Origin of the sequence: Streptococcus sp. 4886 (assembly GCF_013276485.1) — a bacterium.
GTDB lineage: Bacteria > Bacillota > Bacilli > Lactobacillales > Streptococcaceae > Streptococcus.
Genome location: NZ_VMLD01000004.1, coordinates 1 through 57,671 on the forward strand (window position 1 = coordinate 1; position 57,671 = coordinate 57,671).

Consider the following 57,671-nt stretch of genomic DNA (forward strand, 5'->3'; position numbering starts at 1 on the left):
CTTGAGAAATGTTGATAAGAATGGTAGCCAAACACCAGCTTCTCCTTCGGATACAGCTCAGTCTGGGACAAGTCCTGTGACTCCGCCATCTGCTACAAGAAATCGCAGAACTCCTCCGCGCCGTGCTCGTAGAAGTGTAGGATTTGTAGGGAATTCCCAAACAGGTACAAACCCAACGACTGTGGACAAGTCAGAACTTCGTACTCTGGTAGAGGATCTGGAACGTCGCTTGCAAGACTTAGCAGGTCTATCTCCTGAAGTACTTGAAGAAGCACAGCGTATTTTGGGAGAGGCGCAAGCAGCTCTTGATAATGAAAACTTAACAGCTCAAGAATTGGCAGACCTCCTTGCTAAAGTTAGACAGGTTCTCAATTCTCTACAAACTGGCACATCAGCTGATAAGAGTCAGTCTGCGTCAAACTTAAATAAAGAAGCAGAAAGTACCAAGGGAGCTAAAAATGAGACAGAAGTCCCTCTATATGGTGTCTTAGGAGCTGCAGTTCTTTCTCTTCTAGGAGCTCTCCTCTTTGCAGTAGCTCGTAAAAAATCCTCTCAACTAGATAAGCTTTCAAGAGAATTGCACCAGCTTGTAGTTGAGCTAGAGGCTAGCGACAAGGATAAAAAAGTTCTAAACAAGGCTAAGAAATTAGCTGATGAAGCACGACTCTTTGTAGATAGCCATCAAAAAGATTCTCAAAAAGAAGCAGAACTAATTTCTGAAATCAAGACTGTTCTCAGTCAACTCAAAGAAGAAGTCTAGTTTTGAAGAAAACACTACTTTCAGGAACTGAGTGAGTAGCTTTGTAGCTATGATGAGGAAATAATAAAATCTCCAGATTAGGAACTATCAGTGAGTTCACTAGTCTGGAGATTTTTCAATATACTTCATTATTGGGGGATTACAAATAGTCAGATGTTTTTTTATTTTTTACAAATTTTTTACGAATAAATAGATGAGTAGAAAAAGAAATGGAGCTATTTATGAAAATCACAAACTATGAAATCTATAAGTTAAAAAAATCAGGTTTGAGCAATCAACAGATTTTGAAAGTGCTAGAATACGGTGAAAGTGTTGATCAAGAACTTTTGTTGGGTGACATTGCAGATATATCAGGTTGCCGAAATCCAGCCGTTTTTATGGAACGTTATTTTCAGATAGATGATTCGCATTTGGAGAAAGAATTTCAAAAATTTCCATCTTTCTCTATTTTAGACGACTGTTATCCTTGGGATTTGAGTGAAATATACGACGCGCCTGTGCTTTTATTTTACAAGGGAAATCTGGACCTCTTGAAATTCCCGAAGGTAGCAGTCGTAGGAAGTCGTGCTTGTAGCAAACAGGGCGCTAAGTCAGTTGAAAAAGTCATTCAGGGCTTGGAAAATGAACTGGTTATCGTCAGTGGATTAGCCAAGGGCATTGACACAGCAGCTCATATGGCAGCTCTCCAGAATGGCGGAAAAACCATTGCAGTGATTGGAACAGGACTGGATGTGTTTTATCCTAAAGCCAATAAACGCTTGCAAGACCACATCGGCAATGATCATCTGATTCTCAGTGAGTATGGACCTGGTGAACAACCTCTGAAATTTCATTTTCCTGCCCGTAATCGCATTATTGCTGGACTTTGCCGTGGTGTGATTGTAGCAGAGGCCAAGATGCGCTCAGGTAGTCTCATTACCTGTGAGAGAGCAATGGAGGAAGGGCGCGATGTCTTTGCTATACCTGGTAGCATTTTAGATGGACTATCAGACGGTTGCCATCATTTGATTCAAGAAGGGGCAAAATTGGTCACCAGTGGGCAAGATGTTCTTGCGGAATTTGAATTTTAAAAATGACCTAAGCTAGAATTCTGAGAAAAAATTAATTTCAAGATAAAATGAAGTAAATATCCCCACAATAAAACGCATCCTATCAGGTTTTCATCACTTGATATTATGCATTTTTTCTAAGTGAATCAGTAGAGTGGGGGACTTTTCTCATAGGAAGGAAAGCAATTTAGTGTAATTGAGAAAGGAGAGTTGCTTGTGACTAATCTTGGTCAGCTTATTATCAGGGAGCAGTATCGTCTCAAGTATTGCCAGTAAGGAAAAATAAATTCTTCAAAAGTAGAGATTACAAGGCTTGTTTAAGAAAGAATTTAAAGACCTTGACAGATAAAAATAAAATGGTTATTATAAAAAATGGTCTGAAATTGATGATGATACTCTTCGAAAATCTTTTTACGTCAGCTCAGCTTTGTCTTGTTGTGTTTTGAGCAAGCTACGGTTAGTTTCCGAGTTTGATTTTCATTTACTAGAAATGAAGCTGATGAGAGATAGCAGTAGACATTTGCGTCAGGATATGATGGAAAATGATAAAAAGACCTCATGAGATTGGCATATCAGACTACTAAAGCATTGAGTTTGTTAGGATTTTATACTCAATGAAAATCAAAGAGCAAACTAGGAAGCTAGCCGCAGGTTGCTTAAAGCACTGCTTTGAGGTTGTAGATAAGACTGACGAAGTCAGCTCAAAACACTGTTTTGAGGTTGCAGATAGAACTGACGAAGTCAGTAACATCTATACGGCAAGGTGAAGCTGACGTGGTTTGAAGAGATTTTCGAAGAGTATTAGCGACTAGTTAGCTAGGAAAGGAAGATATTTGTGACAAATAATAAACTGTATTCGTTGGTAGAATTTAGAAATAAAATATATGAAGAATTAGAACTCTCCAGAAGTGATTTAGCGATTTTACTATGTGCCATGCTTATCGCCTCTATCGGATTAAATATGGATTCGACTCCCGTGATTATTGGAGCCATGTTAATCTCTCCTTTGATGACACCTATTCTGGGAGTGGGACTCTCTCTAGCTATATTTGATTTTAAATTGTTAAGAAAATCTTTTAAAATATTAGCTATTCAAATTCTTGCCAGTTTAATAGCTTCAACACTTTATTTTTATCTTTCTCCCATTTCGTATGCTAGTTCGGAGATTGTTGCTAGAACCTCTCCGACTATTTGGGATGTTCTCATTGCTTTTGTAGGAGGGATAGCTGGTATTATTGGTGCTAGGAAAAAAGAGACCAATAATATTGTCCCTGGTGTCGCGATTGCAACTGCCTTGATGCCTCCTCTTTGTACGGTAGGTTACGCTATTGCTTCTGCTAATCTAAAATTTATCATAGGCTCCTCTTACCTATTCCTCATCAATTGTAGCTTTATTGTCATTGCGACTTATATAGGTGTCAGGTTGATGATGGTTAAGAAGCACTATTTTAGAGATAATGAAGAAGACTCTAAAATGCGCAGGATTTTGCTTTTAGTTGCTGTTTTGCTGATGATTCCGAGTTTCATCTCTGCAACGACTTTAGTGAAAGAAACATTGAAAAAAGAGTCCCTTAATAAATTTATATCAGAGCAGTTTCAGGGGCATAATATTTTGAAAAAAACCTATTCTAAAAAGAATCATACCCTAAAGCTAACCATTTCAGGAAATTATTTGACAGAAGAAGAACTCGATATGATTTCCAGTAAGAGGGGGGACTATGGTTTAAGTGATGTTTCTGTTCAAGTTTCACAATTGTCTGATTCAGAACAACTTAGCAAGGAAGAACTGGTAGAGTATTTCTTCCAGTATATCAAGGATAAGGAAGCAAAAGAAAAGGAAAAAGCCAATAAATTTGATACAGAGTCTGAGGAGCAATAATTTCTTGAGAATAGCTGGTTTCTCTCGTGAGTCTTCTATGTATATCAAAGGAAGACTGAGGTCTTAAGCATAAAACTTTTCTTCTATTATAGTAGCTAAGTCTTGACAGGGTTCAAAAAATGGTTTACACTTTATAAAGTTTATTACTTTGAAAAGGTGTGATACTGTGGCTACGGCAACAAAAAAGAAAAAATCAACAGTTAAAAAAAATCTAGTCATCGTGGAGTCGCCTGCTAAGGCGAAAACGATTGAAAAATATCTAGGCAGAAACTACAAGGTTCTAGCCAGTGTCGGGCATATCCGTGATTTGAAGAAATCCAGTATGTCCGTTGATATTGAAAATAATTATGAACCGCAATATATCAATATCCGAGGAAAAGGTCCTCTTATCAATGACTTGAAAAAAGAAGCTAAAAAAGCTAATAAAGTTTTTCTGGCGAGTGACCCGGACCGTGAAGGAGAAGCGATTTCTTGGCATTTGGCCCATATTCTCAACTTGGATGAAAATGATGCCAACCGTGTGGTCTTCAATGAAATCACCAAGGATGCAGTCAAAAATGCTTTTAAAGAACCGCGCAAGATTGATATGGACTTGGTAGATGCCCAACAGGCTCGTCGTGTCTTGGACCGCTTGGTAGGCTATTCGATTTCGCCTATTTTATGGAAAAAGGTCAAGAAAGGCTTGTCAGCTGGTCGTGTTCAATCTATTGCTCTTAAGTTAATCATTGACCGTGAGAATGAAATCAATGCCTTCCAGCCAGAGGAATACTGGACAATTGATGCTGTCTTTAAAAAGGGAACCAAGCAATTTCAGGCTTCCTTCTATGGAGTAGATGGCAAAAAGCTGAAACTGACTAGTAATGACGAGGTCAAGGAAGTTATGTCTCGTCTGACTAGTAAAGACTTTTCAGTGGATCAGGTAGATAAGAAAGAGCGCAAGCGCAATGCTCCATTACCCTATACTACTTCATCTATGCAGATGGATGCTGCCAATAAAATTAACTTCCGTACTCGAAAGACCATGATGGTTGCCCAACAGCTCTATGAAGGGATCAATATCGGTTCTGGTGTGCAAGGTTTGATTACCTATATGCGTACCGATTCGACTCGTATCAGTCCAGTAGCGCAGAACGAAGCAGCAAGTTTCATTACGGACCGTTTTGGTAGCAAGTATTCTAAGCATGGTAGCAAGGTCAAAAATGCTTCTGGAGCTCAGGATGCCCACGAGGCGATTCGTCCGTCTAGTGTCTTTAATACACCTGAAAGCATCGCTAAGTATCTGGACAAGGATCAGCTCAAGCTTTATACCCTTATCTGGAATCGTTTTGTGGCTAGCCAGATGACAGCTGCTGTCTTTGATACCATGGCTGTTAAATTATCTCAAAATGGGGTCCAATTTGCTGCTAATGGTAGTCAGGTTAAGTTTGATGGTTATCTTGCCATTTATAATGATTCTGACAAGAATAAGATGTTACCGGACATGGTTGTTGGAGATGTGGTCAAGCAGGTTAATAGCAAACCAGAGCAACATTTCACTCAACCGCCTGCTCGCTATTCTGAAGCGACACTGATTAAGACTTTGGAGGAAAATGGAGTTGGACGTCCGTCAACCTACGCACCGACCATTGAAACTATTCAGAAACGTTATTATGTTCGCCTTGTAGCCAAACGTTTTGAACCAACAGAGTTGGGAGAAATTGTTAATAAGCTCATCGTTGAATATTTCCCAGATATCGTAAACGTAACCTTCACAGCTGAAATGGAAGGCAAACTAGATGATGTCGAAGTCGGAAAAGAGCAGTGGCAACGTGTTATAGACGCCTTTTACAAACCATTCTCTAAAGAAGTCGCCAAGGCTGAAGAAGAAATGGAAAAAATCCAGATCAAGGATGAACCAGCTGGATTTGACTGTGAAGTGTGTGGCAGTCCAATGGTCATTAAACTTGGTCGTTTTGGTAAGTTCTACGCTTGTAGCAATTTCCCAGATTGCCGTCATACCCAAGCAATCGTGAAAGAAATCGGTGTTGAGTGTCCAAGTTGTCATCAGGGACAAATTATTGAGCGTAAAACCAAGCGTAACCGCCTCTTCTATGGTTGCAATCGCTATCCAGACTGTGAATTTACTTCTTGGGACAAGCCTGTTGGTCGTGACTGTCCAAAATGTGGCAATTTCCTCATGGAGAAAAAAGTCCGTGGTGGCGGCAAGCAGATTGTTTGTAGCAAGGGTGACTACGAAGAAGAAAAGATTAAATAAGAAGAGAGTCCTGAAAGTGAATTTCAGGCTCTTTTGGTTGGAACTTGACAAAATTCATCATTTTATGCGAAACTAGAAGAAGATTATTTTATACTCAATGAAAATCAAAGAGCAAACTAGGAAACTAGCCGCAGGTTGCTCAAAGTACTGCTTTGAGGTTGCAGATAAGACTGACGAAGTCAGGAACCATACCTACGGTAAGGCGACGTTGACGTTTTTCGAAGAGATTTTCGAAGAGTATTAATTAGGAGTAGTTATGCGTCTTATCTATCTGATAATTGGTTTTTTATCACTGGCTTTGGCTATTATTGGGGTTGTCTTGCCCTTGTTGCCGACAACGCCTTTCCTTTTGTTGTCTATTGCTTGTTTCTCCAGAAGTTCCAAACGTTTCGAAGACTGGCTTTATCATACCAAGCTCTATCAAACATATGTAGCTGATTTTCGGGAAACCAAGTCAATTGCGCGTGAACGTAAGAAAAAAATCATCGTATCCATCTACATCTTGATGGGAATTTCCATTTATTTTGCCCCTCTCTTACCAGTCAAAATCAGTCTGGGTGCTTTGACCATCTTTATCACCTATTATCTCTTTAAGGTTATTCCAGACAAAGAATAAGTAAAATTTGTAACTATTTCCCTTGATAAAATTGAAAGCATATTCACAATAATATGATATAATAAATTTAAAGTAATCTTCAAGGAGAATCAAATGGTTTACGAATTTTGTGCTGAAAATGTGACCTTGCTTGAAAAAGCTATGGAGGCTGGAGCTCGTCGAATCGAACTCTGTGATAATCTAGCAGTTGGTGGGACAACACCAAGCTATGGAGTAACTAAGGCAGCAGTTGAACTGGCAGCTAACTATGATACGACCATCATGACCATGATTCGCCCACGTGGTGGCGACTTTGTCTATAATGATATGGAAATTGCTATTATGCTAGAAGACATTCGCTTGACTGCTCAGGCTGGAAGTCAAGGGGTTGTATTTGGTACCTTAACTGCTGATAAGAAGTTGGATAAGCCTAATCTTGAAAAGTTAATTGCTGCATCAAAAGGAATGGAAATTGTCTTCCACATGGCCTTTGATGAATTGAGTGATGAAGAGCAGTTGGAGGCTATTGACTGGCTCAGCCAAGCCGGTGTCACTCGTATCCTAACTCGTGCTGGTGTGTCTGGTGACTCCTTAGAAAAACGCTTTGCTCACTATCACAGAATTTTAGAGCACGCTAAAGGTAAAATTGAAATTCTACCTGGTGGAGGGATTGACCTTGACAACCGTCAAACCTTTATCGATCAGCTAGGCGTGACTCAATTGCATGGAACTAAGGTTGTCTTTTAAAAAATAGAAAGGAACTGCTAGCTTTGGGTAGCAGTTTTCACTTATGTTTGAAATTTTTAAATCCTATCAGTTTAATAAAGAAAAAGCTCATGCCTATGGTTTTGTAGAAAATGGGGAAGTCTGGAATTATAGCTCCAAGATTTTGCAGGGTGACTTTGTCATGACAGTCTCCATCACTACTGATAATGTGAGTTTTCAGGTCTTTGATCAGGAAACGGGCGACCTCTATCCTCAAGTTCATATGGAAAGTATGACAGGAAGTTTTGTTGCAAGTGTCCGTGAGGCTTGTCTGGAGATTCTCTACCAGATTCGGAAGGTTTGTTTTGATGTGCAAGATTTTATCTGTCCTCAGACTAAGCGTATCATGGCTCAGATTCAGGAAAAATATGGTAATCAGTTGGAATATCTGTGGGAGAAATCACCTGATACGGCAGTCTTAAGACATGAAGGCAATAAAAAGTGGTATGCTGTTTTGATGAAAATCTCTTGGGATAAGCTGGAAAAGGGTAGAGAAGGTTTAGTCGAAGCAGTCAACCTCAAACATGATCAAGTAGTGGACCTGCTTTCACAAAAGGGTATTTATCCAGCTTTTCATATGAACAAACGCTACTGGATTAGTGTGGCTTTTGATGATACGTTGTCAGATGAAATGGTACTGGAATTGATAGAAAGAAGCTGGAATTTAACTTCTAAAAAATGAAATATTTCAAGGATTTTCAATAACTTTCAATTAGCTAAATATTCTCTACTGAAGAAATTTTCAGAAAATATTGGATTTTTTCTTGACAAGTGCTTTTGCCTATGCTAAAATACTAAACAAGATATCAAACGAAGGAGAAAGTCAAACATGAAAACAGCTAAGTTTAATCAATTTGCTTTGTTGTTGAGGTACTCGGGCTAGTGCAAAAAGCATTAGTCCTGTTTGGCTTACCAAGCGGGAGTAAATCAACATCTCGCTTGGGTTTCTGAGCGAGATGTTTTTTTAAAATCACATTTGGAAAAGGGGAAATCTTATGCGAACAGTTGAATTTCTAGATACCAGCCTTCGGGATGGAGAGCAGACACCCGGTGTTAACTTTTCAATCAAAGAAAAAATTGCCATAGCAAGGCAGCTGGAGAAATGGGGCATTTCAGCCATAGAAGCTGGTTTTCCGGCGGCGAGTCCTGATTCATTCACAGCAGTGCAGGAGATTGCTAAAGTCTTGAAGAAAACAGCGGTGACTGGATTAGCACGTTCGGTCAAGTCTGATATTGATGCTTGTTACGAAGCCCTCAAGGATGCCAAATATCCACAGGTTCACGTCTTTATCGCTACCAGTCCCATTCACCGCAAGTATAAGCTCAATAAGAGCAAGGAAGAGATTTTGGAAGCTATTAAGGAGCATGTTTCTTATGCCCGTTCTAAGTTTGAAGTGGTCGAATTCTCTCCAGAGGATGCGACCAGAACAGAGTTGGATTTCCTCTTGCAAGTTGTTCAAACAGCGGTCGATGCAGGTGCAACTTATATCAATATCCCTGACACGGTAGGATTCACCACACCAGAGGAATACGGAGCTATCTTCAAACACTTGATTGAGAATGTCAATACAGATCGTCAGATTATCTATTCACCACACTGTCATGATGACCTCGGAATGGCAGTAGCTAATAGCCTTGCTGCCGTCAAGAATGGGGCAGGACGTGTTGAAGGAACTATCAACGGTATTGGGGAGAGAGCTGGAAATGCTGCCTTGGAAGAAATTGCAGTAGCCCTCAATATTCGCCAAGATTACTACCAAGCAGAAACCAGTATTGTCCTAAATGAGACAATCAATACGTCAGAAATGGTTTCTCGCTTCTCAGGAATTCCAGTTCCTAAAAACAAGGCTGTGGTTGGTGGTAATGCCTTTTCTCATGAATCTGGTATTCACCAAGATGGAGTTCTTAAAAATCCTCTCACTTATGAAATCATCACTCCTGAATTGGTCGGTGTCAAGAGTAACAGTCTTCCGCTTGGAAAATTGTCAGGTCGCCATGCCTTTATTGAGAAACTAAGAGAATTGGCCCTAGATTTTACAGAAGAGGACATCAAACCACTCTTTGCTAAGTTCAAGGCACTGGCAGACAAGAAGCAAGAAATCACAGATGCAGATATTCGAGCGCTGGTCGCTGGAACTATGATTGAAAACCCAGAAGGCTTCCATTTTGATGATTTACAACTGCAAACCCATGCAGATAATGACATTGAAGCGCTTGTTAGCCTGGCTAATATGGATGGTGAGAAAGTCGAATTTAATGCGACAGGACAAGGTTCTGTTGAGGCTATCTTCAACGCTATTGACAAATTCTTCAATCAATCCGTTCGCTTGGTGTCCTACACTATCGATGCGGTGACGGATGGAATCGATGCTCAAGCTCGGGTCTTGGTCACTGTTGAAAACAGAGATACAGAAACCATCTTTAACGCAGCAGGTCTTGATTTCGATGTGTTGAAGGCTTCGGCTATTGCCTACATCAATGCCAATACCTTTGTTCAAAAAGAGAATGCTGGTGAGATGGGACGTAGCGTTTCCTATCGCGATATGCCTAGTGTGTAAAGGAGAATACTATGACAAAGAAAATAGTAGCTCTAGCAGGGGATGGAATTGGCCCAGAAATCATGGAGGCTGGTTTAGAGGTTCTGGAGGCTCTAGCTAAAAAAACAGGCTTTGTCTATGAAATAGACAGACGACCTTTTGGAGGTGCAGGTATTGATGCTGCAGGGCATCCCTTACCTGATGAAACCCTCAAGGCAAGTAGAGAAGCAGATGCCATTCTCCTAGCGGCTATCGGTAGTCCTCAGTATGATGGAGCAGCGGTTCGGCCTGAACAAGGCTTGCTGACTCTCCGTAAGGAACTCAATCTCTATGCTAATATTCGCCCTGTAAAAATCTTTGACAGTCTCAAGCATTTGTCACCTCTCAAACCGGAACGAATTGCTGGTGTGGACTTTATCGTGGTGCGTGAGTTGACAGGTGGAATCTATTTCGGAGATCATATTCTTGAAGAGCGAAAAGCGTGTGATATCAACGACTATAGCTATGAGGAAGTGGAGCGGATTATTCGCAAAGCCTTTGAAATTGCAAGAAATCGCAGAAAAATCGTTACTAGTATCGATAAGCAAAATGTTCTAGCGACCTCAAAACTCTGGCGGAAAGTAGCTGAGGAAGTCGCGCAGGATTTCCCAGATGTAACCTTGGAGCACCAGCTAGTCGACTCAGCTTCCATGCTTATGATTACCAATCCTGCCAAGTTTGATGTTATTGTAACGGAGAATCTTTTTGGAGATATTCTCTCTGATGAATCAAGTGTTCTATCTGGCACACTTGGGGTTATGCCATCAGCCAGTCATTCTGAAAATGGACCAAGTCTCTATGAGCCCATTCACGGTTCAGCTCCTGATATTGCAGGTAAAGGAATTGCAAATCCTATCTCCATGATTTTATCAGTTGCCATGATGTTGAGAGATAGTTTTGGACGTTATGAGGATGCAGAGCGTATCGAGCGTGCTGTTGAGGCAAGTTTGGCAGCTGGTGTTTTAACAAGAGATATAGGTGGACAAGCTTCGACTAAGGAAATGACGGAAGCTATTATTGCAAGGTTATGAAGTTAGACGAAAAAATTACTCTAGTTCTTTTGATTTGGAATGTCATCATTTTCGTGATTTATGGCATTGACAAATCCAAGGCAAGGAGAAGAGTTTGGCGCATCCCTGAGAAAATCTTACTTATTTTAGCCCTTTCTTGTGGTGGTTTTGGTGCTTGGTTAGCAGGAATCACTTTTCACCACAAGACTCGAAAATGGTACTTTAAAATAGTTTGGTTTCTTGGGATGGTGACCACACTAGTAGCCTTATATTTTATTTGGAGGTAATGGATGACAGGAAAATCGATTTTTGATAAATTATGGGATCGTCATGTTATCACAGGAGAAGAGGGGCAGCCCCAACTCATGTATGTGGACCAGCACTATATCCACGAAGTGACCAGTCCTCAGGCTTTTCAAGGATTACGAGACGCAGGACGCAGATTGAGACGGCCAGACTTGACATTTGGAACCTTTGACCACAATGTCCCGACGGTCAATATCTACGATATTCGAGATGTCATTTCCAAGGCTCAAATTGATAAGCTGGCTGAAAATGTTGAGGAGTTTGGGATTGAACATGCGGCCCATGGTTCTGAAAAGCAGGGAATCGTTCACATGGTTGGTCCAGAAACAGGACGAACCCAACCAGGAAAATTCATCGTCTGTGGAGACAGCCACACAGCAACTCACGGAGCTTTCGGAGCAATCGCTTTTGGAATTGGGACCAGTGAAGTCGAGCATGTCTTCGCTACCCAGACACTCTGGCAGGTCAAACCCAAGAAAATGCTGGTGGAATTTACAGGTGTTCCTCAAAAAGGAGTTTATTCCAAGGATTACATTTTAGCCTTGATTGCCAAGTACGGCGTTGCCTGTGGTGTTGGCTATGTGGTGGAATATCGGGGACAAGCGATTGATGCACTGAGCATGGAAGAGCGAATGACCATCTGCAATATGTCCATCGAGTTTGGATCTAAGATGGGAATCATGAATCCGGACCAAACCACCTATGATTATCTCAAGGGACGAGAATGTGTTCCAGAGGACTTTGAAGAGGCTGTGGCTGATTGGAAAACAATTGTCAGTGATGAGGATGCCGTTTATGATAAGGTTATCCAGATGGATGTCTCAGGATTGGCTCCCATGGTGACCTGGGGAACCAATCCTGCTATGGGCGTTGACTTTGACAGTAGCTTCCCAGAAATTAAGGATATGAATGATGAGCGAGCCTACAATTACATGGATTTGGCACCAGGTCAAAAGCCAGCTGATATTGAACTAGGCTATATCTTTATTGGTTCATGTACCAATGCTCGACTCAGCGACCTACAACTGGCTGCTCGATTTGTCAAAGGGAAGAAAATTGCTCCTAACTTAACGGCTATCGTAGTCCCAGGCTCTCGTCCTGTCAAACGAGCTGCGGAGAAATTAGGCTTGGATAAAGTTTTCTTAGATGCTGGTTTTGAGTGGAGAGACCCAGGTTGTTCTATGTGCCTAGGAATGAATCCGGACAAGGTTCCTGATGGTGTCCACTGCGCCTCAACAAGCAACCGCAACTTTGAAGATAGACAAGGCTTTGGTGCTAAGACCCACCTCTGCAGTCCAGCCATGGCAGCTGCGGCAGCTATTGCAGGGCGCTTCGTAGATGTTCGACAAATGCCAGAAGCCCAGTAAGGAGAGGATATGGAGAAATTTACAGTTTATACGGGAACGACCGTTCCTCTCATGAATGATAACATCGACACTGACCAAATCCTACCCAAGCAGTTTCTCAAGTTAATTGATAAAAAAGGCTTTGGTAAGTACCTTATGTATGCTTGGCGTTATCTGGACGATAAGTATACTGAGGATCCAGACTTTGTCTTTAACAGACCTGAATATCGTAAAGCAACTATCCTCATCTCAGGGGATAACTTTGGGGCAGGTTCTTCGAGGGAACATGCAGCTTGGGCCCTAGCAGATTATGGTTTTAAGGTCGTGATTGCAGGATCTTTCGGTGATATTCATTACAATAACGAACTCAATAATGGCATGTTGCCAATTGTTCAGCCCAGAGAGGTTCGAGAAAAACTAGCCCACTTGAAACCAAGCGATCAGGTAACTGTGGATTTGGAACAACAAAAAATCATATCACCAGTTGGAGAATTCACTTTCGAAATTGATAGCGAATGGAAACACAAACTCTTAAATGGTTTGGATGATATTGGTATTACCTTGCAGTATGAAGATTTGATTGCTGCATATGAAAAACAACGACCAGCCTACTGGCAGGACTAGAAGAAAAATAGAAAAGGAAATAGAACTATGACAAAACACATTCAATGGAAGGGAACACTTTCACAAGAGGGCTATGACATTTTAAAAGGTGAGGGCGGATGTATCGTTTGCCCTACAAAAGTTGGTTATATCATCATGACTAGCGATAAGGCAGGTCTTGAACGCAAGTTCGCAGCCAAAGAGCGTAACCGTAACAAACCAGGGGTTGTTCTCTGCGGTAGCATGGATGAGCTTCGCGCCTTAGCACAACTCAACCCAGAAATTGAAGCCTTCTACCAAAAACATTGGGATGAAGATATTCTTCTTGGTTGTATCCTTCCTTGGAAACCAGAAGCCTTTGAAAAACTCAAAGCATACGGTGATGGCCGTGAAGAGCTGATGACTGATGTGCGTGGTACTAGCTGTTTTGTTATCAAGTTTGGGAAAGCTGGTGAACAATTGGCTGCCAAACTTTGGGAAGAAGGCAAGATGGTTTATGCCTCATCAGCTAACCCATCTGGAAAAGGAAACCGTGGTAAGGTAGAAGGTATCGGAGAACGCATCGAAGGAGCTGTTGACCTTGTCATTGAGGCAGATGACTACGTTGCTTCTATCCAACCAGACAAAACGATTGAAACTCGCTACGAGCAAGGTGTGATGGTCTCTATGGTTGATAAGGACGGCAAACTCATCCCAGAACAAGGAGGAGCACGTTCAACTTCACCAGCTCCAGTTGTAATTCGTAAAGGGCTTGACATTGATAAGATTATGATGCACCTGTCAGACACCTTTAACTCATGGGACTATCGTCAGGGCGAGTATTATTAGTATAGAGAAGAAGTGGGGAGAAAATAATCTCTCCTCTTTCTTTTGTTTATTCATACAAGAAAATCCGAACAATAAATTTTGTTTTATAAAATTATTTGACAAAAACTGTACTTTGGTTTATAATAAATTAAGGAAACGTCGGAAAAGGCGTAGTGATGCGAGAGCATAGGTAGGTCATTACAAAAGAAACGAGACATCGATATGTTAAATGAATTTCCAATTTTTGATTACGAAGATATTCAATTGATTCCAAATAAATGTGTGATTAAAAGCCGTGCAGAAGCGGACACAAGTGTCACTCTAGGAAAGCACACCTTTAAACTACCTGTTGTGCCAGCGAATATGCAGACGATTTTGGATGAAAATGTAGCAGAGCAACTTGCAAAAGGTGGTTACTTCTACATTATGCATCGTTTTGATGAGGCAGGGCGCATTCCTTTTATTAAACGCATGCACGATCAAGGTCTCATTGCTTCTATCTCTGTCGGTGTTAAGGATTATGAGTATGATTTTGTCAGCCAGCTCAAGGCTGATGCTCCTGAGTATATCACGATTGATATTGCCCATGGTCATGCGGATAGCGTGATTTCTATGATTCAACACATCAAGAAAGAATTGCCAGATACTTTTGTTATTGCTGGAAATGTGGGAACACCAGAAGCCGTGCGTGAATTGGAAAATGCTGGTGCGGATGCTACTAAGGTCGGAATCGGTCCTGGTAAGGTTTGTATTACCAAGGTTAAGACTGGTTTTGGTACAGGTGGTTGGCAGTTGGCTGCTCTACGCTGGTGTGCTAAGGCTGCGCGTAAACCGATTATCGCTGATGGAGGGATTCGCACTCACGGTGATATTGCCAAGTCTATCCGTTTCGGTGCTAGCATGGTCATGATTGGTTCCCTCTTTGCAGGACACATCGAAAGTCCAGGGAAAACGATTGAAGTTGATGGTGAACAGTTCAAAGAATATTACGGTTCAGCTTCACAATATCAAAAAGGAGCCTACAAAAACGTGGAGGGCAAACGCATCTTGCTTCCTGCAAAAGGTCATTTACAAGATACTTTGACTGAGATGGAACAAGACCTTCAAAGTGCTATTTCTTATGCAGGTGGACGTCAGGTTGCTGACCTTAAACATGTTGATTATGTGATCGTGAAAAACTCTATTTGGAATGGGGATGCTTCCCACTAAGACGGCCTATCTCACTAGAAAAAAACTTGTTATTAGAGCAAATTTCTGTTATAATAAAACAAGTTTCCACCCTTAGTGTAATGGATATCACGTAAGATTCCGGTTCTTGAGATGGGGGTTCGATTCCCTCAGGGTGGATGTAAACATCCTAAAAAGCCTTTAATAGGGCTTTTTTCTTTACACAGCCCTAAATTGGTCCTTAAAACTGAAAATCTCTTTTTAAAGAATTCCCAAATGCTCTCCAGTCCCGTTTTAGAGTGACTCAGGGGGCTTTTTTTGATATAATAAAAAGGACTGTTATCAGTTAGAAAGAGGTTGGTATGAAAGAATTACAAACTGTACTTAAAAACCATTTTGCAATCGAATTTGCAGACAAAAAGTTACTGGAGACTGCCTTTACTCATACGAGTTATGCCAATGAGCACCGCCTCTTAAAAATTTCACACAATGAACGCTTGGAATTTTTAGGAGACGCTGTTCTACAGTTATTGATTTCAGAATATCTGTATAAAAAATATCCTAAAAAGCCTGAGGGTGACCTGTCTAAACTACGTGCCATGATTGTCCGCGAGGAGAGTTTGGCTGGTTTTGCGCGTGATTGCCAGTTTGACCAGTTTATCAAGCTGGGTAAAGGGGAAGAAAAATCTGGTGGTCGTAATCGTGACACCATTCTTGGTGATGCCTTTGAAGCCTTTCTTGGTGCTCTCCTTTTGGACAAGGATGTGGCCAAGGTCAAGGAATTTATCTATCAAGTCATGATTCCTAAGGTTGAAGCAGGAGAGTTTGAGATGATTACAGACTACAAAACCCATCTCCAAGAGTTACTTCAGGTCAATGGCGATGTGGCTATCCGTTATCAGGTGATTTCTGAAACAGGTCCTGCCCACGATAAGGTCTTTGATGTAGAAGTTCTTGTTGAAGGCAAGAGCATTGGTCAAGGTCAAGGTCGTTCGAAAAAATTAGCAGAGCAGGAAGCTGCCAAAAATGCCGTTGAGAAAGGGCTGGATTCATGTATTTAAAGGAAATCGAAATTCAGGGATTCAAGTCTTTTGCTGACAAGACCAAGGTCGTCTTTGACCAAGGTGTGACGGCAGTCGTTGGTCCCAATGGATCTGGAAAGTCTAATATTACAGAAAGTTTACGTTGGGCCCTGGGGGAGTCAAGTGTTAAGAGTCTCCGTGGGGGCAAGATGCCAGATGTCATCTTTGCTGGAACAGAAAGTCGCAAACCGCTCAATTATGCTTCTGTAGTTGTGACTCTGGATAATCATGACGGATTTATCAAGGATGCAGGTCAAGAAATCAGGGTGGAACGCCATATCTATCGTAGTGGAGATAGCGAATACAAGATTGACGGCAAGAAAGTCCGTCTGCGTGATATTCATGACCTCTTCTTGGATACTGGATTGGGACGAGATTCCTTCTCTATTATTTCCCAAGGGAAGGTTGAGGAGATTTTTAATTCCAAGCCTGAGGAACGACGAGCTATTTTTGAAGAAGCTGCTGGAGTTTTAAAATACAAGACTCGCAGAAAAGAAACCGAGAGTAAACTGCAGCAAACTCAGGATAATCTGGACCGCTTAGAGGACATTATCTACGAGTTGGATAATCAAATCAAGCCTCTTGAGAAGCAAGCTGAGAATGCCCGTAAGTTTTTAGACTTGGAAGGACAACGTAAGGCTATTTATTTAGACGTTCTGGTTGCTCAAATCAAGGAAAATAAGTCTGAACTAGAGTCGACAGAAGAAGAGTTGGCTCAGGTTCAGGAACTCTTGACTAGTTATTACCAAAAGCGTGAAAAATTAGAAGAAGAAAATCAATCTCTTAAAAAGCAACGCCAAGATTTACAGGCTGAAATGTCCAAAGATCAGGGCAGTTTGATGGATTTGACCAGTCTAATTAGTGACTTAGAGAGAAAATTAGCCCTATCGAAACTAGAATCTGAGCAAGTAGCCCTGAATCAACAGGAAGCGCAAGCTCGTTTGGCTGCTTTGGAGGATAAGAAAAAGGCTCTAAGTCAGGAAAAGGCTGAAAAAGAAGCGAACTTGGCACAATTAGAACACAATCTAATTCAAAATAATCAAAAACTCAATCGTTTAGAGGCTGAATTGCTAGCTTTTTCAGATGATCCTGATCAGATGATTGAACTTTTACGTGAACGCTTTGTGGCGCTTTTACAGGAAGAAGCAGATGTCTCAAACCAGTTGACCCGTATCGAAAACGAGTTGGAAAATAGTCGTCAGCTTTCTCAAAAACAAGCAGATCAACTAGAAAAGCTGAAAGAACAGTTGGCTACAGCTAAAGAGAAGTCTAGTCAGCAAAAAGACGAGCTTGAAACTGCCAAGGAGCAGGTTCAGAAATTATTGGCCGACTATCAAGCTATTGGCAAGGAGCAAGAGGAGCAGAAAGCTTCCTATCAAGCTCAACAAAGTCAACTCTTTGACCGTCTGGATAGTCTCAAAAACAAGCAGGCTAGAGCCCAAAGTTTGGAAAATATCCTTAGAAATCACAGTAACTTTTATGCAGGTGTTAAGACTGTTCTCCAAGAAAAAGCCCGCCTTGGTGGAATTATTGGTGCAGTCAGTGAGCACCTGACCTTTGATGTGCATTATCAAACTGCACTAGAGATTGCGCTTGGAGCCAGCAGTCAACATATCATCGTAGAGGATGAGAACGCGGCGACTAAGGCCATTGATTTCCTAAAGCGCAACAGAGCCGGTCGTGCAACCTTCCTTCCGTTGACAACGATCAAGGCGCGTACGATTTCTAGTCAGAATCAAGATGCTATCGCTGCAAGTCCAGGATTTCTGGGCATGGCAGATGAGCTGGTTACTTTCGATAATAGGTTGGAAGCTATTTTCAAGAATTTGCTAGCTACAACAGCTATTTTTGATACTGTAGAGCATGCGCGTGCAGCAGCTCGCCAGGTTCGTTATCAGGTTCGTATGGTGACACTGGATGGGACAGAGCTGCGCACAGGTGGTTCTTATGCAGGTGGAGCTGATCGCCAGAATAACAGCATTTTTATCAAGCCAGAACTGGAGCAATTACAAAAAGAAATTGCTGAAGAGGAAGCAAGTCTTCGTTCAGAAGAAGTGGCTTTGAAGACCTTACAAGATGAGATGGCTAGATTGACCGAATCATTAGAAACCATCAAATCTCAAGGAGAGCAGGCTCGTATTCAGGAGCAGGGCTTGTCCCTCGCTTATCAGCAGACCAGTCAGCAAGTTGAAGAGCTAGAAACTCTTTGGAAACTCCAAGAAGAGGAATTAGATCGTCTTTCTGAGGGAGATTGGCAAGCGGATAAGGAAAAATGTCAAGAGCGCCTTGCTACAATCGCCAATGACAAGCAAAATCTGGAAGCTGAGATTGAAGAGATCAAGTCCAACAAAAATGCCATTCAAGAACGCTATCAAAACTTGCAGGAAGAGCTAGCGCAGGCTCGCCTGCTTAAGACTGAACTGCAAGGACAAAAGCGTTATGAAGTAGCTGATATTGAGCGTTTAGGCAAGGAATTAGACAATTTAGATATCGAACAAGAAGAAATCCAGCGCCTTCTTCAAGAAAAGGTTGACAATCTTGAGAAAGTTGATATAGAATTGCTCAGTCAACAGGCGGAAGAAGCCAAAATGCAGAAAACAAACCTCCAACAAGGTTTGATTCGTAAGCAGTTTGAATTAGATGATATTGAAGGTCAACTGGATGATATTGCTAGTCATTTGGACCAGGCTCGCCAGCAGAATGAAGAGTGGATTCGCAAGCAAATACGTGCTGAAGCTAAGAAAGAAAAGGTCAGCGAGTATTTGCGCCATTTACAAAGCCAATTAACAGACCAGTACCAGATTAGCTATACTGAAGCACTAGAAAAGGCACATGAATTGGAAAATCTCAATCTGGCAGAGCAAGAGGTGCAGGATTTAGAGAAGGCTATTCGCTCACTGGGTCCTGTCAATTTGGAAGCTATTGACCAGTACGAAGAGGTTCACAGCCGCTTGGATTTCCTAAATATCCAGCGAGATGACATTTTGTCAGCGAAAAACCTGCTCCTTGAGACCATTACAGAGATGAATGACGAGGTCAAGGAACGCTTTAAATCAACCTTTGAAGCTATTCGTGAGTCCTTTAAAGTGACCTTCAAACAGATGTTTGGAGGAGGTCAGGCAGACTTAATCTTGACTGAGGGAGACTTGCTGACAGCTGGGGTTGAGATTTCTGTCCAACCACCAGGTAAGAAAATCCAGTCTCTCAACCTTATGAGTGGTGGGGAAAAAGCCCTGTCGGCTCTAGCTTTGCTTTTCTCTATCATTCGAGTTAAGACTATCCCATTTGTCATCTTGGATGAGGTGGAAGCCGCGCTGGATGAAGCCAATGTTAAACGTTTTGGGGATTACCTCAATCGATTTGACAAGGACAGCCAGTTTATCGTCGTAACCCACCGTAAGGGAACCATGGCAGCAGCTGATTCTATCTATGGAGTGACCATGCAAGAATCAGGTGTCTCAAAAATTGTTTCGGTTAAGTTAAAAGATTTAGAAAGTATTGAAGGATGACAATTAAACTAGTAGCAACAGATATGGACGGAACCTTCCTAGATGGGAATGGGCGCTTTGATATGGACCGCCTCAAGTCTCTTTTGGCTTCCTACAAGGAAAAAGGGATTTACTTTGCGGTGGCTTCAGGGCGCGGATTTCTATCCTTAGAAAAATTATTTGCTGATGTTCGTGATGACATTATTTTTATCGCGGAAAATGGTAGTTTGGTAGAATATCGAGGTCAGGACTTGTATGAAGCGACTATGTCTCGTGACTTTTATCTGGCAACTTTTGAAAAGCTGAAAACTTCACCTTATGTAGACATCAATAAACTGCTTTTAACAGGGAAAAAAGGCTCTTATGTTCTAGATACGGTTGATGAGACCTATTTGAAAGAGAGTCAGCACTATAATGAAAATATCCAAAAAGTAGCGAGTTTGGAAGATATCACAGATGACATTTTCAAATTTACAACCAACTTCACAGAAGAAACGCTAGAAGCTGGGGAAGCTTGGGTAAACGAAAATGTTCCTGGTGTTAAGGCCATGACAACTGGCTTTGAATCCATTGATATTGTTCTGGATTATGTCGATAAGGGTGTGGCTATTGTTGAATTAGCTAAAAAACTTGGTATCACAATGGATCAGGTTATGGCTTTTGGAGACAATCTAAATGATTTGCATATGATGCAGGTTGTGGGACATCCTGTGGCTCCTGAAAATGCACGACCAGAAATTTTAGAATTAGCAGAGACTGTGATTGGTCACCATAAAGACCAGTCGGTTATAGCTTATATGGAGGGCTTATAATGGTAGATATAAAATTGATTGCATTGGACTTGGACGGGACCTTGCTGACTACTGATAAAAGGTTGACGGATCGCACCAAGGCAACTTTGAAAGCTGCGCGTGATCGTGGTATCAAGGTCGTATTGACAACTGGTCGTCCCTTAAAAGCCATGGACTTCTTTCTCCATGAGTTAGGGACTGACGGTCAGGAAGATGAGTATACGATTACCTTTAATGGTGGTTTGGTTCAGAAAAATACAGGAGAAATCCTTGATAAAACAGTCTTTTCATATGATGATGTGGCACGCTTGTATGAAGAAACAGAGAAATTATCACTGCCTCTTGATGCCATCTCAGAAGGAACAGTTTATCAAATCCAATCGGACCAAGAAAGTCTTTATGCCAAATTTAATCCAGCTTTGACTTTTGTTCCAGTGGACTTTGAAGACCTATCTAGTCAAACGACTTACAATAAATGTGTGACTGCCTTTGCTCAAGAACCCTTGGATGCAGCTATTCAGAAGATTTCTCCAGAATTGTTTGACCAATATGAAATCTTTAAATCACGTGAAATGTTGCTAGAGTGGTCACCAAAGAATGTTCATAAAGCAACAGGTTTGGCAAAACTAATCAGCCATCTAGGAATCGACCAAAGCCAAGTCATGGCCTGTGGTGATGAAGCCAATGACCTTTCTATGATTGAATGGGCAGGACTCGGTGTTGCCATGCAAAACGCTGTTCCTGAAGTCAAGGCAGTCGCAAATGTAGTGACTCCAATGACCAATGATGAAGAAGCTGTTGCCTGGGCTATCGAAGAATATGTGCTAAAGGAGAACTAAGATATGGGATTATTTGACCGTCTATTCGGAAAAAAAGAAGAACCTAAAATCGAAGAAGTTGTAAAAGAAGCTCTGGAAAATCTTGATTTGTCTGAAGATGTTGAGCATGCCTTAACAGAAGCTGAGGAAGTTTCTCAAGAAGAAGCAGAGGTTGAAATTGTTGAACAAGCTGTGTTTGAAGAAGAGGAAATCCAAGACACAGTTGAAGAAAATTATAATTCAGAATCAGTTGTAGAAGTTCCTCAAGGAGAAGTAGAAGAATTACCAAACTCAGAAGAAATCAAAGAGGAAGAGAATCTTGAGTTCATAGAAGCTGTAGAAGAAAATAATTCTGAAGTGCTTGAACCAGAAAGGCCTCAGGTAGAAGAAACTGTTCAGGAAAAATATGACCGCAGTCTTAAGAAAACTCGTACAGGTTTTGGAGCTCGTTTGAATGCCTTCTTTGCCAATTTCCGCTCTGTCGATGAAGAATTCTTCGAGGAGCTGGAAGAACTTCTGATCATGAGTGATGTTGGTGTCCAAGTCGCTTCTAACTTAACCGAGGAGCTACGCTACGAAGTCAAGCTTGAAAATGCCAAGAAACCTGACGCACTACGCCGTGTCATTATTGAGAAATTGGTTGAGCTTTATGAAAAGGATGGCAACTACGATGAAAGTATCCACTTCCAAGATGGTTTGACAGTTATGCTATTTGTTGGGGTAAATGGTGTTGGGAAAACAACTTCTATCGGGAAACTAGCCCACCGCTACAAACAAGCTGGGAAGAAGATCATGCTGGTTGCGGCAGATACCTTCCGTGCAGGGGCGGTAGCCCAGCTAGCTGAATGGGGCCGTCGTGTAGATGTTCCAGTAGTGACTGGAGCTGATAAAGCTGACCCAGCCAGTGTGGTCTTTGATGGTATGGAACGTGCCGTAGCTGAAGGTATTGATATTCTCATGATTGATACCGCTGGTCGTCTGCAAAACAAGGACAACCTCATGGCCGAGCTAGAAAAGATTGGTCGTATTATCAAACGTGTTGTGCCCGAAGCTCCGCATGAAACCTTCTTGGCTCTGGATGCATCAACAGGTCAAAACGCTCTTGTACAGGCCAAAGAATTTTCAAAAATCACACCTTTAACTGGAATTGTTTTGACTAAGATTGATGGAACGGCTCGAGGTGGTGTTGTTCTAGCTATCCGAGAAGAACTCAATATTCCTGTAAAATTGATTGGTTTTGGTGAAAAAATTGATGATATTGGAGAATTTAACTCAGAAAACTTTATGAAGGGTCTCTTGGAAGGCTTAATCTAATCAGAAGCAAAAATCCTGCAAGGTATAAACTTGCAGGATTTTTTTTATTCTAAACGGCCATCTTGACGATAGGCGATATCTGGTTGCCAAGTCCATTTGGCACCAAATTTTTCAAGTAAGTCAAAGCTGGCTTGAGGTCCCATACTTCCAGCTTTATAGTCATGAAGTGGGGCACCATTTTCAGCCCAGAGCTCTTCGATACGGTCAATCAATTTCCATGACGCACCAACTTCATCCCAGTGGCTAAAGTTAGTTGAGTTGTTATTTAAGACATCATAAATCAATTTCTCGTATGGTTCTGGAGAAGCACCAGTTGCGGTCGCATCTGTACGGTAATCAAGTGAGTTAGGAGCCAAGTTAAATTCTTCTCCTACTTGTTTCCCATTTAGGCTAAGAGAGAAACCTTCTGTTGGTTGGATATAGATGGTCAAAATATTTGGAGCAAGTGGCTCACCAAAGATAGAGTCCATTTGTTTAAAGACGATGTTGACATGAGTTCCTTTTTCAGTCAGACGTTTACCAGTACGGAAGAAGAAAGGAACGCCACGGAAGCGATCGCTGTCCACAAAGAAGGCACCAGATGCAAAGGTTTCAGTTGTTGATTCTGGATTTACATTTGGCTCGCTACGGTAAGAGATGTATTTCATGCCATCAATCTTACCTGAACGGTATTGACCACGGATAAAGTGTTCTTTAAGCTCTTCATCAGTTGGATGATAGAGGTTTTTAAAGACCTTAATCTTCTCAGCACGAATCTCGTCCTTTGTGAAGTTTGCTGGCTTGTCCATGGCAAGGAGGGAAAGCAGTTGTAGAGTGTGGTTCTGTACCATGTCACGGAGGGCACCAGATTGGTCATAGTATCCCCCACGTTCTTCCACACCTAAGCGCTCAGCAAAGGTAATTTGAACATTGTCGATAAAGTCCTTATTCCAAACATTTTCAAAAATCAAGTTTGCAAAGCGAACTGCAAAGATGCTTTGAATCATTTCCTTACCAAGATAATGGTCGATACGGAAAATTTGCTCTTCGTCAAATGTTGCTAGGAGCTCGTCATTCAACTTGCTTGCAGTTGCGTAATCTGTACCAAATGGTTTCTCAACGATTAAGCGCTCAAAACCTTTACCATCCACAATGTTTTCAGACTTGAGATGTTTGGCAATGGTTCCAAAGAACTGAGGCGCCATCGACAAGAAGAATAGCTTGTTGTGTTCAGCTTGGTACTTGTCATTTAGTTCAGCCTGCAATTGACGCAAAGCAATGTAGTGTTCTGTATCGTTGACATCATGACTTTGATAGTAGAAGTGGCTAGCGAATTCTTGAGCCTGTTCGGTACTATCTGCCAAATCAAGGATCGATTCGACGACAACAGATTCAAAATATTCCTTGCTCCAAGGACGACGGGCAGTTCCAATGACGGCAAAATGTTTGGAAAGATTGCCGGATTTATATAGTCTAAATAGGGAAGGGTAGAGCTTGCGTTTAGCCAGGTCTCCACTCGCACCGAAAATTGTAACAATAACCTTAGATGACATCTAGCTACCTAATTTCTATTTTTATTCCTAGTTTTGCTAGGTATGAGGAAACCTCATTTCATAAACTTAATTCTAACATAATTTTCCGAAAAATCAAAAATTCCAATACGAGATAGAAAAAAACTGCAAGGAAATCCTTACAGTTTGAGTTTAGACGTTTAAGACCTTGTCCAAGAAATCTTTCAGACGAGGGTGCTGAGGGTTATCAAAGATTTGATCAGGTGTCCCATCTTCAAGGAATTCACCGTCCGCAGTAAAGATAACACGGTTGGCAACCTGACGGGCAAATCCCATCTCATGGGTTACGATAATCATGGTCATGCCTTGTTTAGCCAATTCCTTCATAACGTTTAGTACGTCTCCGACCATTTCAGGATCAAGGGCAGAAGTTGGTTCATCAAAGAGCATGATGTCTGGATTCATTGCTAGTCCACGAGCGATGGCCACACGTTGTTTTTGACCACCTGACAGGCTATCTGGACAGGCCTTAGCCTTATCTGCTAGTCCAACCTTTTCAAGCAACTCCATTCCCAATTTTTCAGCTTCTTCCTTAGTCATCAACTTGTGCTCAATAGGAGCAAAGGTGATGTTGTCCAATACAGACATGTGTGGGAAGAGATTGAAGTGTTGGAACACCATTCCGATATTTTCACGGACGTGGTCAACGTTGGTTGTTTTTTCAGTTAAGTCATAACCGTTCACAGTGATGTGACCGCTAGTAACTTCTTCCAAAAGATTTAGGCTACGAAGGAAAGTTGACTTACCAGAACCTGAAGGACCAATGATACAAACAACATCTCCTTCATAGAACTTGGTCGTAATTCCTTTTAAAACTTCATTTTTTCCGTAGCTTTTGTGTAAATCATTTACATCAATTTTTAATTTTGCCATTAACGAATCCTCTTTTCTAAGCGTTTCGCTAGTTTAGTCAAAAGTGTGATAATTACAAGATAGAAGATAGCAAGGATTGCATACATCTTGAAACTTTGGTAGTTACGGGCAATGATAATCTTACCAGTTTGGAAGAGTTCAACCAAACCGATAGCAGATACGATGGTTGTATCTTTAAGTGCGATAACGAATTGGTTAACAAAGTTTGGCAACATCAATTTAGTTGCTTGTGGCAAGATAATCTTACGCATAGTTTTTCCATAAGAGATACCCAAGCTTCGACTGGCTTCCATTTGGCCAACTGGAACGGCCTGAATACCACCACGAACGATTTCAGCGATATAAGCGGCTGCATTGAGTGAGAGGGCAATAGTACCAGCTACAAAGTCGTTAATTGGGCTTTGTTGGCCTGTGATGGACTCGATGAAGTTTGGAATACCCCAGAAGATGAAGGCTGCAAGAATCATCAATGGAATACCACGGATAACGTCAACGAAAATCTCAGAAATCACACGAAGAGATTTGTAGGGGCTAACGCTAAACATACCGAAGATAATCCCAATGACAATAGCAATAGCAAATGAGATAAGGGCTAGAGCAAGAGTGATACCAAGACCGCTAAGGAGTTGTTTGTAGTTGTTTTGAAGCAAGCCCCAGATAGTTGTTTCGTCAACAGTACTTGTTGAAGCAGTTGAAGACTCACTAGCTAGGTATTTGTCAAGAATCTTTTGGAATTCACCGTTTGCTTTAAGGTTAGCAAGTCCGTTATTGAACATTTCAATCAATTCTGGATTTGCTCCTTTTTTTACAGCAAAGGCTGTTTCACCGATTGGAGTTCCAGCGATTGGTGTTTTCAATTTTTGTCCTTGGCTGATAGAATATTTGAGAACAGGTTCATCATCCATAACGGCATCAATGGCACCAGTGTTTAAACTGTCATACATTGAAGAACCATCAGCGAAGGTTTTGATTTTGTAGCCGTATTTGCTTTGATTTTCAGTTAGGAAGGTTTGAGAAGCAGTTCCGTTTTTAACACCGACTGTCTTCCCTTTCAAATCTTCATAAGAAGCAATGGTACTTGATTCTTTGACACCAAGGATAGTATTGGCTGTGTAGTATGATTCTGAGAAGTCAAAAGTTGCCTTACGAGCATCTGTGACAGACATACCAGCAATGATACCATCTGCTTGACCAGCTTGGACAGCACTGATAGCAGCATCGAAACCAGGGTTGGTGATTTCAATTTCAAAACCTTGGTCTTTAGCGATTGCTTTGATCAATTCCATATCAATACCAGTGTACTGATTGCTTGAGTTTTGGAAAACAAAAGGTGCAAAAGAAGAATCGCTGGCAATGATGTATTTAGCTTTAACAGGAATAGCTTTTAAACCTGCAAGAGTAGTTGTAGTTGGTACTGCTGAAGATGATGACGCAGTCCATTTCTTGATGATTTTATCAAGACTACCATCTTGTTTCATTTTAGCCAAGGCTTGGTTAAATTCAGTAACTAGGTGCTCGTATTTGCTACCTTTTTTAACACCGAAAGCAAAGCTACCTACAGCTTCACCATCCATTTCAATATGGAGGTCTTGCCCTTGGTTAATGGCATACTCGATAACAGGTTTGTCATCCATCATGGCATCGATGGCACCAGCACTCAAGCTGTTGTTCATCAAATCACTAGTGTCAAATGTTTTAATAGTAAAACCGTATTTATCTTTGATTGTTTCAAGAAAACGTTGAGCAGCAGTTCCGTTTTTAACACCAACGGTTTTTCCAGTTAATTGGTCGTACTTGCTAATATTGTGTGCTTTTGTAGTTGCAATGACAACTTTTGTATCATAGTAAGTATCAGACATGGTGAAAACTTTTTCACGTTCTTTCGTCTTTGTCATCCCTGCCATGATAGCGTCAGCTTGACCAGCTTGAACCGCATTGACCGCTGCGTCAAATCCGGGATAAGACATCTGAATGTTCCACCCTTTAATCTCAGCGACTTTGTTGATAATGTCAACATCAATTCCTTTATAAGTTTGATCTGAATCTTTAAACTCAAAAGGTGCATAGGCGGTATCAGAAACAATCTTAATCGTTTCAGCTTTGGCAATACCTAATGAGAAAATTGGGAATAAAATTAGCAAAAATGCTAGAAATTTTTTCTTCATTTTTAGTCTCCTTTTCCGAATATTTTCCCATTATATCAGAAAAAGTAAAAAAAGGCAAATTTTTATATTTCTGTGTTAGAAAATATAACATCCATAATTCTTGTTTTGTCTTGAATCACACAATAGAAGTGCTATAATAAAGGTATATCATATAGTAAAAGAGGATAAAGTTATGAAAGACAAAAGAATCTTAAAAGACTTTGAAACTTCTAAAATGAGTTTAAACATTTACACAAGCCCCTTGTTAGCTCTATTTTTCGTCTATATATCTGAGTTCATATCTTCTCTATTTTTTGGCCTTAGTTTTTTAGCATTGATCGGGCTATTTAGCAATCTTGGTATGGGTGGTCAAAGAATTGCAGATTTCCTTCAAATGTTATTTCAGAATTTATCTGATAAAACAAGTGACATCCATTTAATATTTGAATTATTGTCCTTTGGTTTTATCATCTTAACTGTGTTTAGATGGACTAGAAAAGTAGAGAAAAGACCGATTCGAACCTTGGGATTCTATAAAGAAAATTTTTTAAGTGCCTTATTTAAAGGATACGGTCTTGGTCTATCCCTCTTTATACTTGCTTTGGCTGGACTAGTAGTGTTGGGGCAGTATCAATTTGACTCCATTCACTTGGATACTTATTCGCTAGCTTTTACTTTATTTACAATACCTTTTTGGATTTTACAAGGAACGGCAGAAGAATTGGTTACTCGTGCTTGGCTGATTCCACAATTGGCTAAGAGAACCAATCTTAAAGTCGCTATTATCATATCTAGTAGTCTCTTTACCTTACTTCATTTAGGAAATCCAGGCATAACTTTCTTATCTGCAATTGATCTCTTTTTATTTGGGGTTGCCATGTCCCTATATCTTCTTAAAACAGATACTATATGGGGTATAGGTGGTATTCATGGAGCTTGGAATTTCGCACAGGGAAACCTCTTTGGAGTATTAGTTAGTGGTCAGTCTTCAGGAACCTCAATCATGAAATTTACTCCACAAGGCAATCAAGACTGGCTATCTGGTGGGTCTTTTGGTATTGAGGGTTCCATCGTGTCCAGTATTATTTTGTTTCTGCTGATTCTTTATCTCGCTTATCAATTAAAGAAAGAAAATGAAAGGATGTGACTTGGGTCCGTCCTTTTCTTCGTGAAAATGCTACAAGTATGCTAAAATAGGAATAGCATATGGAGAGAGGATTCTTATGATTAACCGCATTACAGATAATCAATTTAAACTAGTATCAAAATATCAACCCTCAGGAGACCAACCCCAAGCTATCGAGCAGTTGGTTGATAATATCGAGGGTGGAGAAAAAGCTCAGATTCTGATGGGGGCGACCGGAACAGGGAAGACCTATACCATGAGTCAGGTTATTTCCAAAGTCAATAAACCAACTCTGGTCATCGCCCACAATAAAACTCTAGCAGGCCAGCTATATGGAGAGTTCAAGGAGTTTTTCCCTGAAAATGCAGTTGAGTACTTCGTATCCTACTATGATTATTACCAGCCAGAAGCCTATGTCCCTTCTAGCGATACCTATATTGAAAAGGACAGCTCTGTCAATGACGAGATTGACAAGCTCCGACACTCAGCTACCTCAGCTCTTCTGGAGCGTAATGATGTTATTGTAGTGGCCTCAGTCTCTTGTATCTATGGTTTGGGTTCGCCCAAGGAATACGCTGATAGTGTCGTTAGTCTCCGTCCAGGTCTTGAAATTTCTCGTGATAAACTCTTAAATGACTTGGTTGATATCCAGTTTGAACGCAATGATATTGATTTCCAACGGGGAAGATTTCGAGTTCGTGGGGATGTGGTAGAGATTTTCCCAGCTTCCCGTGATGAACACGCTTTTCGAGTAGAATTCTTTGGAGACGAAATTGACCGTATTCGTGAAGTTGAGGCCCTGACTGGTCAGGTCTTGGGAGAAGTGGATCATTTAGCGATTTTCCCTGCGACACACTTTGTGACCAATGACGACCACATGGAAGTTGCCATTGCCAAGATTCAAGCAGAATTAGAAGAGCAACTAGCTGTCTTTGAAAAGGAAGGCAAATTGCTTGAAGCCCAGCGCTTGAAACAACGGACAGAGTACGATATCGAAATGCTGCGTGAGATGGGCTACACCAACGGGGTTGAAAACTATTCACGCCACATGGATGGACGTAGTGAGGGTGAGCCTCCTTATACGCTCTTAGATTTCTTCCCAGATGATTTCTTAATCATGATTGATGAGAGCCACATGACCATGGGACAAATCAAAGGCATGTACAATGGAGACCGTTCTCGTAAGGAAATGCTGGTGAATTATGGTTTCCGCTTGCCGTCTGCTCTGGACAATCGTCCTCTCCGTCGGGAGGAGTTTGAGAGTCATGTCCATCAGATTGTTTACGTATCAGCGACACCTGGTGACTATGAAAATGAACAGACTGAGACAGTGATTGAGCAAATCATTCGTCCGACAGGGCTATTGGATCCTGAGGTGGAAGTACGTCCGACAATGGGACAGATTGATGACCTCTTAGGTGAAATCAATGCCCGTGTTGAAAAGAACGAACGTACCTTTATTACAACCTTGACCAAGAAAATGGCAGAAGATTTGACCGACTACTTTAAGGAAATGGGCATCAAGGTCAAGTACATGCACTCGGATATTAAGACCTTGGAACGGACGGAGATAATTCGTGACCTACGCTTGGGTGTCTTTGATGTCTTGGTCGGAATCAACCTGCTCCGTGAAGGAATTGACGTTCCTGAAGTGAGCCTCGTAGCGATTCTCGATGCTGACAAGGAAGGTTTCCTTCGTAATGAACGTGGCCTTATCCAGACCATTGGACGTGCTGCCCGTAACAGTGAAGGCCATGTCATCATGTATGCGGACACGATGACTCAGTCTATGCAACGTGCCATCGATGAAACGGCCCGCCGTCGCAAAATCCAGATGGCCTATAATGAAGAACATGGTATCGTGCCACAAACCATTAAGAAAGAAATTCGTGACTTGATTGCCGTGACTAAGGCAGTTGCCAAGGAAGAGGACAAGGAAGTCGACATCAACAGCCTCAACAAACAAGAGCGCAAAGAACTAGTTAAGAAACTCGAAAAACAAATGCAAGAAGCCGTCGAAGTGCTTGACTTTGAACTAGCAGCTCAGATTCGAGATATGATGCTGGAAGTCAAGGCGTTGGATTAAGGAAAAGAAAATAAATGACGATTATTATCAAATCAATGGAAACTCCTGAAGAGATAGAAGGTAAATCCTTTGTTCACTGGCAAACGTGGAGAGAGGCTTATGACGACCTTTTGCCTGCAGAATTTCAGGAGACGATAACATTAGAAAGGTGTCGCTTCTTTAGTCAAAAATATCCAGAAAATACATTGATTGCGATAGATGGCGTGAAGGTAGTTGGTTTTATCAGTTATGGCAACTTTCGTGATGAGACTATTCAAGCTGGTGAAATTATTGCTTTATATGTTTTAAAAGACTATTACGGAAAAGGAATCGCACAAAAGTTAGTGAGATCAGCTTTGACTGCTCTTGATCATTTTTCTGAAATTTTCTTATGGGTATTGAAAGATAATAAGCGCGCCATTGCTTTCTATCAAAAAATGGGTTTTACTTTTGATGGACAAGAAAAAATACTTGAACTTGGAAAGCCTATAAAGGAAAAACGGATGGTATTCTATTCTAAATAATTTTAAAAAGTAGAAGCTAATGGCACTGGTACCAAGTCTAAAAATTTAATAAATTAGAAAGCGAGTAAATTTATGTCCCGTTCCCAATTAACGATTTTAACAAATATTTGTCTGATTGAAGACCTCGAAACCCAGCGCGTGGTTATGCAATATCGCTCTCCTGAAACCAATCGCTGGTCAGGTTATGCCTTTCCAGGAGGTCATGTAGAAAACGGCGAGTCTTTCGCAGAGTCTGTCATTCGTGAAATATATGAAGAAACAGGGTTGACTATCCAAAACCCTCAACTGGTAGGCATTAAAAATTGGCCACTGGATGCAGGCGGGCGCTATATTGTTATTTGTTACAAGGCGACTGAGTTTACTGGTACCCTTCGCTCTTCAGAAGAGGGAGAAGTTTCTTGGGTGCAAAAAGACCAGATTCCAAACTTGGATCTGGCCTATGATATGCTACCTTTGATGGAGATGATGGAAGCTCCGGACAAATCTGAATTTTTCTACCCTCGCCGTACAGAAGACGATTGGGAAAAGAAAATTTTCTAGTCTTTTACTAAATAACTAAGTTGGTCCAAGACCTCCTCGATATAGTGGAGGTCTTGTTGTGTTTCTTGTGTAATAGTAATAATAGATTTGGAAAAATATATGTACTATGAAATAAATTTAAAATATTTTTAGAAAAGTATTGACAAATCAAAAGAAAACGTTTACTATAGAATAAGGGAACGGTTCCACAACGTAAGAAGGAGGAGTGATGACTACAATAAAACAGGTTGCTGAAGAAGCTGGAGTATCAAAATCAACGGTTTCAAGATATATATCAAAAAAAGGTTATGTTGGAGATGATGCGAGAGAGAAAATAAAAAATGCGATTAAAAAATTAAATTACACACCAAATGTATTAGCACAATCTTTGAAAACTAAAAAAAACCAAATGGTAGGACTCTTATTACCAGATATTTCTAATCCCTTTTTCCCAAGATTGGTTCGAGGAGCTGAATCATATTTGAAAGATAAAGGTTATAGAATTATGGTTGGTACGATTTCAGACCAAGAATCGTTGAGTGAATATGTTAACTTACTGTTGAAAACAAATGCTGCTGGCATTATTACTACACATGACTTCACAAAAGAATATCCAGATTTATCATTACCTGTTGTTGTAGTTGACCGAATTAGTAAAGATACAGGTTACGGTGTTTTTTCTGATAATCAGTCAGGTGGTCGTTTGGCTGCTGAAGCAATCTGTAATGCAGGTGCTAAACAAGTTCTGATTATTAAAGTTTTAGATGATAAAGCCGAGAATATCGCGGAACGGTTTGAAGCAAGTTTAAACTATTTGAGGAATAAATCTTTAGAAATTTGTATTGAAGAAAGTGAAACGTTTGACTTTGAAAAAATTCAAAAAGAAGCTAAAGAGAATCTAAAAAGAAATCCAAATATCGATAGTATTATAGCACCTTCTGATATTCATGCGATAGCTTATATTCATGAAATTTTAGCAATTGGTAAAAAAATTCCAGATGATATTCAAATCATTGGTTATGATGATATTGTACTTAGTCAATTTATTTATCCTTCTTTATCAACTATCCATCAATCATCATATAAAATGGGAGAACAGGCTGCAAAGCTAATCTATAATATGGCAAATAAGTTCTCTATAGATGAAGCTAAAATTAAACTACCTGTTAGATACGTAGAAAGAAATACATTAAGGAGAAAGTAATGAGTAAAATTGTTGTTGTTGGAAGTATTTCAATGGACTTAGTTATGAGAACAAAAAGGATTCCAGAAGGAGGTGAAACGATTTTTGGGGATTCGTTTAATATAGTTCCAGGTGGAAAAGGTGCAAATCAAGCTGTAGCTATTGGTAGATTATCCAGTGTAGAAGATAATATTTACATATTTGGAAACGTCGGAGAAGATATTTTTTCAGAAGATTTACTAAGTAATTTGCAAAATAATAATATTTCTACAGAACATGTGGGAACGGTACCACAATCTACAGGAGTTGCACAAATTACTTTATATGGAGGTGATAATAGGATTATTTATTATCCCGGAGCGAATAATTTAGTTAAAACAAATGATTGGAAAAATGAGTGGGAATTGATTAGTGATGCAAGTATTGTTGTATTACAGAATGAAATACCACATGAAGCCAATCTATCTATAGCTAAATTTTGCCAAGAAAATAAAGTTAAGGTGCTTTACAATCCTGCACCAGCTAGAGAAACAGATATAGAGATGATTCCTTTTTGTGATTTTATTACTCCTAATGAGCATGAATGTTCAGAGCTTTTTCCAGATAAGAAATTAGAAGAAATTATTAAAATTTATCCTAATAAAATGATTGTGACATTAGGAGTTGAAGGTTCTATTTATTATGATGGGACAGCAGTTCAGAAGATTCCTGCTATAAAAGCAGAAGTAGTTGATACTACAGGAGCAGGAGATACGTTTAATGGTGCTTTTGCTTATGCTGTCTCAAAAGGAAAAGAGATGAATGTTGCATTGTCCTTTGCAACGATTGCTTCACATCTTTCTGTTCAAAGATTTGGAGCGCAAGGTGGCATGCCGAGTTTGAAAGAAATAAAGGAGCATCCAGGATATGAAGAAATATGGGATTTTAAATAGTAATATAGCGAAACTAGCTGATGATTTAGGTCATATGGATTTGGTTTGTATCGGAGATTTAGGATTGCCAGTTCCAAAAGGTGTTGATAAAATTGATTTAGCATTAAGAAAAGGTAGTCCAAATTTTTTAGAAGTTTTAAAAGAATATTCAGATCATGTACTTATTGAAAAAATTTTCTTAGCAGAAGAAATTAAGGAAAAAAACAAAGAACAGTGGCAAGCAGTTCTAGATTTTTTAGGATCGAATATAATTATTGAATATATTAGTCATGAAGAATTGAAAGCTATGAATACTAAAGTTAAGGCAGTTATTCGCACTGGGGAAGATACACCATATTCGAATATAATCTTGCAATCAGGAGTTATTATTTAGAAGGGGGTTGCCTATGAAAATTGAAATGAAGAACATTTCAAAATCTTTTGGGAATAATCGTGTTTTAGAAAGTATTGATTTGGTTCTTAATTCAGGAGAAGTTCATGCTTTAATGGGAGAGAATGGTGCAGGCAAATCAACTTTAATGAATATTTTAACTGGACTTTTTCCAGCTACTTCAGGAACTATTTTTATTGATGGAAAAGAAAAAATATTTTCTAATCCTCAAGAGGCAGAACGGTTTGGACTGAGTTTTATTCATCAAGAAATGAATACTTGGCCTGATATGACTGTACTTGATAATCTTTTTTTAGGAAGAGAAATAAAAAATTCGATTGGTTTTTTAGATAAAGCTAGTATGGAAAGGAAAGCTAAAGAAGCATTTAAACGTCTTAATATCTCTATTCCTCTCGATGCAATCATTGGTCAATTATCAGTAGGACAACAACAAATGATAGAAATAGCAAAATGTTTATTATCAGAAGTTTCCTTGTTGATTATGGATGAACCCACAGCAGCTTTAACTGATCGTGAAACTGAAACACTTTTTAAAGTGATAGAAGGATTAAAATCTGACGGTGTAGGTATTGTGTATATTTCACATCGGATGGAAGAAATCTTTAAGATTACAGATCTTATAACTGTTATGAGGGATGGGTTTGTAATTGATACTAAGAAAACGAAGTTAACTAATGCGGATGAATTAGTTCAAAAGATGGTGGGGCGTGAATTAGAAGATTATTATCCAGAAAAAAAGGCTGAGATTGGGAATATTATTTTTCAAGCTAAGAATCTTTCTGGTGATGCTTTTACGGATATTTCTTTCTATGTACGTCAAGGGGAAATTCTTGGTTTTTCTGGTTTGATGGGTGCTGGTCGTACTGAAATAATGCGAGCAATTTTTGGAATTGATTCTTTAAAATCTGGTCAAATTATAATAAACGAAGAACAATTGATAATTAAAAATCCTTTTGAAGCAATTAAGCATGGAATTGGTTTCTTAACAGAAGATCGTAAAGATGAGGGATTGATTTTAGATTTTTCTATTAAAGATAATATGACTTTACCTAGTACTCGAGATTTTGTTAAAAATGGTATTTTTGATAATAAAACAAGTGATATATTTGTACAACGTTTAATTGATAGGCTACGAATTAAATCAGGTTATCCAGATAAGGAAGTTGGAACACTTTCTGGTGGTAATCAACAGAAAGTAGTTTTAGCAAAATGGATAGGTATTGCACCAAAAGTACTGATTTTAGATGAGCCAACTCGTGGGGTAGATGTTGGAGCTAAACGTGAAATTTACCAATTAATGAATGAATTGGCTGAACGAGGTGTACCGATTATTATGGTCTCTTCAGATTTACCAGAAGTGATTGGAGTCAGTGATCGCATTATGGTCATGCATGAAGGTAGAATTAGTGGGGAATTAACACGTCGAGAAGCTACACAAGAAAAAGTTATGCAACTAGCTACAGGAGGACAATAGTGTGAAAAATACTATGAAGTACATGTCAGAATTGACGACAGTAATAGCATTGATAATTTTAATGGCTGTTATCACTATTATCAATTCAAATTTTTTAACAGCAAATAATTTGTTAAATTTACTATTGCAAGTAACATCAAATGCACTGATTGCTTTTGGAATGACTTTTGTTATTCTAACAGGTGGAATTGATTTATCAGTAGGATCAATTTTAGCCTTATCCAGTGCGCTAACAGCTGGTTTATTAGGATCTGGAATGCCTGTTGCGTTAGCAATTCTCATCTCTTTAATTTTGGGTTGCATTCTGGGGATGATGAATGGTTTATTGATTTCCTACGGGAAATTAGCTCCATTTATCGTTACTTTAGCAACTATGACTATTTTTAGAGGCGCAACACTTGTTTATACAAATGGGAATCCTATTACAAAAGGATTAAGTGATACATTCTTATTTCAATTTTTGGGGCAAGGTTACATAGTCGGAATTCCATTTCCTGTAATTATTATGTTTATTGTATTTATTGTTTTATATGTTTTACTTCATAAAACAGCATTTGGTAAATCTGTATATGCTATAGGGGGGAATGAAAAAGCAGCATATATATCAGGTGTGAAATTAAATAAAGTGAAAATTATCATTTATTCAATATCAGGTATGATGGCTTCAATTTCTGGATTAATTATAACATCACGCTTAAGTTCTGCTCAACCAACAGCAGGTGCTAGTTATGAAATGGATGCTATTGCAGCTGTTGTTCTTGGGGGAACCTCATTATCAGGAGGTAAAGGTCGTATACTGGGGACTCTAATAGGTGCTTTAATTATTGGAGTTTTGAATAATGGACTTAATATTATTGGTGTTTCAGCATTTTGGCAGCAAGTAGTAAAAGGAGTTGTAATTTTAATTGCTGTTCTGATTGATCGTTTTAAAGTTGTAAAACAGTAGAATCATTTTCAATTTTTTTGGAAATAGTAACAATTTATTAGATGACGAACAATAGTCGGGATGGAAACTATCCCTATAGATATATATTACGAGGAGTAATAACATGAAAATTATTAAAAAAATTAGCATTTTTGCTTTGTTTGTAACATTTATTTTTGCTTTAGTAGCTTGTGGAAAAACTGGTTTAGGAAATTCATCAAATGATAATAAATCTACGATTCAAAAGTCGGCAAAAGAATTAAAATTAGGAGTTTCTATTTCGACTACTAACAATCCCTATTTTGTAGCTATGAAAGATGGTCTTGAAAAAGCCGCAAGAGAAAAAGAAGTAACTTTGAAGATAGCAGATGCACAAGATGATGCTGCTAGACAAGCAGATGATATTCAAAATTTTATTAGTCAAAATGTAGATGCTTTACTAATTAATCCAGTTGATTCTGATGCAATTGTAACATCTATTAAAGCTGCTAATAATGCAAATATTCCAGTAATCTTAATTGACCGCGGTAGTAATGGCGGTGAAGTCTTGACAACTGTTGCTTCTGATAACGTAGAAGCAGGTAAAATGGCTGCAGAATTTATTACCAAGCAATTGGGAGAAAAAGCAAAAACTTTTGAATTATCAGGAGTCCCTGGCGCTTCTGCAACTGTAGATAGAGGTAAAGGATTTGAACAAATTTCAAAGACAAATTTAGATGTTCTTTCTAGTCAATCCGCTAATTTTGATCGCGCAAAAGCTTTGAATACAGCGCAAAATATGATTCAAGGAAACAAAGAAGTACAAGCAATCTTTGCACAGAATGATGAGATGGCGTTAGGAGCTGCACAAGCAGTAAAAGCAGCTGGCCTTAGCAATGTATTAATTGTTGGTATTGATGGTCAACCAGATGCACATGACGCTATTTCAAAAGGTGATATTACTGCCACTATTGCTCAGCAACCAGCTAAGATGGGTGAAATTGCTATTCAATCAGCAATCGATCATTATCAAGGGAAAAAACTGGAAAAAGAAACAGTTTCTCCAATTTATCTTGTGACTAAGGATAATGTTGATCAACATAACTGGTGATATATTTTTAGTAAGTAGGTGGTTGTTAATTTTCATTCAATGTAGTTTTTAAATATCATTGTTACTAATTGAGTTATTGGGTGCAAAAAGACCAGATTCCAAACTTGGATCTGGCCTATGATATGCTACCTTTGATGGAGATGATGGAAGCTCCGGACAAATCTGAATTTTTCTACCCTCGCCGTACAGAAGATGATTGGGAGAAGAAAATCTTCTAGTCTTTTACTAAATAACCTAGCTGATCCAAGGCCTCCTCAATATAGTGGAGGTCTTGTTGTGTTTCGGCTTCAACTAGGTGGTAATGGATACCATCTGTTAATTCAGACAGAGGTCTAAAATCTGAATGCTCAACTTGTTCTAGAAAATGTTGCACATCTCTACGACAAGACAGTTTCAGCAAGGTTTCAATTTCTCCATAAACGGGATGGTCAATCAAGGTATTTTGAACACGCCCACCATTATCAACGATAGCAAGGAGTTCTTGACCGATTTCTTCAACTTCATGTTTCACTTTGAAAAGTTTGTGAACATAAGGATTGGTTTCAATTTGCTTATAGATGTAGCCACGATTGGTGGATAGGATAGGAGCGCCATCGGCTCTCAAAATTGCAATGTCCTGCACAATGACCTGACGTGTGACATGAAAATGTTCCGCCAAACTTTGGCCATTGAGGGCTTTAGGAGTTTCTTTCAAGAGTTGGAGCAGGGCTTGTTTACGATCTTTTGTCATAGCTTTTCCTTTTAACGGCGTTTTCGAAGCACTTTATAGACAGCTAGTGCTAATGTATAGTCTACCATACTATGGATAATTGTGCCAAATCCAACTAGCACAAATAGAACATAAAACATATTTTCTACATTGGTACCAGAAGTTGCATAAAAAACGACACAGGCCAATACTTCAGCAAGGGCATGGACAAGTGCTAACACAAAGTTGAAAATCCAGGAAGATTTTGGTTTATCAAGGGTTTCGGGGAATTTTTGTAGGTAAAGAGCTCCCAAAGTCCCAAAAAAGATATGGGAAAAAGCTCGAAAAACGATAACCATGGGATAGCCAGCCATCAAAAATCCAAAACTAGAGGCTAGGATGACAAAAACTGCCATCAAGGGCGACAAGAACATGGCAATAAAAATAGCGATATGGCTCCCTAGAGTGTAAGAAGCAGGTGGAATGACAATCTTAAAAGGCATAACAATTGGAATCAAAATCGCAATAGCCGTTAAAAGGGCAGTCATTGTCATAAATTGTGTCTTTTTCCGTGTATTCATAAGAATCTCCTTTTTATTGTATATACACTAGTATAGTACAATAAAATAGACAATAAAGCAAGGATTTACTCAGGTTTATAGGTCATTTTTAAATTAATACTCTTCGAAAACCTCTTCAAACCACGTCAGTTTCCATCTACAACCTCAAAACCGTGTTTTGAGCAACCTGCGACCAGCTTCCTAGTTTGCTTTTTGATTTTTATTGAGTATAAATATTGGTAAAGAGTTCACTAAAAAGAAACTACTTCAAACAAAATCTCCACCTTCAAGCATGAAAGCGGAGATTGTTTTTATTTCTTCAAAGTTTGTAATCTTGGAACAATGGCTAAGGTTAGAACTGCGGAAATAACTAATTCGGCAATCGAATTTGTTGAGATAACAGTTGCTAGGAGTTTTTGGATATTACCATCAAAAACATTTCCAAAAAGGTAGAAAATTCCACCAAGTACAAAGACTGTATTAGTAAGTGAACCAAGGGCACCAGCTAGAATCAGACCAGTTTTATTTTTCATCAGTTTATAGACTAGATAAGGAGTCAAACCAATCAAAATACGTGGGATGATGGCAATGATAGCTGAGTAGATGTTTCCGTTTGGTACAAATGGTGAGAAGAGGTAGCTTGTCGGCAGAATCGTAATTGTATTAACCGTCAAACTAAGTAGCCCCATCAAAAATCCAAGTGTAACCCCAACGCGTGGTCCGTAGATAATGCTGGCAATAATGACAGGAATATGAACGATGGTCGGTTTGATTGGAAATGGAAAAAGGTTAAAGATAAGTGAGCTCAGAAAGTGTATCACGAGCATGGTTGCAAAAAAGATAGCAATAGGTGCAATATTAGAGCGTTTTTTCATCGAGAGTTTCCTTTATTCTTTCTAAAATAATTGTGAGGTCAGCTAAAGCTCCTCGTCCGTGGTCTCCACAAGCTAGGAGGGATTCCTTAGGAGCGATCAGCTGATAGCCGTAGGTTTCTAATGTTTTCAGATTAGCCTGAGTTGCTGGATGGTCATACATCTTTGTATTCATAGCTGGTGCGATGAGTTTAGGAATATTTTTGGGCAAGGCTAGAGCTATGCTGGTTACCATGTTGTCAGCATAGCCGTGGGCTAGCTTTGCAATTGTGTTAGCTGTTGCAGGGACTACGATAAATAAATCTGCCTTTTTTCCAAGTTCGATATGATTAATCTGATTAGGATAGGGTTCCTTCATGACATCAAGGTGGACAGGATTCTGTGATAAGACCTGTAGTGTCAAAGGTTGGATAAACTCTGTAGCGGCCTGAGTCATTAAAACCGTGACTTGATGACCTTGTTTTTTTAGAGAACTGACTAAATCTGCCGACTTGTAAGAGGCGATAGACCCCGTTACAGCCAAGAGAATGTTTGCCATAGCTTTCCTTTCTAAGAATGGTAGGCTTGAATTTTTTCAAGGAGGAGTTTTGCAATTTCTTCTTTACTCTGGACTACTTGAAGCTGATTTTTCTCAACAAAGATTGCTCGATGCTTGTCTGTTGAAATTTGAGTCTGGTCATTTGCAATGATTAGGTCTGCTTGATTATTGATAAGACTGTTTCTAGCAGTGTCAATTAGATGATTTTCAGATACATCAACTAGTAGTTTAAAACCAATCAGATGAATAGCAGGATTCCATTCCTTGACTAGAGAGATGATTTTGGGTGTTTTTTTAAGGAACAAAACCTGAACCTCATCAGTTGAAGAAATCTTGGCCTGATGATTCTGCTTGCTTAAAAATTCTTCTAGATTGGAGCTAGCCTGAACTTCCTCAAGCCCTGTCATATAAACAGGAGTGTAGTCGGACACCGCCATTGAGTGAATCAAAACCTGATAATCTGCAACCCGTTCTTGCATCTCCAGTAGAAGGTCCTTGGTATTGTTAATTTCTAGAATGCTTAGATTAGGGTGAGCTTCTGGCTTCAGAGCTCGTTTTGTCGTAATTAAACAAACTTCATGCCCTGCAGCAAGCAAGGTTTCTGTGATGATTTTCCCCAAGCGACCTGTAGAATGGTTAGTGATAGAGCGGACGCTATCAATAGCTTCACTGGTACCGCCTGATGTAACTAAAATTTTCATAGCACTATTGTACCAAAAAAAAAATAATAAGCAAAAGAAAGCGCTTGAATATATATAGAAAATAAAAAGAATCTACTATAGTTTCAAACTATAAAGCCATATAAAATTTAAGAAAGGACTTTAAAAACCTTAAAAACAGGGATATTTACGAACGTTTAGAGAGTTTTGGGATGTTAAAAATCTTGTTTTGTGTTATAATGAATTATCATATAAGAGGTTAGAGGAGTTTTGAATGAAAACAGATATTGAAATCGCACAGAGTATTGAGTTGAAACCTATTGTTGATGTTGTAGAGAAGCTTGGAATTTCTTACGACGATTTGGAGTTGTATGGAAAGTACAAGGCTAAGCTCAGCTTTGATAAAATTCGTGCAGTTGAGAGCAATCCAGTTGGGAAATTGATTTTGGTTACTGCCATCAACCCAACACCTGCAGGTGAAGGAAAATCAACTATTACCATTGGTCTTGCGGATGCCTTGAATAAGATTGGCAAGAAAACGATGATTGCTATCCGCGAACCATCTCTTGGTCCAGTAATGGGGATTAAGGGTGGTGCTGCAGGAGGTGGTTACGCTCAAGTTTTACCAATGGAGGACATCAATCTCCACTTTACTGGGGATATGCATGCCATTACAACTGCCAACAACGCCCTTTCTGCCTTGATTGACAACCACTTGCACCAAGGCAATGAGTTGGGAATTGACCAACGTCGTATCCTCTGGAAACGTGTAGTGGACTTGAATGATCGCGCTCTTCGTCACGTGACGGTTGGACTTGGTGGTCCTCTAAACGGTATTCCTCGTGAGGATGGATTTGACATTACAGTTGCTTCTGAAATCATGGCTATTCTTTGCTTGGCGACTGATATTGAAGATTTGAAACGCCGTTTGGCTAATATCGTTATCGGTTATCGCTATGACCGTACGCCTGTTTCTGTAGGTGATTTGCAGGTTGAAGGTGCCTTGGCTTTGATTTTGAAGGATGCGATTAAGCCGAACCTGGTTCAAACAATTTACGGAACACCTGCCTTTGTACATGGTGGTCCATTTGCCAATATCGCTCATGGATGTAATTCAGTCTTGGCAACAAGTACAGCCCTTCACTTGGCTGATTACACAGTTACTGAAGCTGGTTTTGGTGCAGACCTTGGTGCCGAGAAATTCCTTGATATCAAGACACCAAACTTGCCAACTTCTCCAGATGCAGTAGTTATCGTCGCAACCCTCCGTGCTCTTAAGATGAATGGTGGTGTGGCTAAAGGTGCTCTGACAGAGGAAAATGTGGAGGCGGTTCGTGCAGGTTTTGCTAACTTGAAACGCCATGTAGAAAATATTCGTAAGTTCGGTATTCCAGCAGTTGTTGCGATTAACGAATTTGTATCTGATACAGAAGCTGAAATTGCAGCCTTGAAAGAACTTTGTGCCTCAATCGATGTACCAGTTGAATTGGCAAGTGTCTGGGCTGATGGTGCAGAAGGTGGAGTAGCGCTTGCCGAAACGGTTGTCAAGACTATCGCTGAAAATCCATCTAACTATAAACGTTTGTATGACAACGGCCTTTCTGTCCAAGAAAAGATTGAAAAGATTGTTACTGAGATCTACCGTGGTAGCAAAGTAAACTTTGAAAAGAAAGCTCAAACACAAATCGCTCAAATCGTTCAAAACGGTTGGGACAAATTGCCAATCTGTATGGCTAAGACCCAGTATAGCTTCTCAGACAATCCAAATGCACTTGGAGCACCTGAAAACTTTGAAATTACTATTCGTGAGTTGGTACCAAAATTAGGTGCAGGCTTTATCGTTGCTCTAACTGGCGATGTCATGACCATGCCAGGACTTCCAAAACGACCAGCAGCCCTCAACATGGATGTTGAAAGCGATGGAACAGTATTAGGCTTGTTCTAGTATATTGCAATTGACTTTAAATGAGTTTGGAAATAATATCTAAGCTCATTTTTTCTCAGACTGCAAGCAGTTCATCAATAAGATTTATACTCTTCGAAAATCTCTTCAACCTACGTCAGCGTCTCCTTGCCGTATAGATGTTACTGACTTCGTCAGTTCTATCTGCAACCTCAAAACGGTGTTTTGAGCTGACTTCGACAGTTCTATCCACAACCTCAAAACAGTGTTTTGAGCAACCTGCGGCTAGCTTCCTAGTTTGCTCTTTGATTTTCATTGAGTTTCCCTTGGGAAGAGGTTTTTTAATATTAGGAAAAGGACAGTTAGAGTCTTCTGTGTTATACTAGAGATATGTTAGATTTGAAAGAATACGGTATCGTTATGTGGTCAGAGGAGAAGATTATTTCTTTCCGTCAGAAACTTCTCGCTTGGTATGATGAAAATAAAAGAGATTTACCATGGCGTAGGAGTAAGAATCCTTATCATATCTGGGTCTCTGAAATTATGCTCCAGCAGACCAGGGTGGATACGGTTATCCCTTATTACGAACGATTCTTGGACTGGTTTCCAACAGTGGAAAGTTTGGCAGCTGCGCCTGAAGAGCGTTTGTTGAAGGCTTGGGAAGGTTTGGGTTATTATTCTAGAGTTCGTAATATGCAGGCTGCAGCCCAGCAGATTATGACTGATTTTGGTGGCCAATTTCCAAACACCTATGAAGGAATTTCCAGCTTGAAAGGGATTGGACCTTACACTGCAGGAGCCATTTCCAGTATTGCTTTTAACTTGCCTGAGCCAGCTGTAGATGGTAATGTCATGCGGGTTTTGGCGCGTCTGTTCGAAGTCAACCATGATATTGGGATTCCAAGTAATCGCAAAATTTTTCAGGCAATGATGGAAATCTTGATTGACCCAAAACGGCCAGGTGACTTTAATCAAGCTTTGATGGACTTGGGGTCTGATATTGAGGCGCCTGTAAATCCCAGACCAGAAGAAAGTCCGGTTAAGGACTTTAGTGCGGCATATCAGAATGGCACAATGGACCGTTATCCAATCAAGGCTCCCAAGAAAAAGCCAGTTCCTATTTATCTCAAAGCCTTGGTGGTAAAGAATAGTCAGGGACAATTTTTGCTTGAAAAAAATGAAAGCGAAAAGCTATTGGCAGGTTTTTGGCATTTCCCACTGGTAGAAGTTGATGATTTTTCGCAAGAAGAGCAGTTTGACCTCTTTCATCAGGTTGCGGAAGAAAGTGTAAACTTTGGCCCCAGTCCAGAGGAGAGTTTCCAGCAGGACTATGACCTAGATGTTGCTTGGTTTGATGTTTATTTTGAGACTGTCAAGCATGTCTTTAGTCATCGTAAATGGCATGTTCAAATTGTAACAGGTCAGGTGACTGACTACCATGACTTTTCCGATAGAGAAGTTCGCTGGCTTTCACCAGAAGAGTTCAAGAATTACCCACTTGCCAAACCCCAACAAAAAATCTGGCAGGCTTATGCAAAAGCCAATATAGACACTAACAAAGACTAGCTATTGTGTCTTCTTGTTATTTTTTTGGTATAATAGTAGAGAAAAAGGTGAACATATGAAAAAAATACTAATTGTAGATGATGAGAAACCAATCTCGGATATTATCAAGTTTAATATGACCAAGGAAGGTTACGAAGTTGTAACTGCTTTTAACGGTCGTGAAGCGCTAGAGCAATTTGAAGCAGAGCAGCCAGATATTATTATTCTGGATTTGATGCTTCCGGAAATTGATGGTTTAGAAGTTGCTAAGACCATTCGCAAGACAAGTAGTGTACCTATTATCATGCTGTCGGCTAAAGACAGCGAATTTGATAAGGTCATCGGTTTGGAGCTTGGGGCAGATGACTATGTGACAAAACCCTTCTCCAATCGTGAGTTACAGGCGCGTGTTAAAGCTTTGCTGCGTCGTTCTCAACCTATGCCAGTAGATGGGCAGGAAGCAGATAGCAAACCTCAGCCTATCCAAATTGGGGATTTAGAAATTGTTCCAGACGCCTACGTGGCTAAAAAATATGGCGAAGAACTAGACTTAACCCACCGTGAGTTTGAGCTTTTGTATCATTTAGCATCGCATACAGGTCAAGTCATTACGCGCGAACACTTGCTTGAGACTGTCTGGGGCTATGACTATTTTGGTGATGTCCGTACAGTTGATGTGACTGTCCGACGTCTGCGTGAGAAGATTGAAGATACGCCCAGCCGACCAGAGTATATCTTGACGCGCCGTGGTGTAGGGTATTACATGAGAAATAATGCTTGATTTACTGAAACAAACCATTTTTACCAGAGATTTTATCTTTATCCTGATTTTGTTAGGTTTCATCCTTGTTGTGACCCTCTTATTACTGGAAAATAGACGTGATAATATTCGATTGAAGCAAATCAATCAAAAGGTTAAAGATTTGATTGCAGGAGATTATTCCAAGGTTCTTGATATGCAAGGTGGGTCTGAAATCACCAATATTACCAATAATTTGAATGACTTGTCGGAGGTTATTCGTCTCACTCAGGAAAATCTAGAACAAGAGAGTAAGAGACTAAATAGTATCCTGTTTTATATGACGGATGGGGTTCTTGCGACCAATCGTCGGGGGCAGATTATCATGATTAACGATACAGCCAAGAAGCAACTGGGGCTGGTTAAAGAAGATGTTCTGAATAGAAGCATTTTGGAATTGCTCAAGATAGAAGAAGACTATGAATTGCGTGATTTGATTACCCAAAGTCCAGAATTGTTGCTAGATTCTCAAGACATCAATGGCGAATATCTGAGCCTTCGAGTTCGCTTTGCCTTGATTCGTCGAGAGTCTGGCTTTATTTCAGGTTTGGTGGCTGTTTTGCATGATACGACGGAGCAGGAGAAGGAAGAGCGCGAACGGAGACTCTTTGTTTCCAACGTTAGTCATGAGTTACGGACTCCTTTAACCAGCGTGAAATCCTATCTTGAAGCCTTGGATGAGGGAGCTTTGTGTGAAACTGTAGCACCAGACTTCATCAAGGTGTCTCTGGACGAAACCAACCGTATGATGCGCATGGTGACGGACCTCCTTCATCTTTCACGGATTGATAACGCCACTAGTCACTTGGATGTGGAACTGATTAACTTCACTGCCTTTATTACCTTTATCCTCAATCGTTTTGACAAGATGAAAGGACAGGAAAAGGAGAAAAAATATGAGTTGGTGAGAGATTACCCCATCAATTCTATCTGGATGGAAATTGATACAGATAAGATGACGCAGGTTATCGACAATATTTTAAATAATGCTATTAAGTATTCGCCAGATGGGGGTAAAATCACTGTCAGAATGAAGACAACTGAAGACCAGATGATTTTATCCATTTCTGACCACGGTTTGGGGATTCCTAAGCAGGATTTACCACGTATCTTTGACCGTTTCTATCGTGTGGATCGTGCTAGAAGTCGTGCCCAAGGTGGAACAGGTCTGGGACTGTCTATTGCCAAAGAAATTATCAAACAACATAATGGCTTTATTTGGGCCAAGAGTGAATACGGTAAGGGTTCAACCTTTACCATTGTGCTCCCTTATGATAAGGATGCAGTGAAAGAAGAAGTATGGGAGGACGAAGTAGAAGACTAGAATGAGTGAAATAGGCTTTAAATATAGTATTTTAGCGTCGGGTTCCAGTGGAAATTCCTTTTATCTGGAAACACCAAAAAAGAAGCTTTTAGTGGATGCTGGCTTGTCTGGTAAGAAAATTACTAGCCTACTTGCTGAAATTAACCGCAAACCAGAAGACCTGGATGCCATCTTGATTACCCATGAGCATTCAGATCATATCCATGGAGTGGGTGTGTTAGCTCGCAAGTATGGTATGGATTTGTATGCCAATGAAAAGACCTGGCAAGCTATGGAAAACAGCAAGTATCTTGGGAAAGTAGACTCGTCGCAAAAGCATATCTTTGAGATGGGAAAAACCAAAACCTTTGGAGATATTGACATCGAGAGTTTTGGTGTAAGCCATGATGCAGTCGCACCGCAGTTCTATCGCTTTATGAAAGATGATAAAAGTTTTGTCCTTTTGACAGATACAGGTTATGTCAGTGACCGCATGGCAGGGATTGTCGAAAATGCGGACGGCTATCTTATCGAGTCCAACCATGATGTAGAGATTTTGCGAGCAGGTTCTTACGCTTGGCGACTCAAACAACGAATCCTATCGGATCTGGGTCACCTTTCTAACGAAGATGGTGCTGAAGCCATGATTCGGACGCTAGGAAATCGCACTAAGAAAATCTACCTAGGACATTTGTCTAAGGAGAACAATATCAAGGAACTGGCTCATATGACCATGGTCAATCAGCTGGCTCAAGCTGATCTGGGAGTCGGAGTGGACTTTAAGGTTTATGATACCTCACCAGATACCGCAACACCCTTGACGGACATATAGAAAGAACGCTGAGAAGGTGTTCTTTTTATATTGACTGAACACCTAAAAAGTAATACAATGGTGTTACCATTAAAAAAGGGAGTGCAAAAGATGACTACTATTACATTAAAAGTTTCTGAAGCTGATAAAACATTTATGAAAGCAATGGCTAAGTTTGAAGGAGTTTCTCTGTCGGAACTTATCCGCACCAAAACTCTTGAAGCTCTAGAAGACGAATACGACGCTCGTGTGGCAGATTTAGCCTATCAAGAGTATTTAGACGACTTGGAAAAAGGAGTTGAGCCTATTACTTGGGAAGAAATGATGCATGATTTAGGCTTGGAGGATGAATAATTTGTATAAATTAGTTCCGACAAGACGATTCATCAAGCAATTGAAAAAATTGGATCGTTATACGCAGAAGCTAATTACAAACTATTTACAATCCAATGTTTTGGAAGACCCAAGACGACACGGAAAGGCTTTGGTTGGTAATCGTGTTGGTCAATGGCGCTATAGAATTGGTAATTATCGAGTTATCGTACAAATTGTAGATGATGAATTAGTCGTTGCTATTCTAGAAGTTGGTCATCGGAGAGATATTTATTGAATTACTTTTTTCAAGTAAATTTTCATTCTTTTAAATATGATATAATAGGGCTTACAATACAAGAGAGGTTGCTTTATGGCAATAGATATTAGTGAAGAGCAGTTGGCTAAGGAGTCTGCTGATTTATTAAAAATACTTTTAAAAGATAGAACAACAAAGAAAAATATAGTTTGGGCGACGCATTCTTATAACTTGTTAGGAAAAGGCTTTAGTCCTAGTGATAGTATTAGTCCAAGTAAGGTTACTGGAAACTATGCTAACTTGATTCAGCCCAGATCTGAAAAATCCAAGTATGAGCAAAAAGACCGAACCAAGATTAGAGCCGAAGTTTTTACGCCAACTTGGTTAGTTGAAAAGCAAAATGGCTACGTGGAAGCTGAACTTGAAGCTCTGGATCTTGAAGATTATATCCAAGTGCGCTGGCTAGAAATTACCTGTGGTGAAGCACCTTATATGGTAACGCGTTATGATACAGTAACTGGTGAGGAAATTCCATTATCTGAGCGTGTTGGTTTTGTAGATAGAAAACTACAACGGATTAGTCGTGAGGTTTCAGATGAAGTCGCCTTTTATGAACTTATAAAAGAAGCTTATCGTGCTTCGTATGGTTATGAGTACCAAGGGGACTCTCTACTTTTGGCGCGTGAAAATCTTTTGGCAACTTTTGAGGACTATTATCTTGCAAAGATTGGAAATCAACCAACATTAGAGCAAAAGAAAGAAATTGCGACTATTATCTCTTACAATGTCTTTCAGATGGATGGATTGAAAAAAAACAGTCCTTACTCAGCTAGACAAGAACAATCTCAACAGCTAAGCTTGTTTTCAGATGAGCTGGAAGTAGAACAAGCAGAAGAATCTAAAACCCAAATCAAAGACTGGAAAAAGAATAAAATGATAGGTTTTGAGCGCCTATCTAGCGAGGAAAGTGAAATGAAATTTGATGTCGTGATAGGAAATCCGCCGTATCAGGAGGAGGCACAGGGAACAAGTACAAGTGATGACCCAGTATATCATTTGTTTATTGATGAAGCGAGTAAAATTTCAGATAAATCAATCTTAATTACACCAGCAAGATTTTTATTCAATGCTGGTCAAACTCCTAAAAATTGGATGGAAAAGATGCTTGAAGATAAGCATTTAAAAGTTCAATTCTATGAACTTAAAAGCGGTAAAGTATTTACAGGAACAGATATTAAGGGTGGAGTAGCAATAACTTATCGTGATGCCGATAAAGATTTGGGACCAATCGGAGTATTTACTATTTTTGAATCTTTGAATAGTATTGTAAAAAAAATAGAAAAACATCCAGACTTTGAAACTTTTTCTGATTTAGTTTATCCTCAAGGTATTTATAGATTTTCAAATCAACTTTTTTCTGATTATCCAAATGCTGAAAAGCTGCAAGGAAAAGGGACAAAAAATAAAATTGTTTCGAAATCACTAACTCAGTTAGATTTTGTTTTCAAAAACAAAGAAGAAAAAGACCATGTTGCTCTACTTGGAAGAATTGGCTCCGAACGTGTTTATCGATATATCAATAAAAAATATTTAGATTTACCAGAAACATTCGAAAATTATAATGTTTTTGTACCAGAAGCTAATGGAAGTGGTGCCTTAGGTGAAGTCTTATCAACACCCCTAATCGGGGAACCCCTAATCGGGCATACAGATACTTTTTTATCTATTGGTAATTTTAAAACAAAATTTGAAGCCGATGCTTGTATTAAATTTATTAAAACTAAATTCGCTAGAGTATTATTAGGTGTTTTGAAAGTTACTCAGCATAATTCACGCAAAACTTGGTATTACGTCCCTCTCCAAGACTTTACGGTCAATTCGGACATTGATTGGACACAATCAGTGGCTGATATTGACCGTCAGCTCTATCAAAAATATGACCTTTCTCCTGAGGAAATTGCCTTTATTGAGACACATGTAAGGGAGATGGATTAGAGAAGTATTTTTATTTGACAAATAGCGCTCAGTGATCTATAATAGATATATAGGATTAGGTCAGGAAGCATACGATGCCCTGACCCTTTTTATTTTATAGGAGATAAGTTTGAAGGAACATAAAACATTTAATCAACAGTTAACAATCTTAAGAAATAGGGGTGTTGTAGTCCCAACGAATGGAAAGCCAAAGAGATTTTTAGAACAAGAAAACTATTACAATGTTATAAACGGTTATAAAGATTTATTTTTAGTAAAGGACAGCAATAATCGACCTGTTGAACCTGAAATTTATCAAAAAGGAACCCACTTTAACGAACTAAAGGCCTTGTTTTTATTTGATAGAGAGCTAAGGATATTATTATTGAAATATTTATTGATATTCGAAAATTCAATAAAGACCACAGTTGCATATGAATTCTCTAAAAAACACCCTCGTAAGAATGCTTATTTAGATATTGCAAATTTTGTAGACAATGATCCTAAAAAAGTTCTTCAACAAATCTCTATCTTAACCAAGACGATTCATGATAAGGTAGATAGAACTGGCGCTATTAAACATTACATTGAGGAACATGGGGAAGTACCACTTTGGGTTTTAGTTAATTTTCTTACAATGGGAAACATTGCTAATTTTTACAATATTTTAACGGATAGTACAAAGAATATCATTGCAAAATTTTATACAGATAAATATAGAATACAAAATAAAGACAATACATTTAGACTATCTAGTGCAGATTTAAGTGCATGTTTGAAAGTGGCTAACCTAGTTAGAAATATCTGTGCACATGATGAACGACTGTATAATGTTAATTTAAGAAATGTCAGAATATCTCAAATAGCAAATCATTTTGGGATAAGGAGATATGATAATAAACGTTTTATAGTGGTTATTCTATTTTTAAAAATTGTACTTGATAAGAAAGATTTTCAAAGATTATATAAAGCTTTAATGAATCTATTCAATCAGTATGCTGATGAATTTAAAACTGTAGTGTTTGATGACATTTTAAACACGATGGGAATCGATTTAACAGAGTTAGAAAAATTATCTTAGTTTTTTAAAAAAAGGAAAACTTATGCCAGTAGAAATTAAAACCACTAAAGAGATTCATCCTAAAATCTATGCCTACACAACTCCTACGGTAACCAGTAATGAAGGCTGGATTAAGATTGGTTATACAGAACGTGATGTCACACAACGTATCAAGGAGCAAACGCATACTGCTCATATTGATACAGATGTCTTATGGACTGGAGATGCGACCTATACAGAAGATCCTGATAAGGGTAAAACTTTCAAGGATCATGATTTCCACCATTTCCTTTCTTTTCATGATGTGGAGCGTCGTCCTAAGACGGAATGGTTCTATTTTAATGGAACTCCTGAAAAATCCAAAAATCTCTTCGATAAGTTTGTTAAGCATGATTTATCAGGTTATCAGCCTGGACAAGGACAGGACTATACCTTGCGACAAGAGCAGGAAGAAGCAGTTGCTAATACATTAGCTTATTTCCAAGAACATGCTGGAGGCAAATTTCTCTGGAATGCCAAGCCACGATTTGGTAAAACCTTATCTACCTATGACTTAGCTCGACGGATGGAGGCTGTCAATGTCTTAATTGTAACCAATAGACCGGCAATAGCTAACTCATGGTATGATGATTTCGAAACATTCATAGCAGGTCAAACGACTTATAAGTTTGTTTCTGAATCAGACAGCCTTAAGAGTCGTCCAACCTTGTCACGAAAAGAATTTGTTGGTATTTTAGATGACGATGTAAGACAACTTGCTTTTATCAGTCTTCAAGACTTGAAAGGCTCTGCTTATCTAGGTGGAGAGCATAACAAACTTAAATGGGTTACAGATCTCCACTGGGATTTATTGGTTATCGATGAGGCTCACGAAGGAGTTGATACCTTTAAGACAGACCAAGCTTTTAATAAGATTCGACGGAATTTCACTCTGCATTTGTCAGGTACACCATTTAAGGCATTGGCCAAAGGAGATTTTACAGAGGAGCAAATCTATAACTGGTCTTATGCTGATGAGCAGGCAGCCAAAACTACTTGGTCGCCTGAGCAAGATGAGGAAAATCCATATGAAAGCTTGCCTCAGTTAAATCTCTTTACCTATCAAATGTCTCAGATGATTGGTGAGGAGTTAGAAAAAGGTGCTCAACTAGATGGCGAAAATATCGACTATGCTTTTGACTTAAGTGAATTTTTCGCCACAGATGATAAAGGTAAATTTATCCATGAGCAAGATGTCAGAAATTGGTTAGATACTCTATCGAGCAATGAAAAATATCCATTTTCAACCAAAGAACTTCGGAACGAACTCAAGCATACTTTTTGGCTTTTAGAACGTGTAGCCTCAGCTAAAGCCTTAAAAGCACTACTAGAAGAACACCCCATCTATGAAAACTATGAGATTGTTTTAGCTGCTGGTGATGGACGCATGTCCGAAGAAGACGATAAAGTCAAACTCAAATCCTTAGACTTGGTTAGAAAAGCGATAGCAGAGAATGACAAAACTATTACCCTATCCGTCGGTCAGTTGACGACAGGCGTCACTATCCCTGAGTGGACAGGTGTATTGATGTTATCGAACTTGAAATCACCTGCACTTTATATGCAGGCCGCCTTCCGTGCTCAGAACCCATATTCATGGACCGATAGCAAAGGAAATCACTTCCGCAAAGAAAGAGCCTATGTATTTGACTTTGCACCGGAAAGAACCTTGATTCTCTTTGATGAGTTTGCCAACAATTTATCGCTTGCGACTGCAGGAGGCGGCGGGACTTCGACAACTCGTGAAGAAAACATCAGAGAATTACTAAATTTCTTCCCTGTCATAGCAGAAGACCGTGCAGGTAAGATGGTTGAAATTGATGCCAAGGCAGTTCTGACTATACCGCGTCAGATAAAAGCTAGGGAAGTCCTCAAACGTGGCTTCATGTCCAATCTCTTATTTGATAATATCAGCGGTATTTTCCAAGCTAGTCAAACAGTTCTAGACATTTTAAATGAACTCCCAGTTGAAAAGGAAGGGAAGTTACAAACATCTTCTGAACTATTGGACTTTTCAGATGTTACAGTAGATGATGAGGGCAATGCAGTAGTTGATCATGAAATTGTAGTTAATCAGCAAATGCGACTTTTTGGTGAAAAAGTCTATGGACTTAGTCAATCTGTGACAGATTTGTTCACTAAGGATGAGGACAGAACTCAAAAACAGCTGGTTAATGATTTGAGTAAGACAGTTTCTCCAGTGATTGTAGAAGAATTGGAAGCAGGCTATGACCTTAAAACGAGGGAAAAAGAACAAATCAAGAAAGAAATTTCCAAAACATTTGAGAATGAAATTCGAAAAAATGAGATAGAACGTAAAATTTCTGAGGCTCATATCAAGGAAGAGTTGAAAGAACAACTCAAGGAAGCAAATGATAAGGAGCAAAAAGATAAGATTCAAGAAGATTTGGATAAACGTTTAGAAGAAAATAATCTCATTCACAAAGAAAAACTAGAGCAAACACTCAAAAAAGAAGTGGAAAAAATGCCTGAGAAGTTTATCGAACAGGTTGAGATAAAACGGGTTGAACAGTTAAAACAATCAGCTCAAGATGAGATTCGTGACCATCTTCGTGGATTTGCAAGAACCATTCCAAGTTTTATTATGGCCTATGGTAATCAATCTCTAATACTTGATAATTTTGATACCTTTGTTCCTGAGCAAGTCTTCTTTGAGGTGACTGGTATTACGATTGACCAATTTCGTTATTTGAGAGATGGTGGACAAGATTTTGCAGGGCATCTCTTTGATAAAGCAACATTTGACGAAGCTATTCAAGAATTTCTCCGCAAGAAAAAGGAGTTGGCAGATTATTTTAAAGATCAAAAAGAAGATATTTTTGATTATATTCCACCGCAGAAGACCAACCAGATTTTCACGCCTAAACGTGTGGTAAAAAGGATGGTAGATGATTTAGAAAAGGAAAATCCAGGGATATTTGAAGATTCATCTAAAACTTTTATTGATTTATATATGAAGTCAGGTCTCTATATTGCAGAATTGGTTAAACGCCTCTATAATAGTGATGGTTTGAAACAATTATTTCCAGATTCTGAAAAACGTTTGAAGCATATTTTAGAGAATCAGGTTTATGGATTTGCTCCGTCTGAGATTATCTATAATATCTCGACTAATTTTATTTTTGGAAATCTTTCTAAAGATATTAGTAGGAAGAATTTTGTTTTAGAAGATACTATTCCAGCGGCTAAAGAAGGAAGAGTTCAGGAGTTGGTTGATTCCTATTTTGAAGATAATTAAAAAGAAGGCCGAGTCAAAATTCTTTGAAATCAGAAAAAACGCATAAGATAAGGTATTGACAATCCTTGGTATTATGCGTTTTATTGTGGGAAGATGTATAATGAATTGAAATAAGATATGAACAAATTGATTAGGGATTTAAAGCATTTTATAACAACGTTTTAGAGTAATGGGGTGCTATTTCAACTTCAACCTACTATAATACAGAAAAAAACAACTCCCTGATGATTCAAGGAGTTGTCTATAGTTAAATTAGTTTTTTGAAGCTGCTTGGAATTCTGGGTTTTTCCATGCTTCGTCAATGATAGCTTGCAATTCTTTAGCAGATGCTTGCATTTTTTGAGTTTCTGCGTCGTTCAATGGGATATTTACTGGACGAACGATACCATGTGCACCAACAACAGCTGGTTGACCGATAAAGACGTTCTCAACTCCGTATTGACCTTCTTGGAATACTGAAAGTGGAAGTACTGCATTTTCATCGTCAAGGATTGCTTTAGTGATACGAGCAAGGGCTACTGCGATACCGTAGTATGTTGCACCTTTTTTGTTGATGATTGTGTAGGCTGCATCACGAACACCTTCGAACAATTCAATCAATTCAGCTTCTTGAACATTTTGAGTGTCTTTAAGGAATTCTTCAAGGTTTACACCAGCGATGTTTGCGTGTGACCAAACAGCGAACTCAGAGTCACCGTGTTCACCCATGATGTAAGCGTGAACTGAACGAGCATCTACATCCAATTTTTCAGCAAGTGCTTGACGGAAACGAGCTGAGTCAAGTGAAGTACCTGAACCGATAACGCGTTCTTTAGGGAAACCAGAGAATTTCCAAGTTGAGTAAGTCAAAACGTCAACTGGGTTAGCAGCAACAAGGAAGATACCTTTGAAACCTGATTCAACAACTTGAGTTACGATTGATTTGTTGATAGCAAGGTTTTTACCTACAAGGTCAAGACGAGTTTCACCTGGTTTTTGAGGCGCACCTGCAGTGATCACAACAAGGTCAGCGTCTGCACAGTCAGAGTATTGAGCTGCATAGATTTTTTTAGGTGAAGTGAAGGCAAGGGCGTGACTAAGGTCAAGCGCGTCACCAACAGCTTTTTCATGCAATTGTGGAATTTCGATAATTCCAAGCTCTTGTGCAATTCCTTGGTTAACAAGTGCAAAAGCGTAAGATGAACCTACAGCACCATCACCGACAAGAATAACTTTTTTGTGTTGTTTAGTTGAAGTCATTGTTCTAAACATCTCCTTAATTTTATTAGGGGATTTTCCCCAGACAACTTCATTCTATCACTTTTAAAAAACTTTGTCACGAATATGCCTTATAGTTCTCGATGTAAACGTTTTAGTGGGTTAGAGTCTGAAATAGATGGGAATTTATGGTATAATGTTGTTACTTACTAATTGTGAAATGAGGCATTTATTAATGCAGGATAAAAATTTAGTGAATGTCAATCTGACAAAGGAGATGAAGACGAGCTTTATCGATTACGCCATGAGTGTTATCGTAGCCCGGGCTCTTCCTGATGTTCGAGATGGCTTGAAACCTGTTCACCGTCGCATTCTCTACGGAATGAATGAATTGGGTGTGACCCCAGACAAACCCCATAAAAAATCTGCTCGTATTACAGGGGATGTCATGGGGAAATACCACCCACACGGGGATTCCTCTATCTATGAAGCCATGGTTCGTATGGCTCAATGGTGGAGCTACCGTTACATGCTTGTTGATGGGCATGGAAACTTTGGTTCCATGGATGGAGATGGTGCTGCCGCCCAGCGTTATACTGAGGCACGTATGAGCAAGATTGCTCTGGAAATGCTTCGAGACATCAATAAGAATACGGTTGATTTCGTCGATAACTATGATGCCAATGAACGTGAACCCGTAGTCTTGCCAGCGCGCTTTCCAAACCTTTTGGTTAATGGAGCAACTGGTATTGCTGTTGGGATGGCAACCAATATTCCGCCTCACAACTTGGGTGAAACCATTGATGCAGTGAAGTTAGTTATGGACAATCCTGAAGTGACCACTAAGGACTTGATGGAAGTCTTGCCTGGTCCAGATTTTCCAACAGGTGCCCTTGTCATGGGGAAATCAGGCATTCATAAGGCTTATGAAACAGGTAAAGGTTCTATTGTTCTTCGTTCTCGTACTGAAATTGAAGAAACTAAGACTGGCCGTGAGCGCATCGTTGTAACGGAATTTCCTTACATGGTCAATAAAACCAAGGTGCATGAGCATATTGTTCGTTTGGTTCAGGAAAAACGCATTGAGGGGATCACAGCGGTTCGTGATGAATCTAACCGAGAAGGGGTTCGTTTCGTAATCGAGGTCAAACGTGATGCCTCTGCCAATGTTATCCTCAATAATCTTTTCAAGATGACCCAGATGCAAACCAACTTTGGTTTTAATATGCTTGCTATCCAAAATGGGGTACCGAAGATTTTGTCCCTTCGTCAGATTTTGGATGCTTATATTGAGCACCAAAAAGAAGTGGTTGTTCGTCGGACACGTTTTGATAAGGAAAAAGCGGAAGCACGCGCTCATATCTTAGAAGGTCTCTTAATTGCGCTAGACCATATCGACGAAGTGATTCGTATCATCCGTGCTAGTGAAACAGACGCAGAAGCACAAGCTGAGTTGATGAGTAAGTTCAAGCTTTCTGAACGTCAAAGTCAGGCTATACTAGACATGCGCCTTCGTCGTTTGACAGGTTTGGAACGTGATAAGATTCAGTCTGAATATGATGACCTCTTGGCTCTGATTGCGGATTTAGCAGATATTCTTGCTAAGCCAGAACGTGTTTCTCAAATTATCAAAGACGAATTAGATGAAGTTAAACGTAAATTTTCTGATAAACGCCGTACAGAGTTGATGGTCGGTGAAGTCTTGAGTCTCGAAGACGAAGATTTGATTGAAGAATCGGATGTCTTGATTACCCTTTCTAACAGAGGCTACATTAAACGTCTGGACCAAGCTGAATTTACTGCTCAAAAACGTGGGGGTCGTGGTGTCCAAGGAACGGGAGTGAAAGATGATGACTTTGTTCGTGAGTTAGTGTCAACTAGCACCCATGATCATCTGCTCTTCTTCACAAATAAAGGGCGAGTTTATCGTTTGAAAGGCTATGAAATTCCTGAGTATGGTCGAACTGCCAAAGGGCTACCAGTAGTCAATCTCTTGAAATTGGACGAAGGCGAAAGTATTCAGACTATTATCAATGTTGAGTCTGATCGCAGTGATGATGCCTATCTCTTCTTTACAACCCGTCACGGTATTGTGAAGAGAACCAGTGTTAAGGAATTTGCTAACATTCGCCAGAATGGTCTCAAGGCTTTGAACCTCAAGGATGAAGATGAGTTAATCAATGTCTTATTGACAGAAGAAGATACGGATATTATCATTGGTACCAAGTTTGGTTATGCAGTTCGCTTTAATCAATCAGCCGTTCGCGGCATGAGTCGTATCGCCACAGGTGTGAAAGGTGTTAACCTTCGTGAAGGAGATACAGTTGTTGGTGCCAGCTTGATTACTGATCAAGATGAGGTTCTTATTATCACAGAAAAAGGATATGGTAAGCGTACAGTCGCTACTGAATACCCAACAAAAGGTCGTGGTGGTAAGGGAATGCAGACAGCTAAAATTACCGAAAAAAATGGCTTGCTGGCCGGTCT

General features: G+C 39.6%; 51 protein-coding genes, 1 tRNA gene and 3 pseudogenes (1 of these 55 running past the window's edge). 44 read left to right on the forward strand and 11 right to left on the reverse strand.

The genetic code is table 11. The annotated features are described in order from the left end of the window. From HT679_RS01530 to ftsY, 22 genes and pseudogenes are all read left to right on the forward strand, one after another. Window positions 1-760: pseudogene (locus tag HT679_RS01530) on the forward strand (hypothetical protein); the annotation flags it as partial. A gap of 221 nt (window positions 761-981) precedes the next feature. Then, window positions 982-1,830, forward strand: a complete 849-nt coding sequence (gene dprA / locus HT679_RS01535; protein ID WP_173212512.1) for a DNA-processing protein DprA — start codon at window positions 982-984, stop codon at window positions 1,828-1,830. Window positions 1,831-2,423: 593 nt separating this feature from the next. Beyond that, the gene (locus HT679_RS11220) at window positions 2,424-2,576 is read left to right on the forward strand and encodes a hypothetical protein (protein WP_240149563.1); all 153 of its coding nucleotides are present in this window, start codon (window positions 2,424-2,426) and stop codon (window positions 2,574-2,576) included. Between the two features lie 68 nt (window positions 2,577-2,644). After that, complete coding sequence (locus HT679_RS01545; RefSeq protein ID WP_173212514.1) at window positions 2,645-3,688, forward strand: TIGR00341 family protein; 1,044 nt, start codon at window positions 2,645-2,647, stop codon at window positions 3,686-3,688. Window positions 3,689-3,854: 166 nt separating this feature from the next. Then, complete coding sequence (topA, locus tag HT679_RS01550) at window positions 3,855-5,942, forward strand: type I DNA topoisomerase (RefSeq protein ID WP_173212517.1); 2,088 nt, start codon at window positions 3,855-3,857, stop codon at window positions 5,940-5,942. 97 nt (window positions 5,943-6,039) lie between these two features. Then, a complete protein-coding gene (locus tag HT679_RS11225; RefSeq protein ID WP_000693333.1) occupies window positions 6,040-6,186 on the forward strand; it encodes a hypothetical protein in 147 nt (48 codons plus the stop codon). Between the two features lie 12 nt (window positions 6,187-6,198). Further along, the gene (locus HT679_RS01560; protein ID WP_001237210.1) at window positions 6,199-6,558 is read left to right on the forward strand and encodes a YbaN family protein; all 360 of its coding nucleotides are present in this window, start codon (window positions 6,199-6,201) and stop codon (window positions 6,556-6,558) included. 93 nt (window positions 6,559-6,651) lie between these two features. Next, the gene (locus tag HT679_RS01565) at window positions 6,652-7,284 is read left to right on the forward strand and encodes a copper homeostasis protein CutC (RefSeq protein ID WP_173212518.1); all 633 of its coding nucleotides are present in this window, start codon (window positions 6,652-6,654) and stop codon (window positions 7,282-7,284) included. Window positions 7,285-7,327: 43 nt separating this feature from the next. After that, entirely contained in the window at window positions 7,328-7,984 is a 657-nt protein-coding gene (locus tag HT679_RS01570) for an MmcQ/YjbR family DNA-binding protein (RefSeq protein WP_173212520.1), read from the forward strand. A 313-nt stretch (window positions 7,985-8,297) separates the two neighbouring features. Beyond that, window positions 8,298-9,860, forward strand: coding sequence for a 2-isopropylmalate synthase (locus HT679_RS01575; protein WP_001261084.1), 1,563 nt, complete (start codon window positions 8,298-8,300; stop codon window positions 9,858-9,860). A gap of 11 nt (window positions 9,861-9,871) precedes the next feature. Further along, on the forward strand, window positions 9,872-10,909 hold the full coding sequence (gene leuB / locus HT679_RS01580) for a 3-isopropylmalate dehydrogenase (RefSeq protein WP_173212523.1): 1,038 nt from the start codon (window positions 9,872-9,874) through the stop codon (window positions 10,907-10,909). Beyond that, complete coding sequence (locus HT679_RS01585) at window positions 10,906-11,175, forward strand: DUF1294 domain-containing protein (protein WP_173212525.1); 270 nt, start codon at window positions 10,906-10,908, stop codon at window positions 11,173-11,175. Before leuB ends, HT679_RS01585 begins: the two co-directional genes overlap by 4 nt. A 3-nt stretch (window positions 11,176-11,178) precedes the next feature. After that, the gene (gene leuC / locus HT679_RS01590; RefSeq protein ID WP_173212527.1) at window positions 11,179-12,561 is read left to right on the forward strand and encodes a 3-isopropylmalate dehydratase large subunit; all 1,383 of its coding nucleotides are present in this window, start codon (window positions 11,179-11,181) and stop codon (window positions 12,559-12,561) included. 9 nt (window positions 12,562-12,570) lie between these two features. Next, window positions 12,571-13,164, forward strand: coding sequence for a 3-isopropylmalate dehydratase small subunit (gene leuD, locus HT679_RS01595; RefSeq protein ID WP_173212529.1), 594 nt, complete (start codon window positions 12,571-12,573; stop codon window positions 13,162-13,164). A gap of 27 nt (window positions 13,165-13,191) precedes the next feature. Beyond that, a complete protein-coding gene (locus HT679_RS01600) occupies window positions 13,192-13,971 on the forward strand; it encodes a Sua5/YciO/YrdC/YwlC family protein (RefSeq protein WP_081571444.1) in 780 nt (259 codons plus the stop codon). Window positions 13,972-14,172: 201 nt separating this feature from the next. Then, on the forward strand, window positions 14,173-15,159 hold the full coding sequence (locus tag HT679_RS01605) for a GMP reductase (RefSeq protein WP_049546505.1): 987 nt from the start codon (window positions 14,173-14,175) through the stop codon (window positions 15,157-15,159). A gap of 66 nt (window positions 15,160-15,225) precedes the next feature. Further along, window positions 15,226-15,297 (forward strand) — tRNA-Arg (locus tag HT679_RS01610). A 182-nt stretch (window positions 15,298-15,479) separates the two neighbouring features. Continuing rightward, window positions 15,480-16,178: a ribonuclease III gene (rnc, locus tag HT679_RS01615; RefSeq protein WP_000661480.1), complete on the forward strand. Its 699-nt coding sequence runs from the start codon at window positions 15,480-15,482 to the stop codon at window positions 16,176-16,178. Further along, complete coding sequence (smc, locus tag HT679_RS01620) at window positions 16,169-19,708, forward strand: chromosome segregation protein SMC (RefSeq protein WP_173212531.1); 3,540 nt, start codon at window positions 16,169-16,171, stop codon at window positions 19,706-19,708. Before rnc ends, smc begins: the two co-directional genes overlap by 10 nt. After that, window positions 19,705-20,499 carry an HAD family hydrolase gene (locus HT679_RS01625; RefSeq protein ID WP_173212532.1) on the forward strand — a complete coding sequence of 265 codons (795 nt, stop codon included), beginning with the start codon at window positions 19,705-19,707 and terminating at the stop codon, window positions 20,497-20,499. Before smc ends, HT679_RS01625 begins: the two co-directional genes overlap by 4 nt. Continuing rightward, window positions 20,499-21,317: a Cof-type HAD-IIB family hydrolase gene (locus HT679_RS01630; protein WP_055386921.1), complete on the forward strand. Its 819-nt coding sequence runs from the start codon at window positions 20,499-20,501 to the stop codon at window positions 21,315-21,317. The genes HT679_RS01625 and HT679_RS01630 overlap by 1 nt, the downstream gene beginning before the upstream one ends. A gap of 3 nt (window positions 21,318-21,320) precedes the next feature. After that, entirely contained in the window at window positions 21,321-22,610 is a 1,290-nt protein-coding gene (gene ftsY, locus HT679_RS01635) for a signal recognition particle-docking protein FtsY (protein ID WP_173212533.1), read from the forward strand. Between the two features lie 44 nt (window positions 22,611-22,654). On the opposite strand, the gene zwf is transcribed toward ftsY, so the two are convergent. The 3 genes from zwf to HT679_RS01650 form a co-directional block, all read right to left on the reverse strand. Further along, entirely contained in the window at window positions 22,655-24,142 is a 1,488-nt protein-coding gene (zwf, locus tag HT679_RS01640; protein ID WP_000096149.1) for a glucose-6-phosphate dehydrogenase, read from the reverse strand. A gap of 150 nt (window positions 24,143-24,292) precedes the next feature. Then, on the reverse strand, window positions 24,293-25,033 hold the full coding sequence (locus HT679_RS01645; protein WP_172923525.1) for an amino acid ABC transporter ATP-binding protein: 741 nt from the start codon (window positions 25,031-25,033) through the stop codon (window positions 24,293-24,295). Further along, the gene (locus tag HT679_RS01650; protein ID WP_173212534.1) at window positions 25,033-27,198 is read right to left on the reverse strand and encodes an ABC transporter substrate-binding protein/permease; all 2,166 of its coding nucleotides are present in this window, start codon (window positions 27,196-27,198) and stop codon (window positions 25,033-25,035) included. The genes HT679_RS01645 and HT679_RS01650 overlap by 1 nt, the downstream gene beginning before the upstream one ends. Window positions 27,199-27,370: 172 nt before the next feature. Between HT679_RS01650 and HT679_RS01655 the strand changes: the two genes are divergently transcribed. From HT679_RS01655 to HT679_RS01670, 4 genes are all read left to right on the forward strand, one after another. Beyond that, window positions 27,371-28,324, forward strand: a complete 954-nt coding sequence (locus HT679_RS01655) for a CPBP family intramembrane glutamic endopeptidase (protein WP_050242759.1) — start codon at window positions 27,371-27,373, stop codon at window positions 28,322-28,324. Window positions 28,325-28,400: 76 nt separating this feature from the next. Beyond that, window positions 28,401-30,389: an excinuclease ABC subunit UvrB gene (gene uvrB / locus HT679_RS01660; protein ID WP_173212535.1), complete on the forward strand. Its 1,989-nt coding sequence runs from the start codon at window positions 28,401-28,403 to the stop codon at window positions 30,387-30,389. Between the two features lie 14 nt (window positions 30,390-30,403). After that, a complete protein-coding gene (locus HT679_RS01665) occupies window positions 30,404-30,892 on the forward strand; it encodes a GNAT family N-acetyltransferase (protein ID WP_173212536.1) in 489 nt (162 codons plus the stop codon). 72 nt (window positions 30,893-30,964) lie between these two features. Then, on the forward strand, window positions 30,965-31,432 hold the full coding sequence (locus HT679_RS01670) for an 8-oxo-dGTP diphosphatase (protein ID WP_173212538.1): 468 nt from the start codon (window positions 30,965-30,967) through the stop codon (window positions 31,430-31,432). Here HT679_RS01670 and HT679_RS01675 read toward each other — a convergent pair. Continuing rightward, window positions 31,429-31,497, reverse strand: a pseudogene (locus HT679_RS01675) (DNA-binding transcriptional regulator); the annotation flags it as partial. The gene HT679_RS01670 and the pseudogene HT679_RS01675 sit on opposite strands and share 4 nt — an antisense overlap. Window positions 31,498-31,640: 143 nt before the next feature. Between HT679_RS01675 and HT679_RS01680 the strand changes: the two are divergent. The 7 genes and pseudogenes from HT679_RS01680 to HT679_RS01710 form a co-directional block, all read left to right on the forward strand. Continuing rightward, on the forward strand, window positions 31,641-32,615 hold the full coding sequence (locus HT679_RS01680) for a LacI family DNA-binding transcriptional regulator (protein WP_000207600.1): 975 nt from the start codon (window positions 31,641-31,643) through the stop codon (window positions 32,613-32,615). Next, window positions 32,615-33,526, forward strand: a complete 912-nt coding sequence (gene rbsK / locus HT679_RS01685) for a ribokinase (RefSeq protein WP_119943461.1) — start codon at window positions 32,615-32,617, stop codon at window positions 33,524-33,526. Before HT679_RS01680 ends, rbsK begins: the two co-directional genes overlap by 1 nt. After that, window positions 33,501-33,899, forward strand: a complete 399-nt coding sequence (gene rbsD / locus HT679_RS01690; protein WP_173212540.1) for a D-ribose pyranase — start codon at window positions 33,501-33,503, stop codon at window positions 33,897-33,899. The genes rbsK and rbsD overlap by 26 nt, the downstream gene beginning before the upstream one ends. A gap of 13 nt (window positions 33,900-33,912) precedes the next feature. Continuing rightward, entirely contained in the window at window positions 33,913-35,391 is a 1,479-nt protein-coding gene (locus HT679_RS01695) for a sugar ABC transporter ATP-binding protein (protein ID WP_119943465.1), read from the forward strand. 1 nt (window position 35,392) lies between these two features. Then, window positions 35,393-36,337, forward strand: a complete 945-nt coding sequence (rbsC, locus tag HT679_RS01700; RefSeq protein WP_119943467.1) for a ribose ABC transporter permease — start codon at window positions 35,393-35,395, stop codon at window positions 36,335-36,337. Between the two features lie 103 nt (window positions 36,338-36,440). Then, entirely contained in the window at window positions 36,441-37,406 is a 966-nt protein-coding gene (locus HT679_RS01705; protein WP_054392844.1) for a substrate-binding domain-containing protein, read from the forward strand. Between the two features lie 77 nt (window positions 37,407-37,483). Further along, window positions 37,484-37,624, forward strand: a pseudogene (locus HT679_RS01710) (NUDIX hydrolase); the annotation flags it as partial. Here HT679_RS01710 and HT679_RS01715 read toward each other — a convergent pair. The 5 genes from HT679_RS01715 to coaB all read right to left on the reverse strand — a co-directional run bounded on the left by HT679_RS01715 (window position 37,621) and on the right by coaB (window position 40,765). After that, the gene (locus HT679_RS01715; protein ID WP_173212542.1) at window positions 37,621-38,136 is read right to left on the reverse strand and encodes a transcription repressor NadR; all 516 of its coding nucleotides are present in this window, start codon (window positions 38,134-38,136) and stop codon (window positions 37,621-37,623) included. The pseudogene HT679_RS01710 and the gene HT679_RS01715 sit on opposite strands and share 4 nt — an antisense overlap. An 11-nt stretch (window positions 38,137-38,147) precedes the next feature. Then, window positions 38,148-38,675, reverse strand: a complete 528-nt coding sequence (locus HT679_RS01720) for an ECF transporter S component (RefSeq protein ID WP_001863569.1) — start codon at window positions 38,673-38,675, stop codon at window positions 38,148-38,150. A 290-nt stretch (window positions 38,676-38,965) separates the two neighbouring features. Next, window positions 38,966-39,529 (reverse strand): ECF transporter S component, encoded by a 564-nt coding sequence (locus HT679_RS01725; RefSeq protein ID WP_173212544.1) that lies wholly within the window; start codon window positions 39,527-39,529, stop codon window positions 38,966-38,968. Beyond that, a complete protein-coding gene (coaC, locus tag HT679_RS01730; RefSeq protein ID WP_173212546.1) occupies window positions 39,513-40,064 on the reverse strand; it encodes a phosphopantothenoylcysteine decarboxylase in 552 nt (183 codons plus the stop codon). The genes HT679_RS01725 and coaC overlap by 17 nt, the downstream gene beginning before the upstream one ends. Before the next feature lie 11 nt (window positions 40,065-40,075). Next, window positions 40,076-40,765, reverse strand: coding sequence for a phosphopantothenate--cysteine ligase (gene coaB, locus HT679_RS01735; protein ID WP_173212548.1), 690 nt, complete (start codon window positions 40,763-40,765; stop codon window positions 40,076-40,078). 232 nt (window positions 40,766-40,997) lie between these two features. Here coaB and HT679_RS01740 point away from each other — a divergent pair, with 232 nt between their 5' ends. Then, the gene (locus HT679_RS01740) at window positions 40,998-42,668 is read left to right on the forward strand and encodes a formate--tetrahydrofolate ligase (RefSeq protein WP_173212550.1); all 1,671 of its coding nucleotides are present in this window, start codon (window positions 40,998-41,000) and stop codon (window positions 42,666-42,668) included. A 115-nt stretch (window positions 42,669-42,783) separates the two neighbouring features. Here HT679_RS01740 and HT679_RS11230 read toward each other — a convergent pair whose 3' ends face one another. Then, a complete protein-coding gene (locus HT679_RS11230) occupies window positions 42,784-42,942 on the reverse strand; it encodes a hypothetical protein (protein WP_240149564.1) in 159 nt (52 codons plus the stop codon). 74 nt (window positions 42,943-43,016) lie between these two features. Here HT679_RS11230 and mutY point away from each other — a divergent pair, with 74 nt between their 5' ends. The 9 genes from mutY to HT679_RS01790 all read left to right on the forward strand — a co-directional run bounded on the left by mutY (window position 43,017) and on the right by HT679_RS01790 (window position 53,987). Continuing rightward, on the forward strand, window positions 43,017-44,192 hold the full coding sequence (mutY, locus tag HT679_RS01750) for an A/G-specific adenine glycosylase (RefSeq protein WP_173212552.1): 1,176 nt from the start codon (window positions 43,017-43,019) through the stop codon (window positions 44,190-44,192). 55 nt (window positions 44,193-44,247) lie between these two features. Further along, entirely contained in the window at window positions 44,248-44,952 is a 705-nt protein-coding gene (gene yycF / locus HT679_RS01755; RefSeq protein WP_050259789.1) for a response regulator YycF, read from the forward strand. Continuing rightward, a complete protein-coding gene (gene vicK, locus HT679_RS01760; protein ID WP_173212554.1) occupies window positions 44,945-46,294 on the forward strand; it encodes a cell wall metabolism sensor histidine kinase VicK in 1,350 nt (449 codons plus the stop codon). The genes yycF and vicK overlap by 8 nt, the downstream gene beginning before the upstream one ends. Window position 46,295: 1 nt before the next feature. After that, window positions 46,296-47,105 carry an MBL fold metallo-hydrolase gene (locus tag HT679_RS01765; RefSeq protein WP_054384038.1) on the forward strand — a complete coding sequence of 270 codons (810 nt, stop codon included), beginning with the start codon at window positions 46,296-46,298 and terminating at the stop codon, window positions 47,103-47,105. 90 nt (window positions 47,106-47,195) lie between these two features. Beyond that, window positions 47,196-47,438 carry a DUF6290 family protein gene (locus HT679_RS01770; RefSeq protein ID WP_007284772.1) on the forward strand — a complete coding sequence of 81 codons (243 nt, stop codon included), beginning with the start codon at window positions 47,196-47,198 and terminating at the stop codon, window positions 47,436-47,438. 1 nt (window position 47,439) lies between these two features. Next, complete coding sequence (locus HT679_RS01775; protein WP_171043470.1) at window positions 47,440-47,694, forward strand: type II toxin-antitoxin system RelE/ParE family toxin; 255 nt, start codon at window positions 47,440-47,442, stop codon at window positions 47,692-47,694. A gap of 75 nt (window positions 47,695-47,769) precedes the next feature. Further along, the gene (locus tag HT679_RS01780) at window positions 47,770-49,650 is read left to right on the forward strand and encodes an Eco57I restriction-modification methylase domain-containing protein (protein ID WP_173212556.1); all 1,881 of its coding nucleotides are present in this window, start codon (window positions 47,770-47,772) and stop codon (window positions 49,648-49,650) included. Between the two features lie 109 nt (window positions 49,651-49,759). Next, window positions 49,760-50,710 (forward strand): Abi family protein, encoded by a 951-nt coding sequence (locus HT679_RS01785; protein ID WP_000658132.1) that lies wholly within the window; start codon window positions 49,760-49,762, stop codon window positions 50,708-50,710. A 22-nt stretch (window positions 50,711-50,732) separates the two neighbouring features. After that, window positions 50,733-53,987: a DEAD/DEAH box helicase family protein gene (locus HT679_RS01790; RefSeq protein ID WP_173212558.1), complete on the forward strand. Its 3,255-nt coding sequence runs from the start codon at window positions 50,733-50,735 to the stop codon at window positions 53,985-53,987. Between the two features lie 252 nt (window positions 53,988-54,239). Here HT679_RS01790 and HT679_RS01795 read toward each other — a convergent pair whose 3' ends face one another. Continuing rightward, the gene (locus tag HT679_RS01795) at window positions 54,240-55,226 is read right to left on the reverse strand and encodes an L-lactate dehydrogenase (protein WP_000204726.1); all 987 of its coding nucleotides are present in this window, start codon (window positions 55,224-55,226) and stop codon (window positions 54,240-54,242) included. A gap of 193 nt (window positions 55,227-55,419) precedes the next feature. On the opposite strand from HT679_RS01795, the gene gyrA reads away from it, so the two are divergent. Then, on the forward strand, window positions 55,420-57,671 hold the 5' portion of the coding sequence (gyrA, locus tag HT679_RS01800; RefSeq protein WP_173212560.1) for a DNA gyrase subunit A. Its footprint extends 217 nt past the window's final position; the window shows 2,252 of its 2,469 coding nt (coding positions 1-2,252); its start codon is at window positions 55,420-55,422; its stop codon lies beyond the right edge, outside the window.

What these genes read in the sequence shown, in the direction of transcription:
- dprA (WP_173212512.1), top strand. Translation starts at nt 982, where the DNA reads ATGAAAATCACAAACTATGAAATCTATAAGTTAAAAAAATCAGGTTTG.
- HT679_RS11220 (WP_240149563.1), top strand. Translation starts at nt 2,424, where the DNA reads ATGAAAATCAAAGAGCAAACTAGGAAGCTAGCCGCAGGTTGCTTAAAG.
- HT679_RS11225 (WP_000693333.1), top strand. Translation starts at nt 6,040, where the DNA reads ATGAAAATCAAAGAGCAAACTAGGAAACTAGCCGCAGGTTGCTCAAAG.
- HT679_RS01560 (WP_001237210.1), top strand. Translation starts at nt 6,199, where the DNA reads ATGCGTCTTATCTATCTGATAATTGGTTTTTTATCACTGGCTTTGGCT.
- HT679_RS01565 (WP_173212518.1), top strand. Translation starts at nt 6,652, where the DNA reads ATGGTTTACGAATTTTGTGCTGAAAATGTGACCTTGCTTGAAAAAGCT.
- HT679_RS01570 (WP_173212520.1), top strand. Translation starts at nt 7,328, where the DNA reads ATGTTTGAAATTTTTAAATCCTATCAGTTTAATAAAGAAAAAGCTCAT.
- HT679_RS01575 (WP_001261084.1), top strand. Translation starts at nt 8,298, where the DNA reads ATGCGAACAGTTGAATTTCTAGATACCAGCCTTCGGGATGGAGAGCAG.
- leuB (WP_173212523.1), top strand. Translation starts at nt 9,872, where the DNA reads ATGACAAAGAAAATAGTAGCTCTAGCAGGGGATGGAATTGGCCCAGAA.
- HT679_RS01585 (WP_173212525.1), top strand. Translation starts at nt 10,906, where the DNA reads ATGAAGTTAGACGAAAAAATTACTCTAGTTCTTTTGATTTGGAATGTC.
- leuC (WP_173212527.1), top strand. Translation starts at nt 11,179, where the DNA reads ATGACAGGAAAATCGATTTTTGATAAATTATGGGATCGTCATGTTATC.
- leuD (WP_173212529.1), top strand. Translation starts at nt 12,571, where the DNA reads ATGGAGAAATTTACAGTTTATACGGGAACGACCGTTCCTCTCATGAAT.
- HT679_RS01600 (WP_081571444.1), top strand. Translation starts at nt 13,192, where the DNA reads ATGACAAAACACATTCAATGGAAGGGAACACTTTCACAAGAGGGCTAT.
- HT679_RS01605 (WP_049546505.1), top strand. Translation starts at nt 14,173, where the DNA reads ATGTTAAATGAATTTCCAATTTTTGATTACGAAGATATTCAATTGATT.
- rnc (WP_000661480.1), top strand. Translation starts at nt 15,480, where the DNA reads ATGAAAGAATTACAAACTGTACTTAAAAACCATTTTGCAATCGAATTT.
- smc (WP_173212531.1), top strand. Translation starts at nt 16,169, where the DNA reads ATGTATTTAAAGGAAATCGAAATTCAGGGATTCAAGTCTTTTGCTGAC.
- HT679_RS01625 (WP_173212532.1), top strand. Translation starts at nt 19,705, where the DNA reads ATGACAATTAAACTAGTAGCAACAGATATGGACGGAACCTTCCTAGAT.
- HT679_RS01630 (WP_055386921.1), top strand. Translation starts at nt 20,499, where the DNA reads ATGGTAGATATAAAATTGATTGCATTGGACTTGGACGGGACCTTGCTG.
- ftsY (WP_173212533.1), top strand. Translation starts at nt 21,321, where the DNA reads ATGGGATTATTTGACCGTCTATTCGGAAAAAAAGAAGAACCTAAAATC.
- zwf (WP_000096149.1), bottom strand. Translation starts at nt 24,142, where the DNA reads ATGTCATCTAAGGTTATTGTTACAATTTTCGGTGCGAGTGGAGACCTG.
- HT679_RS01645 (WP_172923525.1), bottom strand. Translation starts at nt 25,033, where the DNA reads ATGGCAAAATTAAAAATTGATGTAAATGATTTACACAAAAGCTACGGA.
- HT679_RS01650 (WP_173212534.1), bottom strand. Translation starts at nt 27,198, where the DNA reads ATGAAGAAAAAATTTCTAGCATTTTTGCTAATTTTATTCCCAATTTTC.
- HT679_RS01655 (WP_050242759.1), top strand. Translation starts at nt 27,371, where the DNA reads ATGAAAGACAAAAGAATCTTAAAAGACTTTGAAACTTCTAAAATGAGT.
- uvrB (WP_173212535.1), top strand. Translation starts at nt 28,401, where the DNA reads ATGATTAACCGCATTACAGATAATCAATTTAAACTAGTATCAAAATAT.
- HT679_RS01665 (WP_173212536.1), top strand. Translation starts at nt 30,404, where the DNA reads ATGACGATTATTATCAAATCAATGGAAACTCCTGAAGAGATAGAAGGT.
- HT679_RS01670 (WP_173212538.1), top strand. Translation starts at nt 30,965, where the DNA reads ATGTCCCGTTCCCAATTAACGATTTTAACAAATATTTGTCTGATTGAA.
- HT679_RS01680 (WP_000207600.1), top strand. Translation starts at nt 31,641, where the DNA reads ATGACTACAATAAAACAGGTTGCTGAAGAAGCTGGAGTATCAAAATCA.
- rbsK (WP_119943461.1), top strand. Translation starts at nt 32,615, where the DNA reads ATGAGTAAAATTGTTGTTGTTGGAAGTATTTCAATGGACTTAGTTATG.
- rbsD (WP_173212540.1), top strand. Translation starts at nt 33,501, where the DNA reads ATGAAGAAATATGGGATTTTAAATAGTAATATAGCGAAACTAGCTGAT.
- HT679_RS01695 (WP_119943465.1), top strand. Translation starts at nt 33,913, where the DNA reads ATGAAAATTGAAATGAAGAACATTTCAAAATCTTTTGGGAATAATCGT.
- HT679_RS01705 (WP_054392844.1), top strand. Translation starts at nt 36,441, where the DNA reads ATGAAAATTATTAAAAAAATTAGCATTTTTGCTTTGTTTGTAACATTT.
- HT679_RS01715 (WP_173212542.1), bottom strand. Translation starts at nt 38,136, where the DNA reads ATGACAAAAGATCGTAAACAAGCCCTGCTCCAACTCTTGAAAGAAACT.
- HT679_RS01720 (WP_001863569.1), bottom strand. Translation starts at nt 38,675, where the DNA reads ATGAATACACGGAAAAAGACACAATTTATGACAATGACTGCCCTTTTA.
- HT679_RS01725 (WP_173212544.1), bottom strand. Translation starts at nt 39,529, where the DNA reads ATGAAAAAACGCTCTAATATTGCACCTATTGCTATCTTTTTTGCAACC.
- coaC (WP_173212546.1), bottom strand. Translation starts at nt 40,064, where the DNA reads ATGGCAAACATTCTCTTGGCTGTAACGGGGTCTATCGCCTCTTACAAG.
- coaB (WP_173212548.1), bottom strand. Translation starts at nt 40,765, where the DNA reads ATGAAAATTTTAGTTACATCAGGCGGTACCAGTGAAGCTATTGATAGC.
- HT679_RS01740 (WP_173212550.1), top strand. Translation starts at nt 40,998, where the DNA reads ATGAAAACAGATATTGAAATCGCACAGAGTATTGAGTTGAAACCTATT.
- HT679_RS11230 (WP_240149564.1), bottom strand. Translation starts at nt 42,942, where the DNA reads ATGAAAATCAAAGAGCAAACTAGGAAGCTAGCCGCAGGTTGCTCAAAA.
- mutY (WP_173212552.1), top strand. Translation starts at nt 43,017, where the DNA reads ATGTTAGATTTGAAAGAATACGGTATCGTTATGTGGTCAGAGGAGAAG.
- yycF (WP_050259789.1), top strand. Translation starts at nt 44,248, where the DNA reads ATGAAAAAAATACTAATTGTAGATGATGAGAAACCAATCTCGGATATT.
- vicK (WP_173212554.1), top strand. Translation starts at nt 44,945, where the DNA reads ATGCTTGATTTACTGAAACAAACCATTTTTACCAGAGATTTTATCTTT.
- HT679_RS01765 (WP_054384038.1), top strand. Translation starts at nt 46,296, where the DNA reads ATGAGTGAAATAGGCTTTAAATATAGTATTTTAGCGTCGGGTTCCAGT.
- HT679_RS01770 (WP_007284772.1), top strand. Translation starts at nt 47,196, where the DNA reads ATGACTACTATTACATTAAAAGTTTCTGAAGCTGATAAAACATTTATG.
- HT679_RS01780 (WP_173212556.1), top strand. Translation starts at nt 47,770, where the DNA reads ATGGCAATAGATATTAGTGAAGAGCAGTTGGCTAAGGAGTCTGCTGAT.
- HT679_RS01790 (WP_173212558.1), top strand. Translation starts at nt 50,733, where the DNA reads ATGCCAGTAGAAATTAAAACCACTAAAGAGATTCATCCTAAAATCTAT.
- HT679_RS01795 (WP_000204726.1), bottom strand. Translation starts at nt 55,226, where the DNA reads ATGACTTCAACTAAACAACACAAAAAAGTTATTCTTGTCGGTGATGGT.